Source organism: Novosphingobium aerophilum, from assembly GCF_014230305.1.
Lineage (GTDB): Bacteria > Pseudomonadota > Alphaproteobacteria > Sphingomonadales > Sphingomonadaceae > Novosphingobium > Novosphingobium aerophilum.
On record NZ_JACLAU010000019.1, the window covers coordinates 1 to 56,362 of the forward strand.

General features: G+C 63.8%; 54 protein-coding genes and 1 pseudogene (1 of these 55 cut by a window edge). 30 read left to right on the forward strand and 25 right to left on the reverse strand.

The window, feature by feature from the left end; genetic code table 11:
• From H7F49_RS11760 to H7F49_RS11785, 6 genes and pseudogenes are all read right to left on the reverse strand, one after another.
• Positions 1-406 (reverse strand): helix-turn-helix domain-containing protein (locus H7F49_RS11760; protein ID WP_328806698.1); only part of this gene is annotated, 406 nt, incomplete at its 3' end.
• Between the two features lie 155 nt (positions 407-561).
• A pseudogene (locus tag H7F49_RS11765) lies at positions 562-843 on the reverse strand (IS6 family transposase); the annotation flags it as partial.
• 67 nt (positions 844-910) lie between these two features.
• A complete protein-coding gene (locus tag H7F49_RS11770) occupies positions 911-1,942 on the reverse strand; it encodes a LacI family DNA-binding transcriptional regulator (RefSeq protein WP_185683800.1) in 1,032 nt (343 codons plus the stop codon).
• Between the two features lie 173 nt (positions 1,943-2,115).
• Complete coding sequence (locus H7F49_RS11775; RefSeq protein ID WP_185683801.1) at positions 2,116-2,766, reverse strand: 2-dehydro-3-deoxy-6-phosphogalactonate aldolase; 651 nt, start codon at positions 2,764-2,766, stop codon at positions 2,116-2,118.
• On the reverse strand, positions 2,763-3,632 hold the full coding sequence (locus H7F49_RS11780) for a 2-dehydro-3-deoxygalactonokinase (RefSeq protein WP_185683802.1): 870 nt from the start codon (positions 3,630-3,632) through the stop codon (positions 2,763-2,765). The genes H7F49_RS11775 and H7F49_RS11780 overlap by 4 nt, the downstream gene beginning before the upstream one ends.
• A gap of 2 nt (positions 3,633-3,634) precedes the next feature.
• A complete protein-coding gene (locus tag H7F49_RS11785; RefSeq protein ID WP_235982113.1) occupies positions 3,635-5,185 on the reverse strand; it encodes a sodium/sugar symporter in 1,551 nt (516 codons plus the stop codon).
• A 113-nt stretch (positions 5,186-5,298) separates the two neighbouring features.
• Here H7F49_RS11785 and H7F49_RS11790 point away from each other — a divergent pair, with 113 nt between their 5' ends.
• The gene (locus H7F49_RS11790) at positions 5,299-6,024 is read left to right on the forward strand and encodes a FadR/GntR family transcriptional regulator (protein ID WP_185683804.1); all 726 of its coding nucleotides are present in this window, start codon (positions 5,299-5,301) and stop codon (positions 6,022-6,024) included.
• Positions 6,025-6,032: 8 nt separating this feature from the next.
• Here the strand turns inward: H7F49_RS11790 and H7F49_RS11795 are convergent, their stop codons facing one another.
• Both H7F49_RS11795 and H7F49_RS11800 read right to left on the reverse strand, forming a co-directional pair.
• Positions 6,033-6,887: an SMP-30/gluconolactonase/LRE family protein gene (locus tag H7F49_RS11795; protein WP_185683805.1), complete on the reverse strand. Its 855-nt coding sequence runs from the start codon at positions 6,885-6,887 to the stop codon at positions 6,033-6,035.
• 7 nt (positions 6,888-6,894) lie between these two features.
• Positions 6,895-8,706 (reverse strand): IlvD/Edd family dehydratase, encoded by a 1,812-nt coding sequence (locus H7F49_RS11800; protein WP_185683847.1) that lies wholly within the window; start codon positions 8,704-8,706, stop codon positions 6,895-6,897.
• A gap of 71 nt (positions 8,707-8,777) precedes the next feature.
• Between H7F49_RS11800 and H7F49_RS11805 the strand changes: the two genes are divergently transcribed.
• The 6 genes from H7F49_RS11805 (at position 8,778) to H7F49_RS11830 (ending at position 18,587) form a co-directional block, all read left to right on the forward strand.
• Positions 8,778-9,740, forward strand: a complete 963-nt coding sequence (locus H7F49_RS11805) for a Gfo/Idh/MocA family protein (RefSeq protein WP_185683806.1) — start codon at positions 8,778-8,780, stop codon at positions 9,738-9,740.
• The gene (locus H7F49_RS11810; RefSeq protein ID WP_185683807.1) at positions 9,737-10,618 is read left to right on the forward strand and encodes an aldose epimerase family protein; all 882 of its coding nucleotides are present in this window, start codon (positions 9,737-9,739) and stop codon (positions 10,616-10,618) included. The genes H7F49_RS11805 and H7F49_RS11810 overlap by 4 nt, the downstream gene beginning before the upstream one ends.
• Positions 10,615-12,867, forward strand: a complete 2,253-nt coding sequence (locus H7F49_RS11815; RefSeq protein ID WP_185683808.1) for an alpha-galactosidase — start codon at positions 10,615-10,617, stop codon at positions 12,865-12,867. The genes H7F49_RS11810 and H7F49_RS11815 overlap by 4 nt, the downstream gene beginning before the upstream one ends.
• Positions 12,868-13,113: 246 nt before the next feature.
• Positions 13,114-15,579 carry a TonB-dependent receptor gene (locus H7F49_RS11820; RefSeq protein ID WP_235982115.1) on the forward strand — a complete coding sequence of 822 codons (2,466 nt, stop codon included), beginning with the start codon at positions 13,114-13,116 and terminating at the stop codon, positions 15,577-15,579.
• A 97-nt stretch (positions 15,580-15,676) separates the two neighbouring features.
• Positions 15,677-17,194 carry a tryptophan halogenase family protein gene (locus H7F49_RS11825; protein ID WP_185683810.1) on the forward strand — a complete coding sequence of 506 codons (1,518 nt, stop codon included), beginning with the start codon at positions 15,677-15,679 and terminating at the stop codon, positions 17,192-17,194.
• A gap of 10 nt (positions 17,195-17,204) precedes the next feature.
• Positions 17,205-18,587: a putative 2OG-Fe(II) oxygenase gene (locus tag H7F49_RS11830; protein WP_185683811.1), complete on the forward strand. Its 1,383-nt coding sequence runs from the start codon at positions 17,205-17,207 to the stop codon at positions 18,585-18,587.
• A gap of 25 nt (positions 18,588-18,612) precedes the next feature.
• On the opposite strand, the gene H7F49_RS11835 is transcribed toward H7F49_RS11830, so the two are convergent.
• The 7 genes from H7F49_RS11835 to H7F49_RS11865 all read right to left on the reverse strand — a co-directional run bounded on the left by H7F49_RS11835 (position 18,613) and on the right by H7F49_RS11865 (position 27,697).
• Complete coding sequence (locus tag H7F49_RS11835; protein ID WP_185683812.1) at positions 18,613-20,178, reverse strand: glycoside hydrolase family 32 protein; 1,566 nt, start codon at positions 20,176-20,178, stop codon at positions 18,613-18,615.
• 108 nt (positions 20,179-20,286) lie between these two features.
• On the reverse strand, positions 20,287-21,588 hold the full coding sequence (locus H7F49_RS11840; RefSeq protein WP_185683813.1) for a sugar porter family MFS transporter: 1,302 nt from the start codon (positions 21,586-21,588) through the stop codon (positions 20,287-20,289).
• 215 nt (positions 21,589-21,803) lie between these two features.
• Complete coding sequence (locus H7F49_RS11845; RefSeq protein WP_185683814.1) at positions 21,804-22,007, reverse strand: hypothetical protein; 204 nt, start codon at positions 22,005-22,007, stop codon at positions 21,804-21,806.
• A 28-nt stretch (positions 22,008-22,035) separates the two neighbouring features.
• A complete protein-coding gene (locus H7F49_RS11850; RefSeq protein ID WP_185683815.1) occupies positions 22,036-24,102 on the reverse strand; it encodes a TniQ family protein in 2,067 nt (688 codons plus the stop codon).
• Positions 24,103-24,134: 32 nt separating this feature from the next.
• A complete protein-coding gene (locus tag H7F49_RS11855) occupies positions 24,135-25,040 on the reverse strand; it encodes an ATP-binding protein (RefSeq protein ID WP_185683816.1) in 906 nt (301 codons plus the stop codon).
• On the reverse strand, positions 25,040-27,229 hold the full coding sequence (locus tag H7F49_RS11860) for an integrase catalytic domain-containing protein (RefSeq protein ID WP_185683817.1): 2,190 nt from the start codon (positions 27,227-27,229) through the stop codon (positions 25,040-25,042). The genes H7F49_RS11855 and H7F49_RS11860 overlap by 1 nt, the downstream gene beginning before the upstream one ends.
• A gap of 132 nt (positions 27,230-27,361) precedes the next feature.
• Positions 27,362-27,697, reverse strand: coding sequence for a hypothetical protein (locus H7F49_RS11865; protein WP_185683818.1), 336 nt, complete (start codon positions 27,695-27,697; stop codon positions 27,362-27,364).
• 445 nt (positions 27,698-28,142) lie between these two features.
• Between H7F49_RS11865 and H7F49_RS11870 the strand changes: the two genes are divergently transcribed.
• Positions 28,143-28,955 carry a lytic transglycosylase domain-containing protein gene (locus tag H7F49_RS11870; protein WP_185683819.1) on the forward strand — a complete coding sequence of 271 codons (813 nt, stop codon included), beginning with the start codon at positions 28,143-28,145 and terminating at the stop codon, positions 28,953-28,955.
• A 250-nt stretch (positions 28,956-29,205) separates the two neighbouring features.
• Here H7F49_RS11870 and H7F49_RS11875 read toward each other — a convergent pair whose 3' ends face one another.
• Positions 29,206-29,712 (reverse strand): hypothetical protein, encoded by a 507-nt coding sequence (locus H7F49_RS11875; protein WP_235982116.1) that lies wholly within the window; start codon positions 29,710-29,712, stop codon positions 29,206-29,208.
• Between the two features lie 104 nt (positions 29,713-29,816).
• Positions 29,817-30,311, reverse strand: coding sequence for a hypothetical protein (locus tag H7F49_RS11880; protein ID WP_235982117.1), 495 nt, complete (start codon positions 30,309-30,311; stop codon positions 29,817-29,819).
• Between the two features lie 201 nt (positions 30,312-30,512).
• On the opposite strand from H7F49_RS11880, the gene H7F49_RS11885 reads away from it, so the two are divergent.
• The 20 genes from H7F49_RS11885 to H7F49_RS11980 all read left to right on the forward strand — a co-directional run bounded on the left by H7F49_RS11885 (position 30,513) and on the right by H7F49_RS11980 (position 50,671).
• Positions 30,513-30,827 (forward strand): hypothetical protein, encoded by a 315-nt coding sequence (locus H7F49_RS11885; RefSeq protein WP_185683849.1) that lies wholly within the window; start codon positions 30,513-30,515, stop codon positions 30,825-30,827.
• A gap of 74 nt (positions 30,828-30,901) precedes the next feature.
• Positions 30,902-31,186 (forward strand): type IV conjugative transfer system protein TraL, encoded by a 285-nt coding sequence (gene traL, locus H7F49_RS11890; protein ID WP_062345589.1) that lies wholly within the window; start codon positions 30,902-30,904, stop codon positions 31,184-31,186.
• A 1-nt stretch (position 31,187) separates the two neighbouring features.
• The gene (locus tag H7F49_RS11895) at positions 31,188-31,805 is read left to right on the forward strand and encodes a type IV conjugative transfer system protein TraE (RefSeq protein ID WP_185683821.1); all 618 of its coding nucleotides are present in this window, start codon (positions 31,188-31,190) and stop codon (positions 31,803-31,805) included.
• Positions 31,805-32,599, forward strand: coding sequence for a type-F conjugative transfer system secretin TraK (locus tag H7F49_RS11900; protein ID WP_185683822.1), 795 nt, complete (start codon positions 31,805-31,807; stop codon positions 32,597-32,599). The genes H7F49_RS11895 and H7F49_RS11900 overlap by 1 nt, the downstream gene beginning before the upstream one ends.
• The gene (locus tag H7F49_RS11905) at positions 32,599-33,978 is read left to right on the forward strand and encodes a TraB/VirB10 family protein (RefSeq protein WP_185683823.1); all 1,380 of its coding nucleotides are present in this window, start codon (positions 32,599-32,601) and stop codon (positions 33,976-33,978) included. Before H7F49_RS11900 ends, H7F49_RS11905 begins: the two co-directional genes overlap by 1 nt.
• A 10-nt stretch (positions 33,979-33,988) precedes the next feature.
• Positions 33,989-34,879, forward strand: a complete 891-nt coding sequence (locus H7F49_RS11910; RefSeq protein ID WP_185683824.1) for a DsbC family protein — start codon at positions 33,989-33,991, stop codon at positions 34,877-34,879.
• On the forward strand, positions 34,876-36,018 hold the full coding sequence (locus H7F49_RS11915; protein ID WP_185683825.1) for a hypothetical protein: 1,143 nt from the start codon (positions 34,876-34,878) through the stop codon (positions 36,016-36,018). Before H7F49_RS11910 ends, H7F49_RS11915 begins: the two co-directional genes overlap by 4 nt.
• 5 nt (positions 36,019-36,023) lie before the next feature.
• Complete coding sequence (gene traC, locus H7F49_RS11920) at positions 36,024-38,630, forward strand: type IV secretion system protein TraC (RefSeq protein WP_185683826.1); 2,607 nt, start codon at positions 36,024-36,026, stop codon at positions 38,628-38,630.
• Entirely contained in the window at positions 38,627-38,977 is a 351-nt protein-coding gene (locus H7F49_RS11925) for a hypothetical protein (protein WP_185683827.1), read from the forward strand. Before traC ends, H7F49_RS11925 begins: the two co-directional genes overlap by 4 nt.
• Positions 38,970-39,554 carry a type-F conjugative transfer system protein TrbI gene (locus H7F49_RS11930; RefSeq protein ID WP_185683828.1) on the forward strand — a complete coding sequence of 195 codons (585 nt, stop codon included), beginning with the start codon at positions 38,970-38,972 and terminating at the stop codon, positions 39,552-39,554. Before H7F49_RS11925 ends, H7F49_RS11930 begins: the two co-directional genes overlap by 8 nt.
• 40 nt (positions 39,555-39,594) lie before the next feature.
• Entirely contained in the window at positions 39,595-40,068 is a 474-nt protein-coding gene (locus tag H7F49_RS11935; protein ID WP_185683829.1) for a S26 family signal peptidase, read from the forward strand.
• Positions 40,065-40,736: a type-F conjugative transfer system protein TraW gene (traW, locus tag H7F49_RS11940; RefSeq protein WP_185683830.1), complete on the forward strand. Its 672-nt coding sequence runs from the start codon at positions 40,065-40,067 to the stop codon at positions 40,734-40,736. The genes H7F49_RS11935 and traW overlap by 4 nt, the downstream gene beginning before the upstream one ends.
• Positions 40,733-40,999 (forward strand): hypothetical protein, encoded by a 267-nt coding sequence (locus H7F49_RS11945; RefSeq protein WP_185683831.1) that lies wholly within the window; start codon positions 40,733-40,735, stop codon positions 40,997-40,999. The genes traW and H7F49_RS11945 overlap by 4 nt, the downstream gene beginning before the upstream one ends.
• Positions 40,996-42,018 (forward strand): conjugal transfer pilus assembly protein TraU, encoded by a 1,023-nt coding sequence (traU, locus tag H7F49_RS11950; RefSeq protein WP_185683832.1) that lies wholly within the window; start codon positions 40,996-40,998, stop codon positions 42,016-42,018. Before H7F49_RS11945 ends, traU begins: the two co-directional genes overlap by 4 nt.
• Before the next feature lie 8 nt (positions 42,019-42,026).
• Positions 42,027-42,803 carry a type-F conjugative transfer system pilin assembly protein TrbC gene (gene trbC, locus H7F49_RS11955; protein ID WP_185683833.1) on the forward strand — a complete coding sequence of 259 codons (777 nt, stop codon included), beginning with the start codon at positions 42,027-42,029 and terminating at the stop codon, positions 42,801-42,803.
• Positions 42,804-42,867: 64 nt separating this feature from the next.
• Positions 42,868-44,946, forward strand: a complete 2,079-nt coding sequence (traN, locus tag H7F49_RS11960) for a conjugal transfer protein TraN (RefSeq protein WP_235982118.1) — start codon at positions 42,868-42,870, stop codon at positions 44,944-44,946.
• Positions 44,947-44,959: 13 nt separating this feature from the next.
• A complete protein-coding gene (locus H7F49_RS11965) occupies positions 44,960-45,340 on the forward strand; it encodes a hypothetical protein (protein ID WP_214647788.1) in 381 nt (126 codons plus the stop codon).
• Positions 45,337-46,164 (forward strand): conjugal transfer protein TraF, encoded by an 828-nt coding sequence (gene traF / locus H7F49_RS11970; RefSeq protein WP_235982119.1) that lies wholly within the window; start codon positions 45,337-45,339, stop codon positions 46,162-46,164. Before H7F49_RS11965 ends, traF begins: the two co-directional genes overlap by 4 nt.
• The gene (locus tag H7F49_RS11975) at positions 46,164-47,603 is read left to right on the forward strand and encodes a conjugal transfer protein TraH (protein ID WP_185683835.1); all 1,440 of its coding nucleotides are present in this window, start codon (positions 46,164-46,166) and stop codon (positions 47,601-47,603) included. Before traF ends, H7F49_RS11975 begins: the two co-directional genes overlap by 1 nt.
• 26 nt (positions 47,604-47,629) lie before the next feature.
• Positions 47,630-50,671, forward strand: coding sequence for a conjugal transfer protein TraG N-terminal domain-containing protein (locus H7F49_RS11980; RefSeq protein WP_185683836.1), 3,042 nt, complete (start codon positions 47,630-47,632; stop codon positions 50,669-50,671).
• Positions 50,672-50,675: 4 nt separating this feature from the next.
• Here H7F49_RS11980 and H7F49_RS11985 read toward each other — a convergent pair whose 3' ends face one another.
• From H7F49_RS11985 to H7F49_RS11995, 3 genes are all read right to left on the reverse strand, one after another.
• The gene (locus H7F49_RS11985; RefSeq protein ID WP_223806774.1) at positions 50,676-50,873 is read right to left on the reverse strand and encodes a hypothetical protein; all 198 of its coding nucleotides are present in this window, start codon (positions 50,871-50,873) and stop codon (positions 50,676-50,678) included.
• Positions 50,874-51,043: 170 nt separating this feature from the next.
• Positions 51,044-51,412: a hypothetical protein gene (locus H7F49_RS11990; protein ID WP_185683837.1), complete on the reverse strand. Its 369-nt coding sequence runs from the start codon at positions 51,410-51,412 to the stop codon at positions 51,044-51,046.
• Between the two features lie 40 nt (positions 51,413-51,452).
• Entirely contained in the window at positions 51,453-52,118 is a 666-nt protein-coding gene (locus H7F49_RS11995) for an FCD domain-containing protein (protein WP_328806702.1), read from the reverse strand.
• A 193-nt stretch (positions 52,119-52,311) separates the two neighbouring features.
• On the opposite strand from H7F49_RS11995, the gene H7F49_RS12000 reads away from it, so the two are divergent.
• A complete protein-coding gene (locus H7F49_RS12000; RefSeq protein ID WP_214647789.1) occupies positions 52,312-53,103 on the forward strand; it encodes a GntR family transcriptional regulator in 792 nt (263 codons plus the stop codon).
• Here the strand turns inward: H7F49_RS12000 and H7F49_RS12005 are convergent.
• Positions 53,100-53,881, reverse strand: a protein-coding gene (locus tag H7F49_RS12005) for an IS5 family transposase (protein WP_214647790.1) whose coding sequence is annotated in 2 segments (ribosomal slippage) — positions 53,100-53,548 and positions 53,548-53,881 — 783 coding nt in all. Because the reading frame shifts where the segments join, the coding sequence is not laid out codon by codon here. The two genes, H7F49_RS12000 and H7F49_RS12005, sit on opposite strands and share 4 nt — an antisense overlap.
• 113 nt (positions 53,882-53,994) lie before the next feature.
• Here H7F49_RS12005 and H7F49_RS12010 point away from each other — a divergent pair.
• Positions 53,995-54,264: a hypothetical protein gene (locus H7F49_RS12010; RefSeq protein ID WP_185683839.1), complete on the forward strand. Its 270-nt coding sequence runs from the start codon at positions 53,995-53,997 to the stop codon at positions 54,262-54,264.
• Between the two features lie 25 nt (positions 54,265-54,289).
• Here the strand turns inward: H7F49_RS12010 and H7F49_RS12015 are convergent, their stop codons facing one another.
• From H7F49_RS12015 to H7F49_RS12030, 4 genes are all read right to left on the reverse strand, one after another.
• Entirely contained in the window at positions 54,290-54,499 is a 210-nt protein-coding gene (locus H7F49_RS12015) for a hypothetical protein (RefSeq protein WP_185683840.1), read from the reverse strand.
• A 201-nt stretch (positions 54,500-54,700) separates the two neighbouring features.
• Positions 54,701-54,916, reverse strand: a complete 216-nt coding sequence (locus tag H7F49_RS12020) for a DUF5818 domain-containing protein (RefSeq protein WP_185683841.1) — start codon at positions 54,914-54,916, stop codon at positions 54,701-54,703.
• A gap of 157 nt (positions 54,917-55,073) precedes the next feature.
• Positions 55,074-55,967, reverse strand: coding sequence for a sigma factor-like helix-turn-helix DNA-binding protein (locus H7F49_RS12025; protein ID WP_185683842.1), 894 nt, complete (start codon positions 55,965-55,967; stop codon positions 55,074-55,076).
• 85 nt (positions 55,968-56,052) lie between these two features.
• A protein-coding gene (locus H7F49_RS12030; protein WP_185683843.1) for a hypothetical protein crosses the window boundary here: on the reverse strand, positions 56,053-56,362 show its 3' portion. 47 nt of this gene lie beyond the right edge of the window; 310 of the gene's 357 nt are visible here — the last part of the coding sequence; its start codon lies beyond the right edge, outside the window — the gene reads right to left on this strand; the stop codon is at positions 56,053-56,055.

Sequence of the window (56,362 nt, forward strand, 5' to 3'; positions counted from 1 at the left end):
CGTCGGTGAACTCGGCTTTGAACTGCGCAAAATCGACCTGGGCTTGCCGCCCCGCCGGCGTTTCGAAGCGTCGCTCGAACGGCTTGATCCGGGGCGGCCGGCATGAGCGCAGAAAGTCGGTGACGGTTGTGTAGCCACCCGCGAACCCCATTGCGGTGATTTCGCGGAACAGCCGCTTGGCTGACAGGCCCGGGTACAGCGCGATCCGCTCGAGCAGGTAGGGCTCGTACGGCTCCAGCTCGCGGGGCCGTGGTGGTCTGGGTTTGTATGCCGGCGCCTTCACGCCGCCGGCCAGGTGCTTGCGCACCGTCTTGCGATCGATACCCAGTTGGCGCGCGATCGCGGACACCGACAGGCCCTGTCGTTTCAGGTCATGGATCATGACGATTTCCTCAAGTCTGATCACTCGTGGTCCCTCCCGCCGATCCGGGAAGCATAGGAGTGATCCGTGCGGGGCGTTGCCCATTCGCTCCGGGGCTAGCCCCGGAGCGAATGGGCGCTCACCTCAAACTGGGGAATTTTCGTTCGGCGCTTTTGGGGAGAATACGTCCGGCATCAACAGATCTTCACGTAGACCTCATCGAGGCCCCATTTCCAGTGGCGGAAGCCCCGCATCCGGCTGACCCGCTGGCGGCGAATGTCGGCCGCGAACAGCGGCCCAAATCTGTTCCACCAGAGCCTCACCGTCTCGTGGCAGAGATCGATGCCGCGCTCGAACAACAGGTCCTCGACGTTGCGCAGCGACAACGGGAAACGGACGTACATCAGCACCACAAGCCGAATCACCTCCGGCGAGGAGTGGAAGTAACGGAACGGATTGGCTGGTTTTCGAGGACGCGGCATGCCCCTGCCCTACCCCCGACACGGCCCTTTCGCTAGCCGGTGCAGTTCCTTTGACAATGCCATTTGATCACGCACTTCCCCGCAGAATCAGTCTAGCGGGCATCGTCTGCGACGGAACAGTCTCTCCGCGCATCCGTCTCATCAAGCAACTGGCCATTGCTCTGGCACCGTTTGCGACATCCTGCTTTATCGTGGTCAGTTGAGGTGTGGTCTGTTCTGCAACCGGGAGATCGTCGAAGCCGATAACGGCGATGTCCCCCGGAACGCTCCGGTTGCGTTCGTGCAACAATCGTATCGCCGTCATCGCAATCAGATCCGAGGCGGCAAAAATTGCGTCCGTACGCGGGTCCATGACTTCGAGCGCAGATCCGATTGCTTCTGCCATCTGGTCCGCGGAGAGTGGAACGGCATAGTGTTCCATCCAGTGCGGTGCTTGCGCCGCTTCCAAGGCCGCTCGAGCACCCGCCAAGCGTCGTTCAATCTCTAAACCCCTAGTGTCGCCCAAAAAGACAATGCGCTGCTTTCCACTGGACAGGAGGTGGTTTGCTGCAAGTTGGCCTCCCGCGAAGCTGTCCGTCCCGACAGCACAATGTGTTTGGTTTTGTCTGTAGGTGCCCCAGACCACCAGAGGCAGATAACTCGCCGCTACCCTCTCAATCGTCTCAAATTGGTCGGACTGCCCGATCAACAAAACTCCGTCCACCATACCCGAAACGGTCAGCCGGTCGAGCCAGTCCGGATCTTGGTTCGGAAGACATTTGCGGAGTATTATGTCATAGCCGCGGTCAACCAGGGTGTCTGCCAGATTGCCAAGTAGCGACATGAAAAAAGGGTCCGAGATATGTTGACCCTGTTCGTGCCCCAGTGGGATTGCAATTCCGATCACGCCAGTCTGGCCCGTCCTCAGGCCACTGGCCATCTGGTTGGGACGAAATCCATGTTCGCGGGCGAGGGCCTGAATGCGCTCCCGGGTCTCTGCCCGCACCAGGCCCTTACCGGCAAGAGCTCGTGACACAGTCCCTGCCGAAACACCGGCAAGTTTTGCAAGTTCAGCTATGTTGCGCAGACGACGGGGCTTTGGGGCAGCTTCATCGATCATCTTCGCCTCCGATAAGCGACGCCAATTCACCACGTGAACGCGCATGAAGCCTGACATCGTTGGCGAAGAAAGGCGCTGATCTCATGTGCTTTCACCTAGCTGTTGGTTTGAGGCGCGCAAGCATAGCGCCTCACGGCACAGCGCTCTGGCTACCCGAAGGCTGGGGCGAGAGGTCAACCTGCGATCTTCACTGCAGACAAGAAGGCCTCTGCCCGCGCGACGACATCTGATGCGCTCGCACCCGCACTATAGAGTGCTGAACCAATCCCGGCACCATGCGCGCCTGCTGCGAACCACTCCGCCAGATTGACAGGCGTGACCCCGCCGACCGCAAGCACCGGCACTTGGGCTGGAAGGATCGCTTTCTGTGCCTTTAGTACCATGGGACTGGCGGCTTCCGAGGGAAACAGTTTGAGGCCGGTTGCGCCGGCGCGCAGGGCAGTGAAGGCTTCGCTGGGGGTAAAGTATCCCGGCAGCGAAATCAGGTTTCGCTCGGCAGTCGTCCGGATTACGTCCGGATCGACATTGGGCGAAATGATCAGCCGTCCTCCCGCCGCTGCAACTGCATCAACGTCTGCACAGCTGAGTACCGTTCCCGCACCCACGAGAACATGGGGACCATAGCGGTCGGCAATGCGGGCAATCGACGCCAGCGGGTCGGGTGAGTTCAACGGAACTTCCAGCAGGGTGAATCCTGTCTCGACCAGTGCGTCGGCAACTGCCTCGACCTCATCGGGCCGAATCCCGCGTAAAATGGCCACCAGTGGACAGCTCGCGAGCGCTGCGGCGAGGGTATCCGCTTGCGATTGCGGGGAATGACTCATGATCGGCGTGCCTTCCACAACTGGGCAATGCCGCTGACGAACACGGCCTGGCTATCAATGATCTGGCTCTTGCCTCCTGCAATCCGAACGGCGCTTGCATAGAGACCGCCGAGCTCGGGATCGGCGATGATCGAAACCTGTTCGCCCTGATCGAAACCCACTCCGCCAACATCGTGACCGATCAGCAGCCCGGAGACGAACGATGCACTCTGCGACACAGTGCGGTGGCCCAACAGGGCTGCGGCGCGCACCCGGAAGAGGTCTCGCGGCAATCGGCCCGACAGGCCGTCCTGCACCCCGTCACGGAAGGATTGGTCGTCCGACACCGCCCCGATCAGAAACTCGGCGAGCAGGCTGTGCGATTTCAGCAGTGCGAACAATTCGCCGGTCATCGCGGTGGAGAATTGGCCGATCCGACCCTGCTCAAGCCTTGCCCACTTGCAATGGGTCCCCGGCTGGCAGAGCAGGCCGCCACCGGTGGTGAGGCCGGAGGCATGCGCGCCAAGGAACTGCACTTCCTCTCCGCGCATCACATCACCATCCGGATGGGCCAGGCCAGGGACAATCGCAGTGCGGCCTGGCTCTACCCAGGACAGGCCCGCAGCCAGCTCCCCCAGGCCAATGGGGCAAGGCAGATAGGGCACTTCAATCCAGCCCCTGGCCGAACCGACCATACCCGCTAGAATGATCGGCAGGTCACCGTACCGCTGACGGAGACTGGCGGTCTCAGACAGATAGCCCGAGCGGGGCATCGCCTTGATGCCGCGGTCGTCGCGGGCTGTTGCGAGCACCTGCCCGCCCTCGTCGAGCAGATAAACCCGGCGGTTGGTCGTACCCCAGTCGACGGCGATCAGGTGGCCGGCCATCCTCACCACCAAATGGCATACAGCGCCACGAGGATGGCGATGATCAGCGCTGCTGCGACATTGAAACCCCGACTGGTGGCGAACGATACGTCCTGCATGATGTCGCGCCGGCCGGTCTCGCTAGCGGGACGTAGCAGTGAGACGATCACCGTCAGTGCCAGCGAGGCAACAAACACGATGGACATGCGGTGCATGAATGGCACCTCGCTCAGCGTCGCGATGGGACTGAAGCGGAAGATCGCGCTGAACACTACGCTGGCCAGCGCTCCGACCAGCGCCCCAGCCTCGGTGGCCCTCCGCCAGAATAGCCCAGTCAGGAAAATGACCAGGATGCCCGGGGTCACGAATCCGGAGAACTCCTGAATATACTGGAAGGCCTGATCGAGCCCGCCGAGAAGCGGTCGCGCGGCAACAATTCCGATCAGTGTGGCGATGCAGGCGGTAATCCGCCCTACCTTCACAAGTTTGCGCTCACTCGCCCCCGTGCTGAACTTTCGCGCATAGAGATCGATCGTGAAGATCGTCGCGATCGAGTTGATCTTGCTGGCAGTGGACGCCACGATCGCAGCTGTCAGCGCCGCAAAGACCAGCCCGAGCAGACCGTTCGGCAACAACGCCATCATGGTCGGATAGGCTTCGTCCGGTTTGGCGAGACCTGGCGCGAGCAATACGGCCGCAATCCCTGGCAGAACGATGATCACAGGCATAAGCAGCTTGAGAACCGCGGCGAACACGATACCGCGTTGTGCTTCGGCCAGCGACCGTGCCGCCAGCGTGCGCTGGATGATGTACTGGTTAAAGCCCCAGTAAGACAAGTTGGCGATCCATAGCCCACCAATCAGCACGCCGAGACCGGGCAATTCCTTGTAGTGCGGGCTTTCGGGGCCGAGGATCATGTGGAAGTGCTCGGGCGTTTCGCGGGTTAGCCGGACGAAGCCGGCGGTGATGCCGGCACCGTCGCCGAGATGGGCCAGTGCGATCGCCGAGACTACCAGCCCACCGGCTACCAGTAGCGCAACCTGAACGATGTCGGTCAGGGCCACCGCTTTCAGTCCGCCCTTGAGCTGGTAGGCGAGCGCAAACAAGCCAAGCATCGCTAGCGCCAGATCCTGGTTGATCCCCGCCACCTTGGTGACCGCGATTGAGCCGAGCCAGAGGATCGAGGTCAGGTTCACAAAGACATAGAGCACGAGCCAGAACCCCGCCATGACCGTGCGGATTGTCGGGCCGAACCGTGCTTCCAGAAACTCGGGCATGGTGGTTATTTGGTTCTTGAGAAACACGGGCAGGAACACCTTGCCGACGATCAGCAGGGTGGCTGCTGCCATCCATTCGTAGGAGGCGATGGCCAACCCAATAGCGTAGCCCGATCCCGCCATTCCGACGATCTGTTCGGCCGAGATGTTGGCCGCTATCAAGGACGCACCAATAGCCCACCATGGCAATGTCCGGCCCGCCAGAAAGTAACCGGTACTGTCGTCCACTGTGTCGGCTCGTCGGCGGCTGACCCACTGCGCCAAGCCGAAGATGAACACCGCATAGGCCAGCACCATGGCAGCATCGAGTGTCGATAGATGTGTCATCCGATCCCCCGTGCAGCGCCCCTTGCCAGAGGCGTCGATTGTCTATTTATGTGATAATTCTCTAAAGTGAGACCAATTCTGTGATGGTTGCCGTGCCCGAACCTACGTCCGATCTCGGCCCGAACCTGACTTTCGGCTTGTTGAACCGTCTCGGCGCCCAAATCGTTACCGGGGCGTTCGATGGCCGGCCTTCCCCGACGGAAGCGGACATCAGCAACGCAAACGGGGTGAGCAGGTCCGTGACCCGCGAGGCGATCAAGATGTTGGCCGCGAAAGGGATGTTGAGTGCGCGTCCCCGCCAGGGAATCACGTTGCGGTCGCAGGCCGACTGGAACCTGCTTGATCCCGCCGTGCTCGGGTGGCTCTTGCAACGCAAGGTCTCGATCGAACTGTTGGCTCAGTTCAATCAGCTTAGGGTCGCGATTGAACCGGCGGCGGCGGCCCTCGCGGCGTCGAACAAGAGCCCGGATCTTCTGGCAGAAATCGATCAGGGCTATGCAAGGATGGTAGCAGCCGAAAACGGCGCCGACGACGGGCTCGATGCCGACATCGCCTTCCATCTTGCCGTGCTGAAAGCCAGCGGCAATCCCTTTTTCATGCAGTTTCGCGATCTTGTTTCGACCGCGCTGCGCACCTCCATCCGGTTCACCAATCGGATTGTCGGGCGAACTGCAGACCTTGCGGCTCATGGAGCCGTTCGAGATGCAATCAAGCGCCGCAATCCGGAAGCGGCGCGCAAGGCCATGACCGCCATTATCGGCGATGTCATGGACCTTATCGCCCAACAGTCGGACATGACGGTGGATTGACTGCATGGTCATCCGGCGAATGGCTTTTGCGGAACGCCTCGCACGCCGGGAGCGACTTCGAACACCGCGCCAGCCAGCGGTTCGTCTACACCAACGGAAGCGCTGGTAACGAAGAGCCGGTCGAACCGCTCGCCAGCAAAGCAGGGCCGAGTGACCTGGCTGGCGGGTAGACGGATCACGCGCTCACGACGGCCGTCGGGATCGAACCGACTCACACAGCCAGCTCCCCAATGGGCGATCCACAGACCGTCCTCGGCATCTATCGTCATGCCGTCGGGGCTACCCCATTCGCTCGGAAAGGTAATGTGCACGGCGCGCGGGCCCAGGCTGCCGTCGTCGTGAACGGACATCTGGTAAACCAGGCCACGGGCGCTGTCGGCGTGATAGAGCAGACGCCCATCGAGCGAATGGGCCGGGCCGTTTGCGATGCGATAGGGAGCATCGACCTCTTGCCACTGGCCGTCGGGGTCAAGCCGGAACAGCGCACCCGAATGGCCATCTTCGGCCATTCCCATGGAACCCGCCCAGATCCGGCCTAGGTGATCAGTACTGGCGTCGTTCAGCCGGTGCCCATTCGGAATGACCGGTGACGGGACCGCACTGACTCTGGCCAGCCCATCAAGCTCAAGGCGGTGGAACCCCGAACGCAGGCCTGCCAGGAAACCTCCGGCTGCTCTGGGGATAATCCAGCCGATCAGGTCGGGCATGCCCCATTCATGATAGGCGTTGGTGGCCAGGTCGTACTTGTTGACCCGCTGGCCGAGAATATCGACCCAATAGAGGGAGCCCTCTTGGGCGTTGTAGGTGATCCCTTCGCCGAGAATATCGCGCCTCAGGCGCGGCAGGATGGTCCAGTCGTTCATCGGAGCGCTAGTGACTGTCGCGGGGCAGGCCCATAGTCTGGGCGATACGCTGGTACTTCACGGCCCGTTCGATAATCGCCCCTCCGGCGAACTGCCCCGTCTCGTTTCGGGCGATTTCGTGCCACGGTGTCTGGCTTGGTGGGCCGGTGAACGGATTGGCCTGTTGCTCGGCCCGGCGCTGGTCGAGTTCCGCGGCAGACAGGAGCGCGTTGACAGTTCCCGCGCGCAGATCGACCCGGACCCGGTCGCCCGTCCGCAGCAAGGCCAGTCCGCCACCTGCGGCCGCCTCCGGTGAGGCATTGAGGATTGAGGGGCTGCCACTGGTGCCTGACTGCCGCCCATCGCCGATGCAGGGCAGGGCGTCGATACCTGCGCGGATCAGCGCGGCAGGCGGACGCATGTTCACAACCTCGGCGCCGCCGGGATAGCCGATCGGGCCGGCCCCACGGATGACCAGCAACGTGTGCTCATCGATACCGAGCGCCGGGTCGTCGATCCGCTCATGGTAGTCCTCGGGTCCATCGAAGACTACGACCCTGCCTTCAAAGGCGTCGGGATCTTCTGGGTTGGACAAGTAGCGCGCCCGGAAGTCGGGTGAGATGACGCTCTGCTTCATCACTGCCGCCTCGAACAGGTTGCCCGAGAGCACCGTCAGCCCTGCGGCAGCAAGCAGGGGCCGGGAGAACGGCTTGATCACGCGTTCGTCCTCGATCCGCGCCTCTGCGACATTGTCTGCCACGGTCCGTCCGTTCACGGTCAGGGCGGCGCCGTCGAGCAGTCCGGCGCGATAGAGTTCGCCCATCACGGCCGGGACTCCCCCGGCGCGGTAATAGTCTTCGCCCAGGTACTCACCGGCGGGCTGCAGGTTGACCAGCAGTGGCACGTCAGCGCCATGTTCCTCCCAGTCGGCGAGGCTGAGTTCGACTCCGACATGACGTGCTATGGCATTAAGGTGAATCGGCGCATTGGTGCTGCCGCCGATCGCCGAATTCACGCGGATTGCGTTGAGGAAGGCTGTGCGGGTCAGCACGTCGGAGGGTTTGCGATCGGCGCGGACCATCTCCACGATCTGGCGGCCAGTGTGCCAAGCGCTTTCAGCGCGGTCGCGATGGGGGGCAGGGATCGCAGCATTGCCGGGTAGGCTCATGCCCAGCGCCTCGGCCAGCGAGTTCATGGTTGTTGCTGTGCCCATCGTGTTGCAGAAGCCAGTGCTCGGTGCGCTCGAAGCAACCAGTTTGATGAAGCCTTTGGTGTCGATCTCGCCGGCAGCCAGCATCTGCCGTGCTTTCCACACAATTGTCCCCGAACCGGTGCGCTCGCCCCGGTAGTGGCCGTTAAGCATCGGCCCAACCGAGAGCGCGATCGCCGGGATGTTCACTGTCGCCGCAGCCATCAGGCAGGCCGGTGTGGTCTTGTCACAGCCGATCGTCAGAACCACCCCGTCGATCGGATAGCCGAACAGCGTTTCCACCAAACTGAGATAGGCGAGGTTGCGGTCAAGCCCCGCCGTCGGACGCTTTCCGGTTTCCTGGATCGGATGAACCGGGAACTCGATCGGGATGCCGCCCGCCTCACGGATGCCGTCGCGCACGCGCTCGGCGAGGGCCAAATGGTGCCGATTACAGGGTGAAAGGTCGCTACCGGTCTGGGCAATGCCGATGATTGGTCGGTCCGACTGCAGTTCCTCGATGCTCAGGCCATAGTTCAAGTATCGCTCGAGATAGAGCGCGGTCATGTCGGGTGAGGCGGGATTGTCAAACCAGGCCCGCGAGCGCAGCGGGGTGGTACCGAAGCCACGTGCATCGGGGTGGCGCAGCATTTCGTCCATGATCCAGAAGATTCCGATACAATCGATTGACTCGTATAAACGTATATATCATACAAATAAGAATGGAAGCGGGGATTGCATGTCGGGGGCGGCCGTTCAGGGTGGGCCTGGTCGGGCTGGGCAAGATTGCCCGCGACCGGCACGTGCCAGCGATTCTCGCGGACCCGGCATTCGACTTGATCGCTACGGCCAGTCCAGACGGGGAACTCGCCGATGTGCCCGGATATGCAGACATGGACTCAATGCTGGCCGCGGGTCATGATCTTGACGCGGTGATCCTGTGCACACCGCCCGGCATTCGCGCTCAGCTTGCGGCCAAAGCGCTCAGTTCCGGGATGCATCTGATGCTGGAAAAGCCCCCGGCAGCCCGTGCCAGCGAAGCCACGCCGTTGGAGCGGCTGGCGCGGGAAAACGGTCGGAGCGTGTTTGCGGCGTGGCATTCGCGTGAGGCTGCGGCCGTTTCCACCTCCCGGGCATGGCTGCAAGAGCGGTCGATCCGAGAGGTCAGGGTGATATGGCGGGAGAGCATTTACCGCTGGCATCCGGGCCAGACCTGGTTGGTATCGGCCGGAGGGTTTGGCGTGTTCGATCCCGCGATCAACGCGTTCTCCATCCTCACGCGAATTCTCCCGGAAACGCTCGCCGTCGTATCGGCCGATCTCTTTATTCCGGTGAATTGCGCCAGTCCCGTCGCAGCAAAAGTGACCATGCGGTGCGGCGAAGCACCGGTGTCTTGCGATCTTTCGATTCTGGAAACCGGGCGCCAGCAGTGGGACATCGAAGTCTGCACCGATAAGGGTACCCTTGTCCTGACCGATGGTGGGGCGGTCTGCTCGAGCGACGGACAAGGCTTCCAGCAGGATGGGCAGTCATCGGCCGATGGCGAGTATCCTCGGCTCTACCAACAGTTTGCAGGGCTTATCGCCAGCGGCACCTCGGATTTCGATCTCGGTCCGCTCAAGCTGGTCGATGCGGTGCTAGACTGCGGCACGATCCACCATGTGGCTGAGTTCGCGTTTACATGAGCGGACACGTCGATCTGCGTAGCGGGGCGATGACCTGCCGACTTTGCCCGGCGCTCGGGGGCGCGGTGCTCGCGCTGCGCTGGGGCGGCTTGGATCTCTTGCGCTCGGTCGATAGCGCATCGAACATCCTTGACGCAGCGGCATTTCCGCTGGTTCCCTTCGCCAACCGGATCGGGAATGCGTGCTTTTCATTCCGCGGATCTGACGTGGCGCTGCGCGCGGACCCGGCGGCCTTTCCCCATGCGCATCACGGAGAAGGTTGGAGGCGGGAATGGTGGACCGAAACGGCCGGCACCGATCACGCGGTCTTTGCCTACAAAGGGGGTGAGGATTGGGCGTTCGGCTGGCCCTGGCGGTACCTCGCTCGTCAACATGTAAGGGTTACTCACAGCCTGTTCTCGCTACAGCTTGAGGTCACGAATCTGGATCCGGACAGGCCCATGCCGCTAGGACTTGGCTGGCATCCTTACTTTCCGAGGAGCGCGGGGAGCGCCCTGTCGGCCCAAACCCGCGGAATGTGGGTCAATGATCCTTCGGGCTTGGCGATCCGACGTGAGCCCACCAGCCTGTTCTCGACAGCGCCGGTGCCACTCGACCTGCTGGACAGGTTGGACAATTTCTTTGTCTGCGCGAACCCCGCGATCGGGGTGAGGTGCGGTTCACTCGGCCTGCTGCTCGAAGGGCAGGGTGCAGGATTCCATCTGTTCGCACCCGCCAACGAGACCTGGTTCTGTGTTGAGCCGGTGAGCCATGCCCCCAACGCCTTCGGCCGCGGAGAGTTCGCCGAGACCGATGTGATCCAGCCCGGCCAGACCAAGCGCCAGGGCTATACTCTCCGCATCACTGACCATCCCACTGTCCAGGGAGCCGTGCAATGACCCCCGCTCTGCCTTCCTTTCGTCGCAGGCTGTCCGTTGTAGCGCTGGCTATCGCCTCGACCACAGCGCCTCAGACCTTGCTTGCAAAGGTCACCGTCGATGAGGCCAACAAGGTCTTCCGGCTCGATGGCGCCGATGTGACTTATGCGATCGGGGTGGATGAGAAGGGCTATCTGCAGCCGCTCTACTGGGGCAGTTCACTCGGCAAGGGTGAACCACTGCTAGCGAGGGCATCGAAAGAGCTCTCGGGCTTCGACCCTGCCGGGATGCAAACAGCCCAGGAGTTTGCTGGGCAGGGCGAGGGGCTGGTCACCGACCCGGGCCTCAAGGTCACCTTCAGCGATGGCAGTCGCGATCTGGTCCTCAAGTATCGTTCCTATCGTATGGACGGTCAAAGTCTCGTGGTCGAACTGGCCGACATCGAGCGTCCGCTGACGGTCAACCTGCGTTATGCGATCGATGAGCAAACCGGTGTGATCACCCGCTCGGCGACAGTAACGAACCGCGGCCGTGCGCCCATCAAGATCGAATCTTTCGCTGCGGCCAACCTTACGCTGCCCGGCGCGACCACATACCAGCTCCACTTCCTTTCGGGCCGCCATGCCGCCGAATGGTCGCCGCATGCGGTGGTGCTGTCTCCAGCGCTGACGGTGCTGGAAAGCCGGCGAGGGTCGGTAGGGCATGGCAACCAGCCGTGGCTGGCGATTTCCCGCCCCGGGCAGACCACCGAAGAATCGGGCCCGGTCTGGTTCGGTGCGCTCGCTTGGTCCGGGTCGTTCAGGTTGTCCGCCCAGACAGATAACATCGGCCGGGTTCGGATCGCGGGCGGATACAATAGCCATGACTTCGCGTGGACGCTTAGGCCCGGCGAATCCTTGGACAGTCCTCGTTTCTATGCAGGCTACAGCAGCTCTGGCCTGGGTGGAGCCTCCCGGGCATTCCATCGCTTCCAGATGGACCAGGTGATTCCCGGCGGCCGCCAAGCCAAGCTGCGGCCGGTCCTCTACAATTCCTGGGAGGCCACAGCGTTCGATGTCACGGCGGAAGGCCAGATGAAGCTGGCCGAGCGGGCCGCCAAGCTCGGGGTGGAGCGTTTCGTCGTGGACGATGGCTGGTTCGGCCAACGGAACGACGATAAGGCCGGCCTTGGTGATTGGACGGTCAATCCTGCCAAGTTTCCGCAAGGCCTCAAGCCGCTGATCGATCGGGTCCATGCTCTCGGTATGAGCTTCGGTCTCTGGTTCGAGCCTGAAATGGTGAACCGGGACAGCGCACTCTATCGCGCCCATCCGGACTGGGTGCTCAACTTCCCGGGACGGCCACGCACCGAAGGGCGCAACCAACTGGTGCTCAATCTGGCGCGGACCGACGTCCGCGACCATCTCCTGAGCGTGCTCGACAAGCTCCTGCGCGAGAACGACATCCAGTTCATCAAGTGGGACTACAACCGCAACTGGACAGAGCCAGGCTGGCCCGAGGCAGGGCCTGACCAGCAGCGGGTCTACGTCGATTACATAAGCAACCTCTACCATATTTTGGCGGAACTCAGGAAGCGACACCCGGGTCTGGAAATTGAGACCTGCTCGGGCGGCGGTGGTCGTATCGATACCGGGATCATGGGCCTTACCGACCAGGCCTGGACCTCGGACAACACCGATCCCTATGACCGACTGGCCATCCAGGATGGCTTCACCATGGCCTATGCGCCGGCCGTGATGATGGCCTGGGTGACCGACGTGCCTAACTGGGCGAATGGCCGGACGACATCGCTCGATTTCCGCTTCCTGTCCGCCATGCAGGGAGGACTGGGGATCGGGGCCGATCTCAACAAGTGGACCAGCGCTGACGACGAGACCGCGCGAAATTGGATCGAGGCATACAAGGGCATTCGCGAGACGGTGCAGCGGGGCCAGTTGTATCGCCTTGTGCGACCGACCGACGGTGCTTCACAGACGGCAACCTTTTACGTCTCGCCCGATCGTTCGCAGGGCGTGCTCTTCGCCATGCAGCGCAGCTCAGAGTGGCGCGATCAGTGGGAGGCTACCAAGCTTGCCGGATTGGATCCGGCACGCCGCTATCGTGCGCGACGGCTGGGCGGGGGGCAGCTTCCGGACGGCGTTCCGTCCGCGGCAAGTGGCGCCTACTGGATGAGTCACGGCGTTACGCTGCGCCTCCGCGGCGACTACGTGGGACTGGGGATGGTTCTTGAGGCTGCGGGCGCAGATCAGTCTGGCAATCTAAGCCATTGAATAAAAGCCATAACACGATTTTTTTCCTGGTCTTTCAGCTCCGAACTGTAGCCTAATTATCACACAAATGGGAAATCTAGAGGCAGTGTTGCAATCGTTTGTCAAATTTCGTTGAAATCGTTTGTTGCCCCTGCCATGGGGGCATGGTGTCTGGTGGTAAACCCAGATTTTTGTGGAGGGTGATGTATGAAGATGACGGCTTATAGAACCCGTGCGTCTGCCGCAGCCATTGTTATGGCTACACTTATGGCTGCTCCGGCGATAGCGCAGGACAAGCCCGAAGTGGCGGACGCTGGCAGCCTCGACGCGATCGTGGTTACGGCTTCGGTGGGCAACAAGACCAAGCTGAACAGCTCGATCTCGGTGACCTCGGTTTCGTCCGACACGATCGCTGACTTCCGCCCGCAGTCGACCGGTGATCTGCTGCGCTTGCTGCCTGGTCTCCAGCCGAACATCTCTGGCCCGGGCGGCAACGGCAACTTCGCTGTGCGCGGTCTGCCGGTCGCCACCGGTGGCGCGACCTTCGTGCAGCTCCAGGAAGATGGCCTGCCGCTGGTCCTCTACGGGGACATGCAGTTCGGCAACAACGACTACTTCACGCGCTTCGATGCGCTGACCGAGACGGTCGACGCGGTGCGCGGCGGCACCACCGCCACCCTCGCCAGCCAGGCGCCAGGCGCGGTGATCAACTACATCAGCAAGACCAGCCGTTCGGAAGGCGGCTTCGTTGAGCTCGAGAAGGGCGTCAGCTACGACTGGACGCGGGTCAACTTCCGTCAGTCGGGGAGCATCAACGACTCGACCTATTACAACATCGGCGGCTTCTACAACGTCGGCCGCGGCCCGAAGGGCGCGGATTACAACGTCTCGAACTCGTACCAGATCCGCGGCAACGTGACCAAGGAGCTGGCTGACAACAAGGGTTATGTCCGCCTGCTGTTCAAGGTGGCCGATACGCAGGAGCCGAACGACACCGGCGGCATCGCCTGCGCCACTGTCACCGGTCCCGGCGGCTGGGGAAGCAAGGTTAGCGGCATTCAGCCCTGCGCCAACTTCGACACGCGCAAGCAGTCGATCTACTCGATCAACAACGCCTCGTTCTACTATGTGGATGTCGATGGCACCCGCAAGCTGCAGCCGCTGAACGGCATCACGACCAAGCAGAAGACCTTCCAGGGCCAGATCCACTACGAGTTCAGCGACAATCTCCGGCTCGACTACAATGCCCGCTTCTCGAACATCAGCGGCGGTTTCGCCTCGGGCTTCTTCGGTGCTCAGCCGACCTCGTCGGTGATCGGGACCAAGCCCAACGAAGCGCTGCCGAACGCGGCCGTGGCCACCATCCGCTATGCCAACGGGCCGAGCGCCGGCGCGCTCTATACCAACCCGCTGATCAACACGAACACCAACGTCTACACCCGCATCCGCGATGTGGGCGGCTTCGTGAACGATCTGAAGCTGACCGGGACCTATGAAGTCAGCGACGGGATCAAGGCCAACCTGACCGCCGGCTGGTTCTTCATGAGCCAGAAGATTGCGATGGACTGGCACACCCAGAAGACCTTCAACGAGGTCAGCGGAACCAGCCCGGCCATGCTCAATCTCTATGATTCAGCCGGCGCTCTGCTCACTGCCAATGGCATCGCCGGTTATGGCAACAACTGGGGTGGCTGCTGCGCTCGGACCTATGACTACACCTTCACCGACAACGCGCCTTACCTGAGCCTCAATCTTGACGGTGGCGCCTGGCAGCTCGACGCTTCGGTCCGCCAGGACTACAACCGCGGCTCGGGTTCGGGTCAGAACAGCACCGGCAAGGTCTATTCGCTGCCGGTCACGCAGATCGATCCGTTCACCAAGAACAGCGTGACGACCAACATCGCTTACTATCTGCCCGATGCGGCGCCCGAGGTGATCAAGTACAGCAAGAACCTGACGGCTTGGTCGTTCGGCGGCCTTTACAAGCCGGCGGACAACACCTCGCTGTTCATCCGCGCTTCGCGCGGGACCCGGTTCAATGCTGACCGCATGACCTTCAACGGCTACTTCACCCCCAGTGGTGCGCTCAACAGCACCTCGGGCGCGGCGGCCGTGTCGGACATCGTCAATCAGTATGAAATCGGTCTGAAGAACGGCGGCAACCTTGCTGGCGGCCGCTACACCGCGGAACTCACGCTCTATAAGTCGAACTTCAATATCACGACTTACGAGCTGTCGCAGACCAAGTGTGGCGGTGTTGCGACGGGCTGCATCGTGGCCAACAAGTACAAGACCACGGGCGCCGAGTTCTACGGCACCTATCGGAATGGTGGCTTCACGCTGTTGACCAACCTCACCTACAACAAGGCCAAGAAGCAGCCCTCCGGCGCCAATGCGTACGTCCGCTCGGATGGCATCCCTGATCTGAGCTACACGGTCGCAGTCAACTATGATGTCACCGATACTATCTCGTTCGGCGGCAACATGACCGGTGTGACGACGACCGTCGACAATGACGGGCTGGAGTATCCGGGCGGCACTCTGTTCGGGATCAACGCCAAGTTCAGCCCGATCAAGAACCTCCAGTTCGGCGTTAACGTGGCGAACCTGTTCAACACGCTCACGGCCTTTGGTCCAACTGGCATCGCGTCGCGCAGCGGCAACAGTGCGGTGTTGAACCTGACCAGTGCTGTTGGTCGCACGGTGACCGGTTCGGCTCGCTTCAGCTTCTGAGCGATCGGCCCCGCCACGGGGCATGACCAAAGGGGAGGCGGGTCAGGACATTGCGTCCGGCCCGCCTTTCCTGTTTGGAAGGGGTGAGGAGAGGCTCATGAACATGACCGACCGCAGGATTCGCGAGGTGCTGATCGTCGGCGGCGGCTCTGCCGGGTGGATGACCGCGGCCATGCTGGCCCATGCCCTGAAGCAGGATTGCCGGATCACCCTGGTCGAAAGCGAGGAGATCGGCACGGTCGGCGTCGGCGAGGCGACGATCCCGCCGATCCGTCTGTTCAACCAGACCCTCGGGATCGACGAGCGCGAATTCATGGCCCGCACCAAGGGCAGCTTCAAGCTGGGGATCGAATTCGTTGGCTGGGGCCGCGAGGACAGCCGCTACTTCCACCCCTTCGGCCCCTTCGGCAAGGACTTCGATCTCGTCCCGCTGCACCAGTACTGGCTCAAGGCGCGCGCCGACGGGGAGACCGCCCCGCTCGACGACCATTCGATGGCCTGGCACATGGCCAAGGCGGGCAAGTTCGCTCATCCGGCGGGCGATCCGCGCTCGGTCATGTCGACCTTCGACTATGCCTACCACTTCGACGCCGGGCTCTATGCCCGGTTCCTGCGCGACTATGCCGAGGCCCGCGGGGTCACCCGGATCGAGGGCAAGATCGCCGACGTCGCGCTGAACGGCGAAACCGGCTTCGTCGAGGGTGTCACGCTGGAAGACGGGCGGGTGCTCGGGGGCGAGCTGTTCATCGACTGCTCGGGCTTCCGCGGCCTGCTGATCGAGCAGGCGCTGCAGACCGGTTATGACGACTGGTCGCACTGGCTGCCCTGCGACCGGGCCGTGGCTATGCCCTGTGATCATCCCGAGGGCGATCGCAACCCCACCCCCTACACCCGCTCGACCGCGCGCGAGGCGGGCTGGCAGTGGCGCATCCCGCTGCAGCACCGCGTCGGCAACGGCTATGTGTTCTGCAGCAGTTTCCTCGAGGAAACCCGGGCGGGCGAGCTGCTGGCGAGCCGGCTCGACGGCAAGGCCCTGGCCGATCCGCGTGCGCTGCGCTTCACCGCCGGGCGGCGCAAGCTGCACTGGAACCGCAACGTCATCGCGGTGGGGCTCGCCTCGGGCTTTCTCGAGCCGCTCGAATCGACCTCGATCCACCTGATCCAGGCGAACATCTCGAAGATCCTCGCGCTGTTCCCGGACAAGGATTTCGATCCCGCCACCCGCGACGAGTTCAACCGCGTCGCCCATGGCGAGATGGAGCGGATCCGCGACTTCATCGTCCTGCACTACAAGCTGACCCAGCGGCAGGATTCCGAACTGTGGCGCTATGTCAGCGCGATGGCCATTCCCGACACGCTGCAGCTCAAGATCGATCACTTCCGCCGCTATGGCCGGCTGACGGCGCGCGAGCTCGACCTGTTCGCGCCGCCCTCATGGCTGGCGGTCCATGTCGGGCAGAACAACCTGCCTGTAAGCCACGACCCGCTGCTCGACTATCGCGGGATCGATGCGCGCGACTGGCTGGCGCGGCTGCGCGGGACCATGGCGAGCGAGGCCGCCCGGCTCCCGCGGCATGCCGACGTGCTGGCCCGCCATTGCGCCGCGGCGGCGTAAGCCTGCGGGGATGAGCGCCGAGGCGCTTCGTTGGCGCGATCAGGCGCGGGCGCTGCGCGGCGCCCAGCGCATGGTCGAGGCCGACCAGGCGATTGCCCGGGCCCGCGTGCTTGCGCCGGGCGATCCGCTGATCGCCTTTCTCCACGCCCAGTCGCGCTACGAACTGGGCCACCCGTCGGCGGACCTGTTCGGCCAAGTCTGCCGCCTCTGGCCGGACAATCTCGACGCGCTGCGCAACCGGGCCCTGGCCGAGGCGAGCGAAGGCCGGCCCAAGCGCGCGTGCGATCTGCTGGCTGCGGCGCTGGAGCGCCAGCCGGGTTGGGCCGAGGGGCACCGCGTGCTCGCCGCGCTCGAATGGGTGGCGGGCAACCGCGCTGGCTTCGATGCGTCCTATGCCCGCGCGGTTGCGGCGGAGCCGAACAATCCCGCGCTCTGGCTCGGCTGGTTCGCTGCCGTGGCCCAGCTGCGCGACTGGCCGCGCGCGGAGAGCGTGCTGAGCCGCGCCGAGGCGGCGCTCGGGTCCTCCCGCGCGCTGACCGAGGCACGGCTGTTTCTCGCCACGGAGCGCGGGGATGATGCCGCGGCCGAGCGCCTGCTGGCGCTGACTGCGGACTGGCCGCAGCCCTTCGTGCGGATCGCCGCGATCCGCCATGCCCTGCGGCGCGGACAGCCCGAGCGCGCGCTGGAGATCGCCCTGCTGCTCGCCCGGACCGACCCCTGCTCGCCACTGGCCGGTCAGGTCTGGCCATATGTCTCGACCTGTTGGCGCCTGCTGGACGATGAACGGGCCGGCTGGCTCGATGGCGCGCCGCCTTTCGTGCAGGATGCCGCGGTGGGGCTGACGGCGCTTGAGCTGACCGATCTCGCCGATCTGCTGCGCGGTCTCCATGCCTTCCAGCTGCCCTATGCCGAACAGTCGGTCCGCGGTGGCACCCAGACCGATCGATCGGTCCTGCTCCGGCACGAGCCACTGCTCCAGCGCACCCGCGAGGCGCTGCTGGCCGCCGTGGGCGACTATGTCGCGGGCCTGCCCCCGCCCGATCCGACCCATCCCCTGCTCGCCCGCCCGCGCGACCGCCTGCTGATCGCCGGCAGCTGGTCGGTGCTGCTGGGTCCGGGCGGGTTCAACGTCGCCCACTCGCACCCGCGCGGCTGGATCAGCAGCGCCTTCTACGTCAGCCTGCCCGGGCCCGAGGCGATGGGCCCCGCCCCCGCCGGCCATTTCCAGTTCGGCGCCCCGCCGGCCGAGCTGGGCCTGGACCTCGCTCCCTATGCGACCATCGCGCCGCGCGCCGGCCATCTGGTGCTGTTCCCGTCGACCCTGTGGCACGGGACCGTGCCGTTCGAGGCCGGCGAGCGGCTGAACCTCGCATTCGACGTGGTGCCCGGCTGAGAGGGCAGGCAGGGTCGGTGCCTGGTCACGGACCGGGTGGAAACGCCGCCCGCATCGGCAAAGCGCGCAAGGCCAGCAGCCGCGCGGGCCCGCTTTTGGTATAGAGTTCGAGCCGGGTGTAAGGGCTGCGCGGAAAGACCGTGGTGGTGAGCGCCGTGGTCCCGCCATCGACGAACGCCTCAACACTAGCCCGATCGACATAGAGCGTCATCCGCACGACCGAGGAGCGATTTCGCCGCGGCGCGGTGTCGAGCGAGGCGAACCGGGGAGAGAAGTCGACTATTCCGGACTGGCGGCGATCGCTGATCCAGCGATTGCGCGCGGCGTCGTAGCCGAAGGTGTAGCGATCCCCGGCAGTGTTTGACCAAGCCAGACCAACTTCTGTCGTGCCGGGCGCAACTGTGAAGGTCACCTCCACCTTGGTCTGGTTCACCACCGACTCTGGTAGCGGCACAGCCAGGCTCTGGGACACCGGTTGCGGCCCCAACACTAGTGACTCGCCCTCCAGCGCCCGCAGTTCACGCACCGGAGCGGTACGCAAGACATAACCATAGCGCACATCGCGATGTAGCGTCAGTTCACGCGGCAAGGTCATGGCACCGCGCCAGCTGACGGTGGGGACTTTGTCGGCGTAGTCCCAGTTGTTCATCCACCCGATCAGAACGACGCGATCCTGATCGTCAGGCAGGCCTGACCAGGTCACACCGGCATAGTTGTCGCGCCCCCAATCCAGCCAGCGCGGCCCGTCCCGGGCGATAGCACGCGCGAACAGGGGATCGGGGCTGAAGCGGGTGCCGTCGAAATCGCCGACGATGTAGCGGGTGGCCGACCCGCCGTTAGGGCCCCCGGGATTGACGCTATGTAACAGCAACCATTTGGTGCGACTGGTTCCCGCAACGCGGATCGGGATCAGATCAGGACATTCCCAGACCCCGTCGCTGGGACGGTGCTGCGTGGAGAAACGGCTGAGCGGGTGCCAGGTCTTGAGATCACTCGATCCGAAGAACGCGACATGATCGCCCGCGGCAAGCGTCACCACCCAGGATTTACTGGCGCCGTGCCACAACAGTTTGGGGTCGCGAAAATCGCGCTGCCCCGCCCCCGGTCGAAGTACGGGATTGCCGCTGTATTTAAGCCAGGTCTCGCCGCTATCGGTGCTGTATGCCAGACCCTGACGCTCAGGCAGCCCGCCTGCCTGCTTAACGGCCTCATTATGGTAGGTGAACAGCGCGACGAGCGGTGGTTTGGAGCCTTGGCGGGCAAGTTCCCCGGCCAGCCCGGCGCTGTTGGTGCGGTCGACCGCGGCACTGCCGCTGAAAATCATGCCAAGCGCATCCGGCGCCAAGGCGACGGGTCGGTCGGTCCAGTGCACCAGATCTGGGCTGACCGCGTGGCCCCAGTGCATCGGCCCCCATAGGGTCGAGTCCGGGTGGTACTGATAAAACAGGTGGTAGCGCCCGTCTAAGTACACCAACCCATTGGGGTCGTTCATCCACCGCGCGGGCGGGGTGAAATGATAGGCCGGGCGCCAGGCCTCATCGATCCGCGGGCTCGAGCGTGGCGCGTCCGGACCGGCTTCGACGGCGGTCATCGGCAGAAGCGTAGCCATAGGTGCGATCCCCAGTGACAATGTCGCGAGGGCAGCAGCCGCCTTATTTCGTCGAGTGCGTTGCAAGTCGCGTGCTCCTACGTTGCCACCTCAGTCGCCCAACGATTGGCTCATGTCTTCCAGCCCAATCCGCTTCGTCTCGGGGAAGAGGTGGAACACGACCAAGAACTGCACGACCATCGCCGTACCGAAGAAAACGAATGGGAGGCCCTTCGACCATTGCGCCACTACCGGGAACATGCCGGCGATCAGCGCATCCATCACCCAGTGTGTCGAGGATCCCAGCGCTTGGCCCCGGGCTCGCACCTCGTTGGGGAAAATCTCGGCAATGTAGACCCAGATCACCGCCCCCTGCGAGAACGCGAAGGAGGCGATGAAGACGATCAGCATGGGCAGCAAGAGCGCCTGGTGGCTGTCGTTCAGCTGGATCAGCGCGACGCCGAACAGGCTGGCGGCAAGGCCCACCGAACCCACCAGCAGCAGCGTGCGCCGCCCAACCCGGTCGATCACTAGCAGCGCCAGTCCGGTGAACACGAGGTTGGTGGTTCCGATGATCACCGACTGGATGTCGGCCGAGACCTTGCCGAACCCTGCCGCCGCGAAGATGTCGTTCAGATAATAGAGGATCGCGTTGATGCCGGACAGCTGATTGAACGCCGCGATCAGGACGGCGAGCGTCATAGGCCGGGCGTGTCTCTGCCAGGTCAGTCGGGCATCACCTCCAGTTCGCGCGGCATTGAGGGCGTGGGCTTCGTTCAGGATGCCATCGGCGTTGCCGGTGCCTAGCTGAGCCAGCACAGCTCCGGCCTCTTCGCTGCGCCCCTTGGTGATCAGCCAGCGCGGGCTGTGCGGAATGGTGAACAGCAGGCCAGCGAGGATCAGCGAAGGCAACACGGTGACGCCAAACTTCCAGCGCCATTCGTGGTCGCCCAATCCAAACTGGCCCACAAGATAGTTGCTGAGATAGGCCACCAGAATGCCGGCCACGATGTTCAACTGGAACAGGCCAACGATCGCGCCGCGCCGCTGGGCGGGTGCGATTTCAGCCAGATATGTTGGGGCGAGCACGGAGGAGGCACCAACCGCGACCCCTGCCAGAACTCGGGCCATAATGAGGATGGCTAGCGACGGCGCCAGAGCACTGGCCAGCCCCGATATCACGTAGAGCCCGGCCACGCCGCGCAGGCAGGTCCGGGCGCCCAGTGCATCACCCGGAACGCCTGCCAAAGCTGCGCCCAACAGTGTGCCCCACAGTGCGCTTGAAACGGTCAGGCCCAGCATGGCCGGGGTCAGCTGGAACGCCGCAGTCAGGCCTTGGGTCGTGCCCGCGATCACGGCCGTATCGAAGCCGAATAGCAAGCCGGCGGTGCCTCCGACCGCCACGATCCGCATGAAACCCATGTCCCCCTCGCCAACGGATACAATCCTTTGAAGAACGGGTTACCTTGCTTTCAAATTTATGCAACGGTTGCGTTGACGCCTTGAGACGCGAGGTCAATTAACGGATCGCTGGGAGTCGGAGATGGGCCTCGTCCTGATCTGAGCCCCGCAAAGCTCTCCGGAATTGAATAGAATTCTACCGATGTTTGACCCTGTCCCGGATTTGCCTACAGCCAGCGGGAGAGGCCGGCTCGCTCCTCAATCATCTGCGTGTACGCGGAATTCACCGCTGTCCACACAGGCTTGCCGGCGCGAAGAATGATCACCCGGTCACGTTGAGCAAGCGCCACAATGGCCGCGGGCTTGCGGCGCAGATGCTCGACGGAAATCCGCCTGACCTTTCGCGGATAGCCCTTCGGGATCTTGTTCATGACCCATGTCCTTTCGAATTGACGCCGATCAGAGGCGCTGTTCAGCCTTGGTACCCTGGCTCGATCCTGATGCCGCCAGTGCTCGCATGATGACGCCGTCGGATCCTTCTTCGAACGTCACTCGCCCGCCCTGGTCGAGGCCAAGCTTGCGGCGCAGATAGGGTGGCAGATTAAGCCGCCCTTCGGGCGAAACTGTAGCCAGCATCTCGGCCGACGCCTTTTCCGGAACACTGATCACTGGCGCTCCTCCGATCGCCTGTCGCGACATCTCGGGGATCAGCGCCTCGGCTGCTTCCCGGCTGTAGAGCCCCGGGTACCGGCTTTCCACCTTGCGGAACTCGGCCATGTGCCGGGCGGCGGTATGGTGGAGGCCGAGCCGGTGCCCCATCTCGCCAGTGCCGATGTAGGTCCGCCCGAGCGTCAGCGCCTCCTCCATCGTGATGTCACGGAAGTACCCGCCGGGGCCAAAGAGGAAATCGCAGTACTTGGAAAAGTTGGGTGCCGGGATGTTCATGATCTCGGCGGTGTCCGACTTGCTCACCATGACGCAGGACCAGTCCATGGCGGGATCGTCAGCAAAGATGGGCAGCTCGAGAACGTCCTCATTGGCGACCATGATGCGCTGGGCAAGCGGAGCTGTCCCATCAGCCAGGCTGGCTGTCAGCGCGCCCGTCCGGATCGCCGCGAGCACCTTGGCCCAGGGTTTGGGACGGGCGCCGATGCGGTGCATCAGCTTGAACAGGTTCGTCGCGAGGCTTTCGTCCTGCAGGGCCAACTGGCTGCGCAGGTCCTGCTCCAGCGCTGCAAGGCTCTCCTCGTAAACGGCAAGCTGCTCCGAGCAACCAGGCGGAGTGGGGGTCGCAACAAGCTCGCCGTCGCGTACCAGCTGGTGGATGGCATAGGTCGGCACTCCGAGGCGCCAGGCAGCGCGAACCAGGCGCTCGCGCGGCTTGTTGCGATGGACCATATCCTCGACAGCACTTCGATCGATCAGCACCGTAAGCTGATGGCCATCGAGGGCGATGACCGACGGCAGGGCACCGCTGCGCCGCATGGCGCACAGGGCACGCTGGCGGCCCCCGGTCAGGCTCATCGCTTCGCGGATCGTGATGCCTCGGGTGCGGGAGTTCCGCAGCATGGCCACGAATTCGCCGATCACGTCGGCGACACCCGGCGACAGGCCCCGCTTGTTGTAGCGGGTCAGCAACCGGAAACTGAACCCGCGGTTGCCATCAACCCGGGCGACCTTGGCGCGGTCGATCCGATCGACCATGTGCTGATCGAGGGCATGCGGCCAGCCTTGCAGCAGCGGCCAGGTTCCGGCGATCGCCGGCACGATCACGTCTGCCGCTTGCTCAAGGGACAAGCTGCGCATGTGGAGCGGCTTGGCCGCGCGGTGATTGATCAGTGGCGCAAGGGCGCACGCGAGCTCGAGCAGCTCGCCGCCTTCCATCGCCGTGAGACGCGGTGGGAGCAGGGCCAAGGTGGCGGTCCGCCGTGCAGGATCAGGATGAACCAGCCCGACCAGGTGCTCGAGGTTTTCGCGCATAGCCTCGGGTACCGATGCCGCTTCCGCCCGGGTGAGGGGCTCGGCACAGAAGTCACACAGGTCAATACCCACCGTCCGGCGCCACACCTGCTGGCGTCCGCAGGCTGGGTTCGGGCAACGGTCAACCAGGTAGACCCAGGTTTCCGAGCAGATCGGCAGGACCCGCAGCTGCCACAGCGCGCGGTGATGGGGCGAGATCTCGAGCGCCTTGGGCGAAAACCGCCGCGCCGGGAATTGCAGGAAATCCTTCGGCAACCGCGTGCCGAAGAAGTTCAGGGTCTCGGTTTCTGTCGACCACAGCGGGGCGTGATGGCGCAGGGTTGCAAGATCGACCCGCAGGCAGTCGGCAAGGACCGGAAGACCCTCCTCCTCACAAAAGCTGGCATGTGGCCGCGCCGTTGCCGCTGCGCCAGCCACCTCGGTGATGACCGCCATGCGCGGCATGTGATGGGCTGCCGCGACCCGGGCGACGTAGCCGTCGAGGGACTCGCCCGGGATCAACGGAACCTCGCAGGTGACCTGCCAAGGGGCGGAGTTGGTGGTCATTCGCCCAATCCATTTCCGAAGGGGTTTTCGAGTCAGAAGCCGCGCGGCAGGCAGTAGCTGTCGACTGCGTGGCGAAGGTCGTCATGATCGATCGCGTGGCGACCATCATGCAGGGCCGAGGCCATGGCGGCCCGCACGATCTTGATGATGCGCCGCACCCGCCCGGACGACGCTTGCCACAGCGGCTCGGCGATGGCCGGATCGCCAAGGTGGGACAGGCAAGACAGCACGCCCGCATCGACCATCGCCTGGTCGAGGTCCGACACGAAATCGTTGAACAGCAGCCGGTCACCTGCGCTGTCCCACGACATCGGCGAGAGATCGATATCGTCGTCGAGCCGCTCCATGAGCTCAGGGACCTTGGCCAGGACGTAGCCGGCGTCTTCGGAGCCGACGAACGCGACCGGCGCTACCCCTGCGTCCATGATGCGCTCGCGGATGGAGGTCGCAATCGGCCCGCTCATGCGATCACGGCGCGCGGCTCGGTTGAACTCGTCGATGACGAAGATCCTGACCTTGCGACGCTGGGCCTCGGCGACGGCACGGGCCCATCTCGACTTCTCGTTGCCGGTGTCAGGCCGGGCGACGCCCATGGCCAAGAGGATCGAGCTGGGAACGGAATCTGTCGTGCCGGCCGCGCTGATCGTGCAATGGACGACCGGCTGTTCCCCAGGTCCGGCCTCACGCTCCATGAAGTGCCTGAACGCGGTCACAGCCTCGGTCTTGCCGCAGCCATGGGGCGCCACCAGCATGGCGCCCCCGCAGGGCGACCCGGGTGGTCGCCCCTCGGCCGCATGGCAGACCTCGGCGAGACGAGCGATCACCTCGGTCTGCGGCGGATAGTCGACGCGGATCGCGTCAAACTTCTGCTTGGCTTGCCCGATCCGCAGCGCAGCGGCCGCACGGTCGGAGGTGCCCAAAGGCGTCGGAGTGCTCATCAGAAGCCTCCCCGGCCGGGCAGCCGGCGCTCGCGCGGCGCGGTGTTGGCCTGCTGCTGGGCGAGAGCCACGTTCTCGCGGCGCAGTTCGAGGGCCGTCTTCTCCTTCGTGGCTCTGGGGCCAGACCGTGGTGAGAGGATCATGTCATCCAGCGCAGTCACCCGGGCCCGGTCGTGTGCGATGAAATCGCCCAGAAAGACCGCCGAAGGCGGCGCCGTGATGACATCGACAATGTTGCCGGTGATTTGACGCAGACGCGGAATTTCGCACAGCTTGGCATAGCGTTTCCGGGATTCCGCATAGGACGCGGGGTCGATGTTCTTCATCGCCTCGATCAACCGTCCAAGGGCAATGCGCCGCTCCGCCTCGGTGTTGAAAGCAAGACCGAGCTTTTTGGACTCGTCTCGGATGTGGTCGTTGAGCCACTCGGGCATGCCGTCGGCGTAGGTTTCATCCGTGCACTGCAGGGTCACATAACGACGCGTGCGACGGTTCCAGACATGGATCCGGCTGATGTCCATCGGGTCATACCGGAACTCGACCGTTGCAGTCGCTTGCTCCCGCCGCTGGCGGCGGGGTTCGAGTGGCACCAGGTCGCGCAGCAATTCCGTGACGGTCTCGCGGCCGCCATACCGGAGATTGAACGCTCGGATACCGGTGGCGCTGAGCTGAGCATTGGGCACCACGGACATGATGTCGCGGGCGAAGCTGTCGAAATCGGTGAAGTCATTGATTCCGAACCGGTTTATGTGTTCCTGGAAGACAAGCGCGGGCTGCTTGTCGCCAATGCCGTCGTGAGGCTCGACGTTGTAGCTGGCGATGATCTGGTTCATTGCCGCTTCGAGCTCATCGAGCATGACGACGGCATGGCTTTCTGCATTGAAGTTGAAGCGCCGAGCATCGCGGATCGTCATAGCGGCACCGGGCACGAACTCGGCGACCAGTCGATTGATTGTCCCGATCGCCCGTTCGCCGATCGCCCTGTAGGTGGGTTGTTTGACTGGGCAGAGCCGGATCGAGAAGCCGGCATCGCGGGCTGCAGCCTCGAGGTTGTGGCTGCGAAATTCGTCAGCATTATCTAGGATCAAGCATCCCGGCTTGCCACAGAGAAACGGTAGGATCGGATACCGCTCGGCCATCAGTGCCGGTGGCCGTTTGAGCCGGACAATGCGTCGGAGAATTTCCGTGACCGACCAGCTCGAGGTGTCTCTGAATGTGATTAGCCACCCGACGATTGCTCGGCTCTTCACGTCGATCGCCAAGGTCAGATACGGCCGCCCAAGCAGCAGTTGCAACTGCGGGCACACAACGTGAACGTCGAGCCAGGTGTGGTCGACGATGACATATTGCATCACAAGGTCCGCCGTCAGCGGCTTGCCTGCCCCCGACCAGTCCTGCTTGGTGGCCTCCTTTTCGATCTTCTCGGCAAACATCGCATCGGACTCGACCGCATTGAAATAGCGCCGGATGGTCCGGGATGAGTAAGGTTTGTAAGGCTTATTGGGCTTGGCAAAGGCCTGGTGGCGTCCATCGTTCAACAGTAAGAGTTGATAATTGTAATCTGCAGAAAGCCACTGCTGACCCTTGCCCTCTTTGCGGGCTGCGACAACGCTGCCCCACAGGATCTTCTGATGATCTGAGTTCGTTTTCGTGTCGGTGATCTTCTGGCCAGTGCGCAAGACCATGTCACGCGCACGCCGATTACCAAGATATCCCCGCTCCTTTCTCCACTTGAGGACAGAATCTGGACTGGGCCTCGGTCCATAGAGGCGAGCCAGATCCTCGGTCCACAACTCGTCAAGCGCGCGCGCGGTTGCGATGCGGCCGTTCGGCGTGCCACGGTCATCCAGCATCTGCGTGATGAGCAGCATGCGGATCGCCCGCGCGCCCTGCTTGCCCATTCTGACCAATTGATCGCGAGTCCACTCGGAAGTCTCGTTGGATCGCCGGATGGCATTGGTGGAACCTGCGTACTTCGTGACCGCTTGGCCGGTCATCTGCATTTCGAGAAACTGTTTAGTGGTAGGCATTTCCATAGCGCCGCCGGGCTGCTGGCAGCGGAAGACTTCGCCGGTAATCGTGTGGGTCAGGTGGACCCGGCCGTTAACATAATCCGGCCGATACTCGGCGCCGTCGATACTGACGATGGTCATAGGGTTGAGGCGAACATAGGGAGCGGGAATGGTCATGATAAACGTCCTTCAGCACATGGCATGGGTCCCCAAGCTGCATCGCGGTGACGCAGCGGGATTGCCGAATTGGGTTGAGTTGCTGCCTGCCCAACCTCGGCTGCGCCGGGATCGGGTCAGACCAACTCGGGGTCAGTGGATGGTCACGGGGGTGGCATCGAGCAAATACCGGGTGAGGTCGATTTCGACCCGGCGTGCGACGGTGAGCGCCTGGAGCACCGCTTCCCCGGACCGGGCACACGCCGGTTCGAGTGCGGCGGCAAGGCTCCCGTAAGTCGCGTCATTCCCGACCTCCGCGGCATGCCGCTCGAGCCGCTCCAGATGCTCGGGCCGAACCGTCGCGAAGCGGCGCGAGCAGAACAGCGCGACATTCTGGCGATGGGTTGTGCTCTCCCAGATCTCGTGCTTGAACATGACCCGGAAGCGCATGCCGTGGTCGTGGCAGAACTCCCGGACAAGGCCGAGCACATTTCCATTCCGGCGAACGCAAGCCATGGAAGCGTAATTCCTATCCCTTGCTCGCCTTTTTTTCCCTTTGAGGTTTAGTCAATTCCTGAGTCAACTATCAAGGGTCTCTCAAGATCGACGAAAAGTGTCTCATGCCCACTCCGATCTCGGGGTCAGCCACCGTCGCGATGATCCCTCCTACATGCAGTTAGATGCTTGCCCTCGCCTTCTCAGTCGATGAATTGTCGCGAGGGTAGCCACAATTTGCAATGTCCTATCGCCGGCATCAGCGCGACACATCTGTCGTTGGGTCGCTGCTTAGCGCGCCTGATGAGTTCAGTTAGAGATTGACTCTGCCTTCCGTCATTGATTTTCTGATCAAGCGCATTCCCAATCAGATCAGCACGCCGCCTTGAGGGGGTGCGTCGTGATTTCACCTAATTGTAGTTTAATCGCCTTTGCTGCTATGGCTTGCGTCTCGACCGTGGAGGCTAGAGAAGTCGATCTTCTCCAGTTTTCTCCATTTGCCGTCACCGCGAGCAATGAACCGGTGGCCGTCGGAGTGGCGCTCAGCTCCCACTTTGAAGCCTTGGTTGAGCCTGCCGATGAGCGCCGCGTCAGTGATAGGGCCCACGCTATCGGAGTAAACAACCCGTCAGGACTTTTCGAACCGAAGCATCTGGCGATCCTGGAGCCCTTCACCTCGTCATCGTGCCTGCAGAATGGGTATCGCCCGACCTGGTGGTTGCCTCACGAGGTGGAGAACCGCCGAGTAGCCTATTTTTCAGCAATGTCCGCGATAGCTTGCGAAAATGGGCTTCCTGAGAGCCTTCTCGACGCGGTCATTGCTCAGGAATCAGGATACAAGGCTTGGGCACTAAGTGGGGCGGGTGCGATGGGCATGATGCAGGTCATGCCGGGAACAGCGAGAACTCTGGAGCTAACTAACCCTTGGGATGCGCTGGACAACATGAGGGCAGGGGCACGCTACCTTCGTCAGCAGCTTGATCGCTTTGGACGCGTCGATTTGGCCTTGGCTGCATACAATGCGGGGCCAGAACGTCGTTCACTCGCGCTGGGCAGCATTCCTGCAATCCCGGAGACCCGTAATTACGTGCAGGCTATCACAACCAACTGGGTGCGCCTCACTAAACTTGGGAGCCCAAATTCGATCGTTGCCGCGCGGGCTATGGCGGCCAACCTCGCAGTACGAGCCTCAGGCTACCGCGAGGTAGCCCTCATAACCTACGGGGGCACGAATGCGGCAAACCCGATATAGTGGGCATACAGGACAGCGATCGCCAGAATGCTCGGAAATCCCAGAAGGTACGAAAGCTGGAAGTGCAACCACACCCGCGGGAGCCAGACAATCCACCCGGCAAATGTCCTTCGCGGTGGAGCAAGCACGCCCGTTCGAATGTCGTAGCATGTCTTGAGCGCCGCACAGGCGGAGCAGATCGCGGCGAGCAGGGTTACAGCGCTGTACAGCTTCTGCCATGCCAGAACGGTCTCAGACGCCACGTTGCCCATCAGGCCTGCAAAGTCTGGTCGTTCTGCATGACCCGTTCTTGGTGCGAGAGCAGCAGATCATAAGCTCGGCGTGCGGCCTCATGGATGATTGCTGGCCGCAGGTCGACCTCGATCGAGCCGCGCCGGCAGGTCATGACCTCGAGATAGAAACTCTTGAGGCTTTCGGTAGCTAGGAAAACCGCCTGATTTGCGTAGGCATCAGGGTCGCGAAGCAGCGCAACGCTGATCTTGGCGCGAACGTGGTCGATCCCAAGTTCGTTGAAAATCCTGTCCCGCAAACCTTCCGTAAGTGGGTTGGTCCGCTTGAGGATCTTGTGGAGCCTGGGCCGCGTCATCCGGAGGCGATCGGCCAGATGCGCCGGCGGAATGCCTTGCCTGGTGAGTTCTGCGCAAATCAGCTGCTTGTATTGATCCTGTTCGCCAACGCCCGGCTTCGGATTGGCGAAGAGAAAGACCGGTTCCACTTCAGGATCAGTGCTCGGCTTGAAGACCGTCTCGGGCGTCAAGTTCCTGTGAGGCATTTTCGATCCCTCCCAAGGCAAAACGTCTATGGGATGGCATAACCTGTCAAGAGTCTTAAGAAGTGCGTAACACCGCTCCGGAGCTCTACCTAGATGAGATTGTGGCGCTCGGCGAGATAGACGGCAAGTGGGACGAGGATCTTATCAATGCCCTGTCTATCTCCAATCTTCTTTACCTTGTCGCGCAGCGCATCGTAGTCAGCCGACCACTTCGGCGAGACCTCCAGCCACACCGTAATATCGCCGTCGACCGGGAACTCGCTGAGGAAGAGGTCGAGCTCCTCCTTGGAAATCCCGTGGGATTGAAGGCGTTCACAGGCCCTTTGCACCGTCATCCGCATCGTCTGGAAGCGCCCGGTTCGTTTGGAATAGGCGCACATCGCATCGGCCAGCAGGTCGAAGCACTGCTGGCTCAGGTGGATCCGGACATTGCGGTTGCCTGCGGCCATAAGCGGATCATCCAGGGCATGTGACTTCGTCCACAATGGCCCGGAAATGTAAATTTGGCGAATCCGGCCATTGCCGAGCGAGTCGCAGCGCTCGTTTCCCGCAGCGGGAAACCAAATTGCCGATCCGGCAAACACAATTCCCGAAACGGCAAACGCAGTTCCCGCAAAGGAAATTCCGTTTCTCCAAACGGGAAACAGACCCCGCCTCAAATTGCCGTTCCAGGAAATCTTCCGATTCGCGAGCCCGCTTCAACCACCTGTTAATTGCTCGGGCCAGCGCACCTCTGTTCATTCTGAAGGCCGTGAATGACGCGGCTTTTGGAAAAAGGACGAGAGATGAAACGCACCATACAAGGAAAGGGGCAGACCCTGCTCCAGGGCGCGGCGGTCGTCGCTGTCGCGGCCCTCTTCGGCAGCGAGGTCGCGATGGCCGGCGCTGACGCGACCTTCAACACGGCGCTTACTGCCTTCACCGGCTTCCTCGAAGGTTCGGGCGGCAAGATCATCACCGTGCTCAGCCTGGCCGGCGGCATCGTCGGTCTCGCTTCGGGCCGTTTCAGCCTGGCGCAGGTCGCCATTCCGGTGGGTGTCGGTGTCGGCGCGGGAACCGGCGTGCCGATCGTCACCGCCGCAGTCACCGCAACGATCTGACCCCAAGCGGTCCCCCTCCGGCCTCGCTCTCGAAACGAGGACTGGCCGGACAACCTGGAGGGCGGCGTCGTCTCATGAATCGCTACACGGTTCCCGCGCATCTCGATGATCCCGAGCTCATCGGCTTTTGGACGCTCGATGAGTTTCTCGCGATGATCTTGCCCTTCGCGTGGGGGATCCTGTCTCAACATATTCTGATTGGGATTTCAGCAAGCGTGCTGGCCTGGTGGGGATTGCGCAAGTTGAAGGCGGGACGTGCCGTCTCGTGGATCATTCATTCGGCCTACTGGTACCTGCCCGGTGCCTTCATGGGCCTCAAGGCGACGCCGCCCTCCCATCTTCGACTGATGGCGGGCTGATATGGACCTCTCGATTTCCCACGGCCAGGCGCAGCGGCTTTTGAAGCAGCGCAACCTCCTGGCTATAACGGCAACCGGACTGTTCGGTCTCAGCGTGCTGCTCACCCTGACCGCGGCGCACCGCGACCGCGAGGTCGTGCTGCAGCCGGTGCTGGCAAAGCCGCTCACGCTGTCCTCCAGCCACGTCGACAAGGACTATCTCGAGCTCGTGACGCGCGATGCCGCGCTCCTCACGCTCAACCGCTCGCCCTCGAACCTCCAGTACTGGATGGATTCGATCCTCGCCATCACGGATCCCAGGACCCACGGCCGGATGAAGGCCGAGCTCATGAAGATCTTCAATGAGCAGAACGGCTCGAGCGTCTCGCAGTATTTCACGATTCAAGCGCTGAGCGTCGACCCCGATGCCCTGACCAGCGAGGTCAATGGCGTGCTCCATACCGTCGTCGGTTCCAAGGAAGTGACCGCCGAGGCGCGGACCTTCCGCTTCGTATGGAGCTACTCGGGCGTCAGCCTCAAGCTCGCCGGGTTCGGACGCGTCACCAAGGACGGCGCGGGTGGCGCCACGGGAACGGAGCCCGGCAAGGCCAGCAACAAGAGCGATGGAGGAGAGGGGTGATGGCCCAGCTTGGATGGGGCGCGATTGGGGTGGGCGCAGTGCTCGCCGGCAGGCCCTACGCAATTACGGGACGCCCGGTGGGCACGGTGCTCATTTGCCTTGGTGCGCTGTGTCTCGCCGCTCCCGCCATGGCCGACCAGAGCATTCCTGCCGCCGACAACGGCACGGTCGCCTGCGTGGCCTCGGCCAAGGACCTCACCCGGATCAGCCTGGCTGGCGATCAGTTTGCCGCGGTCTCGAAGATCAGCACGGGCAACCCGGCCGAGGACTTCAAGATCGTCAACGAGCCGGTGCGCGGCGACATCTACCTCTCGGTCCCCGACGGCTTTGCGAGGCCCAACCTCTCGTTCTTCGGCACCACCCGCAAGGGCTACGTCTACAAGTTTGTTTGCCAGGTTCGCGGGAACGATGCCGAGCAGGTCTTCGTCACCAATACCGCGATCAAGGCCGAAGCGGCGCGCGACTGGGAGGTGCGAAGCTCGCCCGAGGACAGCGCGGTGCGCCTCGCGCAAGCGATGTACCGCAGCGAGACCATCGAAGGCTTCGAGGTGCGTTCAGACGTGCTCGAGCCGGTGACGGTCGGCAAGCTCGAGGTCCAGCAGGTCGGTGAATACCGCGGCGCGTACCTCAAGGGCGTGGTCCTGCGCGTCCGCAACACCGGCCGCGACGCGCTCGCGCTCGACGAGAACATGCTCGCCGCCAAAGGCGCGGTCGCCTTCATGACCCCTGTCAGCGAACTCGCACCGGGCCAGGCCGCTGCCGTCTACCTCATCCAATCGAACGGAGGCCGCTGATGGATTGGAAGAACCCCTTCCGCAAAGGGCCCAAGGCGCTCGACGGACCCGCCGGTGACGACGAGCCAAGCGATGCCTCGCCGCTTGGCGACGCGATTCAGGCCAACGAGGCGGTCAAGAAGAAGCAGATGCTGCTTCTCGGGGCAGGCGGTCTCGCCGCCCTGCTGCTCGGCTCAACCTACATCTTCTCAGGCGGCGGCAAGAGCAGCGACGCACACGTCAAAAAGGAAGTCGGCGAGGTCTCGGTCGACGAGATGGTCAACAAGAACATGGCCGAGAAGGAATGGCGCGCCCAGTCCGAGGCCCAGATGATGGCGATGGACAACAACATGCGCGCGCTCGCCGCCCGCGCGCAGCGCGCCGACCAGCTTGAAGCGCAAATGGCGCAAAGCCAGGCGCAAGGCACCGGGGTCTCAGCGGACACCGAGCGGGTGCTTTCAGCCTATCAGAGCGAGAACGAGCAGCTCAAAGCGGCGCTGGCGGCGGCGCGGCAGTCGCCGGGGATGGGGCAGCCTATCGTCGGACCCGGCGCGACGCCGATCGGGCCCAATGCCATGTATGGCCGCACGAGCCCGCCGAGCTACCAAAGTGCGCAGGCCACTCCTGCAGGGCAGGCTGCTGCGGCTGCTGCGGGGCTCCCGAGCGGACGGGGCAGCGAGGTCAGCCTCGTCTCGTTTGGCGAAGGCGCGAGCGGGACAGGCAGCCCGGTGCCGAAGGGCAACACGGTCTATACCGACAGTGCCAACTACCTGCCGCCGAACTCGATCGCGGTCGCCAAGGTCATTGTCGGGGTCGATGCCGCCGCCGGCGTGCAGAGCCAGACCGACCCGCTTCCCGTGGTGCTGCGCATCACCGGGCCGGCGCGGTCGGTCTATGATAATGGGCGCCTCCTCACCACCAACATCGCCGGGTGCCTGGTCAATGGCGCGGCGCGCGGCGACCTCTCTTCCGAGAAGGTCTACGTCAAGCTGCAGCGGATGACCTGCCCGCAGCCAAACGGCCGCTACGCGGTCTCGGACGTGAAGGGTTTCATCGCGTTTGGCGGCAAGACCGGGGTGAGGGGGCGCGTCGTCAGCCGCGAAGGCTCGCTGATCGGCCAGGCGTTCCTCGCGGGGCTCGCCGGCGGGTTCGGACGTGGGTTCTCGGCCAACACCAATTCGATCCTTCAGGGCACCAACGTCAATGTGAACGGTCAGCGTCAGAAACTAGGTGCCGGAGAGATCCTCCAGGGCGGGCTCGGCGAAGGCGTCGCGACCTCGGCCGACACTGTGTCCAAATACCTGATCGAGCGGGCCGAACAGTATCAGCCCGTGATCGAGATGCCGACCGGGATCGATGTCGAAATCGTGTTCCTCGAGGGCGTGTTCATCAACGGATGAGGAGGGTGCCATGAAGCTGAAGTCACCGAGCTTGAAATCACTGAACTGGGGCCCCGACGCCCTGCGCAAACTGGCGATGCCGCTCGCGGCGATCGCGCTTGGCAGCGGGGGCTCGCTGGTCTGGGCGAACGCCAATGCCAATGCGCCAAACGCCCCGTCGGAAGCCGATCTTGCGGTCACTGCGGCGCTCAAGGAGCGCTTGCCACGCACGCAAGTGAGCCGGGTCAATTGCCAGGTCGTCGACGGGGTCTGCGAGGTCACCGCCGGATCGCAGCTGTTCTACGTCGACAGGACCGCGCGCTATCTCCTGATCGGCCGCGTCTACGACATGCAGACCCGCCAGGACCTCACCGCCGTGCGGCTGCTCGAGGTCAATCCCGACCTGCTGGTCGGCGGGGCTGCGGGTAGCCGACAGGAAGCTCAGGAAGTCGAGACCCCCCGCCGCGGCGTGAATGCGCCTACGGCGAGCGGTGCCCCCCGGATGATGTCGCTCGCCGCACTGCCCGAGGCGGGCGGCATTGTCTGGGGAGCAAGCTCGGGGCCGACCGTCACCGTCTTCAGCGACTTTCGCTGCGGCTATTGCCGCGCGCTCTCGGGGGTTCTCGAGACCATGAATGTGCGGGTGATCGAGCGCCCGATCTCGGTGCTCGGCAGCCGCGACCTTGCCAACCAGGTGTTCTGTGCGCGCGATCGGCGCAAGGCGGTCAAGGCTGCCTATGCGGGCGCCCCGATCACAGACACCCGCGCCTGCGACACCTCGCCGCTCGATGCCAATGAACGTTTCGCCCGCGAGCAGGGTCTGGCGGGAACGCCGGTCATAGTCCGCTCGGACGGGGCCGTCATTGAAGGCTTCCGCCCGCGCGAGGTGCTCGAGCAGTGGCTGAAAGGCGCCCGCTCATGACCGCGCTGACGCCGGGGCAGCTTGCCGGTCTGGCCCGCGCGGTGGCGCGCAAGTCGCTTGGGCAGGTCTCGCTTCCGCCAGTCGCGATCGACCGGGCCGAGGCGATTGCGCTGTGGCACGAGGTTGCCGCGAGCTTCGACAATGCCGAGGGCCGGCTTCTCGCCGCACGGGATCTTGATCGCCTGCGCCGCCGGTCCTGGCAGGTTTCGCACGGGTACGCGGCGCTTGGCGAAGCCAGCCTCAGCGTCGAGGCGGGCCATGCCTTCTGGCGCCTTGCCTTGCGCCTCGGCAAGCTCGCCGAGCAGCGCAAGGCAGGCGGCCTCGCGCGGGCGGCATCGGTCGCTGCGCTCGGTCTCGCCGCCACCCAGCTCGCGGCCTGCACCAGCCTGTTCGGCGGCAACATCAAGGGGAACTTTGCCTGCAGCGCACCCAACGGCACCTGCGCGCCTTCGACGGTGATCGACGACCAGGCGCTATCAGTGATCCAGAACGCGCGGCCGATGACGCCCGCCGGGCCCTATATGCGCACGCCCGCCTCTCCGCGCGCCATTACTGCGGCCTATGTCCCGACCGGATCGGGGCGCATTACGCCCGCACAGGGCGGCATGGCCCACCGCGAACGCCGGGTTCTCCGCGTGGTGTTCCCATCGTTCGTCGATGGCGGCGGCAATCTCCACGAACCGCGGATCGTGCATGCGGTGGTCGATGATGGGGCCTGGATGCAGCTCTCAGGCAGCGAACCCACGGCGATCGACCAGATAGAGGGCCGCTCGGCAAGCCTCGCCAGCGCTGCTTTCACCCCGCCGACCTTGCCAGATGCGGCGACTCTGCCGAGTGACCTGTCGTCCGCACCAGAGGTCAAAGCCACACCTGCTGGACCGCCAAGTCCCGAAGCCGTTGCGGCGGCGCGCGCCAAGGGTGCGGCGCTGAAGGCAGGGAGCGCGATCGACGCAATCCGCGCCGAGGTGCAAGGCCGCCTCGCGCAAACGGCGAAGGCGCCTGGTGCTGTGCCGCCGGTAGCCCCCCCCGCGCCTGCCGCGGCACATAATGCGGCACCTGCCGACGCGGGCAGACCCGCTCCTCTCACCGCAGCGCCGGTCAACGGACCCACTGCTTTCCCCGCCAAGGTCGAGGAGTAGGGCCCATGGTTTCGCGCGGGTTCTGGGACCGGTTCCTCGATATGATGTTCGGCGAAAGCGCGCATCCCGAGGCGACACGCCCGGTGCTCGGCGCGCCGATGCTGTCGAACTGGCTGCCCTATCGCAGCTACGACAAGAAAAGCCGGATGTTCATCAACACGGAATCAGTGGGGTTCATCCTCGAACTCGCGCCGATGATGGGGGCGGATGAGCGCAGCGGCGAGATCCTCACCCAGTTCCTCTCCGACGCGGTGCCGCCTGGCTGCGAGATCCAGCTGATCCACTGGCAAAGCCCCTCGGTCGGCGAACGCATCGCCGACTGGGTCATGCCGCGCGTCGTTGCCAAGGGCGTCTATGGCCGCGCCGCCACCCACCGCGCACGCTGGCTGCGCCGGGCGGCATGGATGTCGATCTCGCGCGATGCGCCCTTTTACCTCCGCAACACCCGCGTGATCCTCTCGGTCGGCGCGCGGCTCAGCGGAGGAATCGGCGCCGAGGCGCTGGGCTCGGTTCGCGAAAGCCTGCACGGCACGCTCCAGGCGCTGTCGATCCCCGCGCGCGACGTCGGCCCGGTCGAACTGATCGCCTTCCTCGACGATTTCCTCTGCCCCGCGGTCGACAATGCCGACCGGCCCGAACACTATTCCGCGCTCGACCCAATCAATATCCAGTGCGTGCGCCGCGACCTTGAAACCCAGGTCACGCCCGATCGCATCGTGCTTCAGACCGAACGGTTCCGCCCGACAGGCGAAAGCCAAGATGGCGCGCCGGTGATCGGCGAGGTGGTCCCCGACAAGTTCGACTGGCGCTTCTTCTCGGTGCGCAATCTGCCCAAGCAGTGGGCGCCCTGGGACGTCCAGAAGATCATCGGCGACGTCATCAACGACAAGCTGCGCTTCGGTTGCAACGTGATGACCGTGCTCGGGCTCGTCTTCCAGGACGAGGAGGCGGCGAGCTCGCGCGCCGGGCTCAAGGTCATGCGCACGACCAGCCTTGCCGACAGCCGCTCGGCCCGGTTCCTGCCCCAACTCTCCGAGCAGCGCGACGAGTGGCAGTACGTGCAAGCCGAGATGCGGCAGGGCCGCAAGCTCGCGCAGGTCTATTACGGGGTCGGAGCGCTCTCGCCGCTCGGCAAGGGCGACGTCAACGAGCGCATGGTGAAGTCGGTCTACAAGGCCTCTGGCTGGGACCTCATCGACGAGCGCTACCTCCAAGTCATGGGGCTGCTCGCTGCCATGCCGCTCTCGTTCCCCAATGGCCTGTCGGCGGATCTGAGGCGCATGAAGCGCTTCAAGACCATGCTGACGACGACGGCCGCGTCGATCGCGCCGCTCCAGGGAGAACATACCGGCGGGCACATTCCGCACGTGCTGTTGATCGGACGGCGCGGTCAGCCCTTCTTCTGGTCGCCGTTCCAGAACGCGGCGGGCAATCACAACGTCGCGGTGTTCGGAAAATCGGGCTCGGGCAAATCGGTCTTTCTGCAGGACGTCTGCGCGGCGATGTCGGGGGCAGGGGCCAAGGTCATCGTGATCGACGACGGGCGCTCGTTCGAGCACATGGCCAAGGCCTTCGGCGGCGCCTTCGTCGAGTTCAAGCTCTCCTCGGGGTTCTCACTCAACCCGTTTAACATGATCGATGGCGAGGCACTGTCCTCCGACGAGGACGGCGAGGACTACGAGGTCGAATGCCTCGCCATGCTCAAGTCGATCGTCGGGCAGATGGCGCGTCAGCAAGACCGCCTGTCCGACACCGAGCGCGGCCTCATCGATTCCGCGGTGAGCAGCGTCTGGCGCGAAAAGCAGCGCGCCGGCAGCATCGACGACGTTGCGGCGGCGCTGCGCGCCCTGCCATCCCCCTTCGCCGGCGATCTCGCCGATGCCATGTCGCCGTTCCTCAAGGGCGGCACCTATGGCCGCTTTTTCGAGGGTGCCTGCTCGATCGATCTCTCGGCGGGCCTCACCGTGTTCGAGCTTTCGGACCTCTCTTCGAAGCCCGAACTGCGCTCGGTCGCGCTCACCGCGCTCATGTTCCTGACGCTCAGGGTCATGCGCGATCTTGACCGTTCGGTGCCCAAGCTGACCATGATCGACGAGGCCTGGCAGCTGCTCGGCGGCGGGCAGATGGGCCAGGCAATCGAGACCTATGCGCGGACCTGCCGCAAATATGGCGGCTCGCTCATCACCGCGACCCAGTCCCTCAATGACTTCTACAAGTCCGAAGGCTCGCTCGCCGCGCTTGAGAACTCCGACTGGTCGATCGTCCTCCAGCAGAAGGAGGAAACGATCAACGATCTCGCCAAGCACCAGCGCTTCGAGATGGACCACTACACCGAAAGCCTGCTGCGCTCGCTGAAGCGCAATGGCACCGAATATTCCGACGTTCTGATCAAGGGGCCCGAGACCCTCGCGGTCGGCCGGCTCGTGCTCGATCCCTATTCGGCGACGCTCTACTCTTCGAGCCCCCGGGTCTTCTCCGAGATCGAGGAGAAGGTCCGCGCCGGCCTGCCGCTCCCCGATGCGATCGAGCGGGTCGCCTTTCCCGACTTCGTGCCGCCGCAGCCGGGAGCCCCCGACTTTACGGACGGCGAACTTGCCGAGGCGGCGGAATGACCGCGCTCGTTGCCCCTCGTCGCCGGCCCATGCGCCTCGCCGATGCCTGCTACCATGGCCTGCGTCTTATCGGTTGGCTCACGGTCACGCTGGGCTGCGTCGCGGCGCTGTGGCTGATGTTCTTCGTGGCGCTCGGCAACTTCAGCTTTGGCGGGACCGTGCTCCAGCTCGAGAACTTCGCTTCGCGCTATGTCGCCGCGAGCGCCGAGCGCCAGGACCGCTTTGCCCATTTCTTCTGGCTGACCAGCGCCGGGCTCTTCGCCGCAGTCGGCTTCTTTCGCCGTCACTCGCTGCTCGCGCGCGGGGCCGCGGCCACCTCAGATCCCAGGGAGAACCATCATGGCTAGAAGCCCCCGCCCGTCCGCGGCTTCTGCGGCCGACACTACTGCCGGCCCGCTGTTCGAGACCGAAGTGAGCACGGCCCGACCCGCGCCCCGCGCCCGCATTGGACTGGTTCCCGTGGCGCTGGTCGGCGCGCTGGTTGCCGCGGGGTTGTGGGGCGCCTGGGTCACCAAGAACGTACTGGGGGCAGGGGACCGACCGGCCATCGCCAAGGTCCAGCTCTCAGGCATTGTCGGCGAATATGTCCAGGCCCAGGCCCGCTCGGCCACCCCGCCCGAGCAGGTCACCACCGAGACCCGCGCGTTCATGGGTGAGGTCCAGAAGAACCTCGAGCGCCGCGGTGCGTCGGGCCAGATCGTGCTGGTGGGCGAGGCCGTGCTCGCCGGCAATGTCCCCGACATCACCGCCGAGGTCCGCCGCGAGGTGTATGCCAAGGTCAAGATGCCCCAAGCTGCCAACGCTTCAGCCGGCGAGGTCATGGGCGCGATGCGCGCGGCGATGAGCGGGCAGGGGGCGCCGCAAGCAGCGGCCGCGATGCCGGGCGCTGCCTTGGGAGGACAGGGCAGTGCTCCCGTCAACTGAGGTCCATGCCCCGAGATCCTCGCACGCCCGGCGCTGGCTGGTGATCGGTGCACTTGCGGCGACGCTGGCGGCCAGTTCCTCGCTGGCGAGCTGGCGCGACGATCATGCGATCCTCATCAACACGACCCAATCGCTCCCCAACTGGGCGTTCTGGATCGACAAGCACCGCCGCCCGGCGCGCGGGGACTTTGTGGTGTTTGCCCCGCCGCAAACCCCGCTCATCACCGCGCATTTCGGGAAGGTCTCGCCGCCCTTTGCCAAGCGCGTCTACGGCATGCCGGGTGACGTGGTCACCCGCGAGAACGACGTGGTGCGGATCAACGGCGCTGAGGTCGCACGCCTGAAGCCGGTAAGTTCGCGCGGCGAAAGGCTGGAGCCTGGCCCCACGGGCCGCATCCCCGAGCACTGCTACTATGTCGGGACCGAGCACAAGGACGGGCTGGATAGCCGCTACGCCGACATCGGCTTCGTCTGTTTGACACGCATCATCGGCACCGGGGACTCGGTGCTGTGAGCCGCTTGGTCCTTCTATCCGCCGCGGGCGGTGCCGCGCTGCTGATTGGCTGGCCGCTGATCTCGGCAGTTCGCGCCGCCGACTATGGCCAGATGGGCCAGACCTTTCCGATCATCGAGGCCGATCTGCTCACAACCATCGAGACCAGGCTCAGGACCCTCGAGGCCAATGGCGGGATCGAGCGGCTGCAGCGCGAGATGCAGGAACAGGCCGTGGCGAGCGTGCGGCGTCCCAAGCGGGTCGATGGCATGACCCCGGCGACCACCAAGCGCGAGTGGCTGTTCGATCCCTCGATCGTCACCGAGGACGATATCGTCGACGCCAAGGGCAACCTCATCGCCGCGCGCGGCACCCGGGTCAATCCGCTCGACACGGTCCAGCTGCGCCAGGCGCTGGTCTTCGTCGACGGCGACAACGCGGCCGAACTGCTATGGGCGCTGCGGACCTGGAGCGATACGGCGGCCAAGATCATCTTCGTTTCGGGTTCGCCCTTCGACGCGATGAAGCCGTGGCAGCGCCGCTTCTACTTCGACCAGGGCGGCACGCTCACATCGAAGTTCGGGATCCGCCACACCCCCGCCGTGGTGAGCGCAGCCGGCTCCAGCCTCAAGATCAGCGAAGTGCCGCTGCCGCGCGAGGCCGCGACAGGGGGAGGCAAGAGCTCATGACCCATCCGCTCATCACCTTCCTCAAGACCCCGATGGCGGCGCCCGAGACGCGAACGTTGCGGCGCATGCGCAGGCTCTGGATGGCGCTGTGCTGGTCACTGGCGCTCGCCGTGCTGCTGCTCCCGGTGCTGAAGATGCTGCTGGGGCCGTGGGCCGGGCTTCCCGCCCTGCTGCTCGCAGCTGCGGCGATGCTCCACGGGTTCGTCTATTTCCGCGCCAAGGTGCGCGCCGACGATAGCTTAGGGCGGGAGGGGCGGCCATGATGCGCGTTCCCGCGAGATTCATGGCGCTGCTCGGCGCGCTCGCGCTCGCCTTGGCCGGAACCAGTCCGGCCCGGGCCGACACGGTCACCTGCCACGGCAAGTTCATCAACCCGATCACCGATGTGTGCTGGTCGTGCCTGTTCCCGCTGTCGATCGGCGGGCTCTCGATCTGGAAGGGCTCGCGCCCCGATCCCAAGAATCCGTCGTTTCCCCTGTGCGCCTGCGGCTCGCCGATCCCGCGCATCGGTATCTCGGTGGGTTTCTGGGAACCGGTACGCCTCGTCGATGTCACCAACAAGTCGTGGTGTTTTCCCAACCTCGGCGGGATCCGGCTCAACCCCGGTTTCGACATCGGCCACGGCCATGTCCAGGGGCGCAGCCAGATCGGCGGCAAGACCCAGAACTCCTCGCAGTGGCAGTCGCACTATTACGTCTATCCGCTGCTCTACTGGATGGAGATCCTGACCGACTTCCTCTGCTTCGAGCAGACCACCTTCGACGTCGCCTATGTGACCGAGATCGACCCGCTGTGGCAGGATTCCGCGCTGACCTCGATCATCAACCCCGAGGTCGCGCTCTTCGCCAACCCAATTGCCACCGCGGCCTGCGCCGCCGACTGCGTCGCGGCGACAGCAAAGCTTCCGATCGACCAGATGTTCTGGTGCGCAGGCTGCAACGGCGGGATGTATCCCTTGAATGGCCACGTCTCGGCCCACGTCACCCCGATCCAGGCCTCGCGGCTCGTCGCCGAGCGCATGCTCTACAAGATGCACCGCGAGGCGCTGGCCTGGGGCACGATGGGTTCGAAGGCGCTGTGCCACAAGTACCTGATGCCGGTGATGAGGAAGCAGCAATACCGGCTGCAAATGACCTCGCCCGTTGCGATGGTGAAGGGGCGCTACGCCTGCGCGCCGGTGGGTGCGGCCACCATCATCCCCCAGACCGGCAAGGGCTACCCCGTCAAGGGCGAGGACTTTGGCTACCTCGTCTGGCGCAAGCGCAACTGCTGCATGCTGTGAGGACACCCATGACCTTCGCGCGGCTCCCGCACAAATCCCGGCTCCTTGGACTTGCTGGCTTCCTCGCCCTGACCGCCGTCTCGGCCGCTCTCGCCCAAACCATCGCCCAAGATGTCGGGGGCCTCGACCTGAAGGCGATTAAGGCACGCGGAACCGAGGTCACGGCCGATGCGCAGACCCTGGTCGATGCTGTTGCGGGCAAGGGCGAAGCCCACCGCGCCGAAGCCGAGCAACTGCGCGAACAAGGCATGGCGGCTGTCGCCAACATCAATCCTGCCGACTTGCCCAAAGGGCCGGATGGCGCAGTCGACTTCGACGAACTGCTGAGCGGGGCGGCCGCCAATACCAGGACGCCGATGGGCGAGGGGCCGATGTTCATCGTCTTCGCCAGCCTGTCGATGCCCGAGGCATCGCTTTCCCGGCTGATTGCCGACACCACGAGGGCGGGCGGGGTGGTCGTCTTCCGCGGCTTTCCGGGGGGAAGCACCAAGGCCTTCGCCGAAGGGTTGAAGCGGGTGGTGACCAGCGAGGGCCAGGAGGCTCACTTGGCGATCGACCCACGCCTGTTCCGCGCCTTCAAGGTCAGTGCCGCCCCGACCTTCGTTGCCGCAGGCCGCGAATACGAACTTTGCGATGGGCTCGACTGCACGAGCTCGACACCCGATCATGACCGCATCACCGGAAACGTCACGGTCGAATACGCGCTCGAGACCTTCGCCAGCGGCCGGGGTCCCGGCGCCGGTGTTGCGCGCATTGCGCTCGCCCAACTGACCAAGGGCCAGTGAGATGGATGGGCGGGGCTTGCGCAATCGTCGGCGAACTGCGGCCCTTCTTGCCGCCTACTTCTTCATGATCACGCTGCTCGCGCCAACCGGTACACACGCACAGGTCTATATCCCGCCGCCCGACGACCTCATCGAGCCGCAACCCGCGCTTCCGCCCGCAACCGACCCCGGCGTCCCCCCGCCAGCACCCCCACCGCCTTCCGCGCCGGCCACCATGACCTGGGACGAGGCGAAGGCACAGGCGCGGGAGCTCGGATCGACGGTTCGCGGCGCCAACCAGGGGATCACCGATGCCCCGGGCGCTGCCGGGCAGATTCCGGGCTATCAGGCCAACTATCCCGGGCTCACCCAGTATTATGACAACCCCGGCAATATGTATGCTGATGGAGCCGCTGCCGGCTACAGCAGCGATGCCTATCGCACCGCCAATTCCACGACGCGGCCGACCGTCGATGTGAAGCGCAGCGACCTCTCGCGCGCCAACACGGTCACCGAGGATCCCAACGCTTACTTGCAAGGCATGAGCTCCGACGGCTCGACCGGCAACTGCGTTCCGCTGCCCCCGGGCTCCGGCGGGGCGAACATGGCCGAGTGGACCTGCAATGTCGGCTCGACGGTGGTAGAACAGCCCAAGACCTGCACCCGCAGTCTCTCGGTCTCGGCGTGGAATGAAACGCTCTACCAGTACCTGTGCGTCACAAGCCCAAGCTTTGCCGGTTGCACCTCGCTCGAAGGGAGTAGCCTATGCCGGAAAACCGGGACCTACCCGGTGCCGCAGTACAATCTCACCGTCGACTATTACGACTGCGACGGCTCCATCAGCGATCCCAACGTCTATCTCATGGGCACGGTGCCCAAGCCGCCGCCGGCCAATGCCTTCCAGGTCGTCAGCAACGTCTACCGCTGCAACACCGAAGGGATCACCGACGCGCTGACCTTCGATCCGGTGACCGGCTTCCCGCAGCAATATGTGACCGGGCTCCAGCAGTGCGGATCGCTCGGGTCTGAGCCCAGTTGCACCCGGAGTAGCCCAAGCGCCGCAGGTCTGACCGATAGGCAGCTGTGCAAGACCTGGGACTTCATCGGCGATCCTTTCGGGGGCGGGGGCTACCTCACTTGCGCCGAGCCGGCCGCCCCCGAAGAGGTCTATGCCTGCAGCTCCAATGTCGCCGGGGTCGTGCCCGAAAGCTCGGTCTCGAAGTGGTTCACCGAAACCTGGACCGACAATGCCTGTTCGGTCGACCTCGGCACCTGCACGCTTGCGAGCGAGACCTGCACCGCACCCGGAGAAACCCAGCTCATTGACGGCGTGCCGGTGACCCGGCCCTGCTGGGAGAGCACGAAGACCTACCAGTGCCAAACCGTGGTCGGCGGCGGCAACGACTGCGGCAAGCTTGATGCGACGCCCGGCTGCACTTTCGACCACGAGACCTGCCTCGATGATCCGCCGAGCAGCGACGGCTCGTGCAAGGTTGCCGAGCGGATCTACAAGTGCCCGATCCCGGGGAGCACTGAGCAGCCTGCTCAGTACATCTGCGGCGGCGACGTCTACTGCGTCAATGGCGACTGTGAGCCGATCGTGCGCGAGGCCTCGGACGAGTTCAAGGATGCGGTCGTGGCGCTGAACGCGCTCGGCCAGGCCAACGCCGAGTTCGACGAGAACACATTGACCCTGTTCAAGGGCACCGCCGAAAGCTGCGCGCACAAGGTCTTCGGGCTCGCCAATTGCTGTTCGGGAAAAGGCGTACCGCTCCTCACCCCGCTGCTGTGCAGTCCGTCCGAAGTCCTGCTTGACCAGAAGGACGATGCCGGGCTGTGCCACAAGATCGGCACTTACTGCTCGTCGAGCTTCCTTGGAATCTGCCTCACCAAGCGCGACGTCTATTGCTGCTTCCAGTCGAAGATCAGCCGCATCCTCCAGGAGCAGGGCCGCCCGCAGATCGGCAAGACCTGGGGCACACCGAAAAAACCGGTCTGCGACGGGTTCACCATCTTCGAGTTCCAGCAGCTCGACCTCTCGGTGATGGATTTCCGGGAGATCTACGCGGAGTTCGTCGATGCGGCGAAACTTCCCGACGAGGCCGCCACCCTCATCGACATCCAGACAAAGATCGAGGCCTACTATGCCGCCCACAAGCCGTAACGGCGGGGGCAGAATGCCCCCTTCAGAACCTGGCGCCACGGTCATCCCGCTCAGCGCCGTCGGCGCGCTCGCGGACATGAGCGTGGTCGAGTTCTGCCTCGGCATGGCGCTATCCCGCCGCGCGCCGCAAAGTGCGGGCGAACTGGCGGCCGAACTCTCGGCCTGGTTCGACCGGCAAGTGCGCTCGCGCGCAATAAAGGCGCCGCTCGAGGCCATGCTCGGCCGGGGCTGGGTCGCGCACGGCTGCGGCACGTACACTCTGAGCGAGACTGGCACTGCGGCGCTCACCCCGTTCACCCACGCGCTGGTGCGAATGCTCGATGGCGGTCGCCGCCTGCTCGACCTCGCTGTCTTCATGTCACTGATCAAGGAATTCGAGAGGAGCGGATCATGAACCCCCGCCATATGGACAGACGCCGCATTGCCGCCCTGTGCCTCGGCGTCAGTCTGGCGCTTAGCGGCACGGCCCCGCTTCACGCTGCCAATGAGGACGGCGTCGAGGTCAAGCAGTCCGAGGACGCGCTATACTGCAAGGAGCGCAAGCTCGGGACCTGGTTCTACTGCGAGAAGCCGAAACAAGAACCGTCCAGGACCGCGGCGGCCGCGCCCCCGGCGCGCGAGCGCCTCGCCGCGATCGGCACCCAACTCGAGGAGCTGAAGGCGCGCGCGATCCTCGAGCCGAGCCCGGAAAACGTCACTGCCTATGTGCGCTTCCAGCGCGAGCAGCTCGACCGCTCCTCGATGTTCGCCGACGTGTGGCAACGCGCGCTGTGGCAGGATCCCGGGCTCGACTACACACTCCAGCGCCCGGTCTCGACGCTCGGCAAGCGCGCGTGGATCGACCAGCGCAAGAGCGATCGCGACCGCGTGATGGGCGAACTCTCGCAGCGCTACGGGGTGTTCTACTTCTTCTCTTCGAGCTGCGGCGCCTGCGACATCTTCTCGCCGATCCTGAAAGCGGTCAGCGACAAGTTCGGCCTCGCCGTTCTCGCGGTCTCGATGGACGGCGGCCCCTCGGCGACCTTCCCCGGCTACATGGTCGATAGCGGGCAGTACGAGAAGCTCGGCATGGGCACCGAGCGGCAGGTCCCGGCCCTGGTGCTGTTCGATTCCGTCACCAAGCAGCTAATGCCGATCGGCTACGGCATCCTCAGCCAGGACGAGATCATGGACCGCGTGTTCCAATTGACCCAGGTCCAGCCCGGGAGCGACTACTGATGCGTGCGTCCCTCACTCAGGTCTCGCGCCGCGCGCTTGGCACCGTGCTCGGCGTGGCCGTCCTGCTGGCGTCGCCAGCCCCCGCCGTGGCCGGGGTCGAAGGCGAGATGCAGAGTTTCATGTCGGACATGGGAGCCCAGGCCAATGTCACCGGCCCCAGCGCCTACCAGGGCCAGTCGGCGGGCTACTATTCGATGGGTTCGGTTTGGTCGCGCTTCCCGCAGAAGAACATCCAGCCCTTCAACATCCAGTTGCCCCATGCGCGCGCGGGCTGCGGCGGGATCGACCTCTTTGCCGGGAGCTTCTCGTTCATCAACACCGCCGAACTCGTCGCCATGCTCAAGGCCACGGCCAACAATGCCTTGGGCTTCGCCTTCAAGCTCGCGATCGACACGATATCGCCCGAGATCGGCAAGGTCATGGATGAGCTAGCCCAGAAGGTTCAGCAGATGAACCAGATGAACATCTCGTCCTGCGAGACCGCGCAGGCGCTGGTCGGCGGACTCTGGCCCAAGACCGACACGGCGTCCTCGGTGATCTGCGAGGCGATCGCCAACAGCCAGGGCGCGGTCGCCGATTGGGCCCGCGCACGCCAGCAGTGCAACAACGGTGGCCAGCGCGAGGCGCTTAAAGCTGCCAATTCCGACCCGGACATGAAGGAACAGGCCGGGATGCCCAACAACTATACCTGGGAGGCGCTCGGCAAGAAGTACGGCGGCTTCGACACCCAGTTTCGCGAGTTCCTGATGACGCTCGTTGGCACCGTGATCTACGACCCGCAAGGCTCGGGCGGTAAGCCGCGGGTCCAGTTCATCGGCCCCGCCGATCCGGCGCTGATCAGCGCCATGCTCGATGGCACCTCGGCTACCCCGCACAAGTACTGGAGTTGCGGCAGCGACACGACCAAGTGCATGGCGCCCACCGAGACCGACATGGTGATCGGCCCCAACGCGGCGATCAAGGCGCGGGTCCGCACGCTGATCGAGAGCATGGCGCTAAAGGTGCGCGATCCCGGCGCTTCGCTGACTCCGGCCGAGGTCCAGCTTCTCGGCATGGCGAGCGTGCCGGTCTACAAGATCATCACGGTGAGCGCCGCAGCCGAGTTCGGCATCTCGGCCCAGGAGATCAACGACCTCTCCGAAATTGTCGCGGTCGATCTCGTCACCACCATGACCATGCGGTTCATCGACATGGCAGTGAACGCCCGCTCGGACTTCAACGGGGCGGACGCGGATAGCTTACGCGAGTGGCGCGAGGGGCTGTACGAGACCCGGCGCAACTTCCTCGGGATCGCTGCGCGCACCTCGCAGCGTTTCGACCAGACCTTCGCGCTGATCCAGCGCACGCAGATGCTGGAGAAGACCCTGCGCACGCAGCTTTCCCCGCAGATGTCGGCAGCATTGCGCTTTTCGCGCACCCTCAACCAGCAGGTCCAGTAGGCCCGCGAAGAAGGAAGGCAGCCCTCATGCTCGAGGTCTTCACGGTCGGGGGCGGCGACTACCTCGTCAACACCTTCAACGCGATCGCCGCCTGGACGGGCTCGGGCGGGTTCAAGGCGCTGATCCGCGTGTGCATGGTGATGGGGCTGATCTACGCGCTGCTTGTCACCGCCATGGATCTCGACTGGCGGGCCTGGTTTCGCTGGTTCATCCAGTCGACGCTCATCTATCTCGTGCTGATGGTCCCGACCGTGACCGTAAAGGTCACCGACCGGGTAAACCCGGGGCTGGCCCCCGCGACGGTCGACAACGTGCCGATCGGCCTTGCCGCGATGGCCTCGTTCACCAGTCAGGTCAGCGACTATCTGACCCGCACCGCCGAGACGGTCTTCGTCATGCCCGCCGCGCTTAATTACTCGACCGGCGGCTTCGTCTACGGGGCGCGGATGTGGGACAAGGTCCGCGGCTTCGAGATCCGCGATCCCGTCTTCAAGGCGAACGTCGACGGCTACCTCAAGCAATGCGCCTATTACGATATCCTGCTCGGCACCAAGAGTTTGAAACTGCTCAGCGAAGCGCCCGATCTCTGGGCAGAGCTCGGGGTCAATGCCGCGACCAACCGGGGGATGAAGTACCTCACCGACACCGGCGCGGGCACCGTCGATATCGAGGGCAAGACCTGCGCTGAGGCCTGGACGCTGATCAACAACCAGTGGGATGCGCAAATCAACGCCTACGCACTGCCGTTTGCCCACACCATGTATCCCAAGCTCACCCAGGCCGCCGCCGGGGCCAAGCTCGCCGCCGATGTACCGGTGGTCTCGCAGCTGCTGACCGGGACGGCGATGACCCGGAACCAGTTCTTCAAGCAGAAGAGCATGGTCGATGCCTTCGAGGCCGCGCAGCTCGATTTTGGTAATGCTGACGCGGATTCCTTCGCGCTGCAGCGTGCGGATACCCAGACCCGTAACGCGATGACGACCGCGGCTGAGCAAGGGCTGATCTGGATTCCGGTGCTCGGCGTCGTGCTGACCGTGGTGTTCTACGCGCTGTTCCCGATCGTCTTTCCGCTGCTGCTCTTCCCGCGCACGGGAATCGCGACGGTCAAGGGCTACTTCTCCGGGTTCTTCTACCTGTCGGCCTGGGGACCGATCTACGTCCTCATCCACTCGTTCATCATGGACCGGCTCGCCAGCCAGACCAACGCGCTTGCCGCCGGAAGCGTGAACCTCGCCAACTGGGCGGGGATCGATGCGGTCAACCAGGACGTCGCCACCATGGCGGGGTTCCTGATGATGTCAGTGCCGGTGCTGGCGCTGATGGTGATGCGCGGCACCATGTCGGTCGCGAACAACCTCGGCTCGATGCTCGCCCCGGTCCAGGCGGGCTCGGATGCGGCCGCGCTCGAGCGGACCACGGGCAACTATGCCTATGGCGACGTCAGCTACGGCAACCTCAATGCCGACAATCGCCAGATGTCGCAGTGGAACACGGCACCGAACCTGCTCGCGGGCAGCGCGCATTCGGGCTTCCGCGAAGCCGATGGCCGCATGTTCAACGAATATGGCTCGGGCAACACGGTGATCGACACCAATGCCGCGATCTCACAGCTGCCGTTCAAGCCGACCATGACGCGCGGCTACGCCACGGACCTGCGCTCTCAGGGCCAGTGGTACATGAACGAGGCCGACAAAATCGAGAATGGCACCTCGACCAGCTGGACCAGTTCGAAGGGTCGGTTCGGCAGCGCGGTCACCGCGACCAGCGACGTAGCGGGTTCGCGCCGCGAAAACGGCTCGCGCGCTTCGGACACGCACAATGTCGGCGGCAATGTGGTGGTCGAAGGCGCCTCGGGTAGTTCGACCCGCGAGGTCACCAACAACGACCTGATCCTGCGCGAGGGGAACAGCAGGAGTTCTGGCGATTTTGCAAACCGCACATTCGGATCCTCCGCCAGCCTGACAGGATCGGGCACAATCGGGACGCCCGGCAAGGATATTGCAGGGAGTGGAGCATCGGCCACGCTGCAAGGCTCTCTTTACGGGCGCAAGGAATGGGGTGACGACGCTCGTGCAGGAACCGAGCGATCGGCAACAAACCAGACCACCCGGGGGACCGACAAGTCGGACGAGACCAGCAACCGCGTGGTCGTCAGCGGCTCCAGCGGCGATGTCCAGTCGTCGGGCACCTACAACCAGAGTTCGGATTACACCGATCATTCGCGCTCACGGACCAGCACCGATGGAACCGACTGGCGCACCTCGGAAGCCGAGGAACGGCGGGCAGCTGCCGCGCGCTACCGCGAGATCGGCAGCCGGATGATGTCCGAAGCCAGCTACGCCGAGAACCATGGCTTCCAGATCTCGAGCGACATGTCGAACCTCATCCAGGATCGCTACGAGACGCTCCAGCGCGAGCATCCCGAATGGCACCTGCCGGACCTGTCCAATCCGCGGCTCGACTACCGCGACGCCTCGCGCCGCGATCAGGCCATCGCCTATCTCATGGACGATCTGATGGGCGATCTTCGCGCGCACCGGATCAACGAGCTGAACGACGTCGCGGGAATTGCGGGGTCAGGAGCGCTGGGCTCGAACGGCGATCTTGGCATGCCGGGGACGCCGCGCCTGCCGTCTGGGACGGTTGCCCCGGCGCTTGTGCCTTCACCGCTCGAAGGGGGAACGCTCATGGCTGTTCCCCATGGACCGGTCGATGGGGCAGCCCTCGCCAAGAACCTTGGCATCAAGGTCAAGCCCGGCGCGCGCCTCGGTCACATGGACGGCGCGCTGGCGCCGGCGATGGGCGTGGTCGCCGAAGAAGCGCGCTCCCTTGGCCTTCCCACGCCAGTGGTGACCTCGGGCAATGACAGCACCCAGCACAAGGCTGGGTCGGCCCACTACGACGATCGCGCGCTCGATTTTCGCGGCAACAACATCTCGAACGAGCAAGGCGAGCAGTGGGCGGCGAAGGTCCAGGGCCGTTTGGGAAGCGCCTATGCTGTCGACTTCGAGCGGTTTCCGGACGACCCTGCCAGGGATCACCTCCACGTTGCCAAACGTCGAAGCTAGAAGCTCACCCGAAAATGTTGGACTGCCAAATGAAAATGGCCACGAACAAGGCCATCATGACAGCGAGTACCAGTCGCAAATGCGGGATACCTCCCGCATCACCTTCACTGTACCGGGGAAATTGAATACCAGTGACCGGATCGCAGTCCGCGCCGCGACACGAGATCGGCATTCCATCCAGTCCGTAGCGATCATGGTCCATCGAGGGTCTCCTCGCCCTGACCATGATTACCCCGAACGGACTGTCTTTTCAATCATGTGCCAGGACCAATTGGAGCCCCCCGCGCCACCATCGAACCCTCTCACCCTCTCGCAGCGCCAAGGCGCTGAAGAAAGGGAAACGGATAACTCGGCCCCTTCAAATCCAAAGGTTCAGGTAGGATCTTTGGGCAAATGCTGCCGGTAGCGATCAGCTGTAGCCGCAAGCCTGGCGTCAAGGTGAGGAATTTGCCACTTGCGGGTGGTGTGTACATTGGCGAGTGCGTCGATGTTCATCAGATAGGTGAAGACCTTGTTCGTGATCTCAATCATCAATTCGCGCATCTCGGCATCGGAAATGCGGGAGAGGTTCGTCCAGGGAATCTCTCCATAAGGGGACACAACCTTTACGTCGGCATAGTCGCCGGATTCACTGGCGGGGAAAATGCCGGAATGAAGGTTTTCCAGTTCTGTGTTTCTCACGCAGAGCTGGACGAGCGAGAGGGCGACCTGGCGCCATTCTTCTTCACCGAGGGTTTGCATGGTTTCGGACTCCGCAGGGCACACCCAGCACGGCGGTTGGTCACCCGCCGCCCTCGATGCCGAATGACATTGAAGCGAGCAGGCTATCCGCCCCAGAAGGATAGCTCTCGATCTGCGCTTCCCCGGCCCGCCAGATCTGGGCCCCGGCTTGCTCGAGATGGAACGCCGCCGCATCGCGCGCGCGCAGCGTATCGCCCGCCTTCATGTAGTCGATGAGCCGCTCGTGCTCAGCGAGCGAACTGCGCGCCTCGTCGAGCTCGAAGTAGTTGGCGCCGGCGATCCACACAGCAGGTGGAATCGCCTTGGCATAGCTCGCCCAGGCCGTCTGATTGCCGCCAAGGCGGACCAGTTCGAGGTGGAACTGGTAGTCGAGGTAAGCGCCGCCGAGCAGGTTCGCAGGCTCATCGGCATCGAGGCCGCGCAGTGCCGCTTGAATCGCGGCGAGGTTTGTGAAGTCGGTTGTATTGGCATGCAATGCGGCCTCTGCCGCCGCCATCGCATGGATTGCGCCAGCAAGCGCCAGGTGTTCGACGATGCGATCGATGGTCCAGTCGATGATCGTGTAGCGGCCGTGGTCCCGGGCGAGGAGACCAAGGTCGAGAAGTTCATCAGCAAGTGAGAGTGCCCCGTCCTCCGGTAGATCATCGAGTCCGGGTATCTGGCTTGCGTGGTCGAATCTGCGCCGTTTGCGGGGCTCGCGCAGCACGGCAAAGACGCGCGGTGCAGGGCAAGTAATCCCTCCAAGCGGCCTTGGCTTTGACCTTGTCACCTTTTGTCCGCCCTCCGACATCGCATCCTTCGGATAGTCCGAACCATCCTGATTGGAAAATTCTAAAGGGTTTGTGCTATGTAGCCAACATGCAACGGGGCGGGACTGCTTTCCCCTTGGGGACGATCGATTGGCGAAGGCGCAATCTCTTGTCGAAAGGATTTTCCTCGAACTGAGGTTCGGGGTGCTTGCTGCCCACTACCTGCCTGGCCAGATTATCAGCAAGGACCAGGTCTGCGAGGTATACGACTGCCGCCCCGTCATGGCCGCCGACGCGCTCGGCGCGCTTGTCGCGGAAGGCTACCTGTCCCGGCACGGACGCGGCGAATTCACGGTACGGACCTGGACCAGGGCCGAAATCACAGACCTGTATGACATGCGCGCCTCGCTCGAGGCGATCGCAGCGGCCCGCGCCGCCGAACGCGCGAGCGAGGCGCAGATTTCCTGGCTCCAAACCCTGGTGGGCAATGCGGGGGATGTATCTGCGACCGATCCCGACGATCTCGAGCGCGTCACGCTTTCTAATCTCGAGTTTCATCTTGAGGTCAGGAAAATGGCGAGGATACCGCAGCTTGCGGAGATGATCTGCCTCGTCCTGCCCAATGCGCTCCACCGGCTGATCGTCTGGTCACAGCGCGGCGAGGATGGCGAGCACTCGGCGCGCACTCACCGCAAGATTGCTGCCGCAATTGCCGAACGCTCCGCATCGATGGCCCGGCTGCTGATGCGCGAGGACGTCTATTCCTCGCGCGAGGCGGTTCTCGCCGCGATCGACAGTCTCGCGGCGCGCGACGCGCCTCCGGTCGCCAATATCCATCGAATGGACCAGACGATCGCGATCAATGGCCGCACTTTTGGGCAGGGAACGCGCGAGCCCGCAGCCGATGGCCGGACGATCGCGTTTGGTGCGCCACTGTCCTAGGCGGCGTGGACAAATTTGAGCCAGTATCGGGCGGTGGCGAGATGGACCATACCGAGGAAGCTGCTGGCCAGTTGATCATAGCGGGTGGCGATGGCTCGGTTGATTTTGAGATGGCCGAACATACGCTCGATGCGATTGCGCTGCTTGTAGAGCGCCCGATCATACTCGATCTTCACCCGGCGGTTTGACCGGCCAGGGATGACGGCCTTGATCTTTCGTTCGGCCAAATCCGCGCGGATGGCGTCGGCGTCATAGCCTTTGTCCGCAAGGAAGGCGTCGGGTGCCTGTTCAGGCAGGTCGATCAAATCATCATAGGCCTTGCAATCTGCTGCCTCGCCGCCCGTCAGGTGGAAGGCGACTGGTCGTCCAAGGGCATCAGCCAGACAGTGAAGTTTACTGGTGAACCCGCCCCGCGAGCGGCCAAGAGCGCGTCGATGAGTCCCCCCTTTCCGCCCGCTGCCGAGACGTGGGCGCGAACGGTAGTGCTGTCGATGCTGTAGTGGCCACTGTCCGCCATTATCTCGGCCAGCGTCACAGCGACTGTTTCCCAGACCCCGGCTTCACTCCATCGCCGGAACCGCCGATAGATGGTGTTCCAACTGCCATATTTTGGCGGGACATCGCGCCACGGCGCTCCACAGCGGAGCCGCCAGAGAATGCCGTTGATGATCGAGCGGTTCTGTTCAGGGCGCCTGCCTCGACCACGGTTCTCAGGCTCGATCGGCAGCAAGCCCTTCAAAATGCACCATTCCGCTTCGGTGAGATCGCCCCTGCTCAAGCCTGCCTCCCAAAAAGCAGCCTTGAATCAACCCTTGGCCATCTCGTCAATCATTTCGACTTCCCTTTCTGACCAGCTTCCCGATAAGTTCGTGGAATAGGGAGCATCGGTATATGTACCGCATCACACTGGAATGCCATGATGTGCCCGCCGATGCCGGTGACGAGGCCGCACGCGACATCACCGAAGCGTTTCGGCTTCACTATCCGCACGAACACAATGTCAGTTGCACCTTTGTGGGCGGTAAACTGAGGTTGGTCGCCGAGAACGACTACGATCCCGAGGGGCTCAATTTGATGGACGAGTTCTCGGACAACATCTGCGCCTACGTCGAGCCCTTCGACGGCGACCTCAAGTTGGTGAGCGTAGAAACGCTCCCCTGAATTTGTCCACGCCGCCTAGCCACGCCTAACTTGCCGGTGAATCATCCGCCTTGAACATGAAGCCAGAGGTTCCGGACAGTCCCGTTCTGTCGCACACGAGCTGGTCCAAGACGCTCGCCATGATTGTTGCCGCCTGTTCCAGACCGGCCGCTTCAAGCGTATCGAGCAAGTCCCTGGCATCGCTGATGATGATTTCCAGCGCATTCCGGCTGATCGGAAGCCGCTCAATCGCCATGGTCGTGCCCCGAAATCCCCTGTTCACACAAGTCTTTGTTGAGACGGGACTTTCTGTCAACGCTTCAACACGTAAATTGCCAGAATAATGTGTCGGGAATGGTGGGACCTGCGTAGTTGCCCATAGTTCAATGAGACAGGCAGTTCGAAATACAGGCCGTTGGCCCAATCGAACATCGTCCATTTCGTCGCAGCATGGAAGTTATGTTTCACCTACCAGATAGTCGACATCGATCCGGTCGATCTCGACGATGCGCCCCCGCACATTGACCCGCCCCGCGAGGCCATCGGGCACTTGCCCGTCAGCAAATCCGAGCCGCCAGCGCACACCGTCATCGTCACGCAGAATCGGGCCGCGAGGACCATGCTCGATGGTGCCGACGATCGTATTGGTTGAAAGGCGGCGATTTTGGTTCATTACTTGTAGCTTGGGCATTCATTTTGGTGAAATTGTTGATCCGCACCCCGATCGGAAACCGCGCATTCCTAACGTGGAATCATGAAACCCCCAATAGCAAGGAAAGCATCCACGTCCCGCCATTTTTCAGATTGTATGATGTCCTCGGATTTCGATGTCACCGCTGCAACCGGCGGAGTCTATGCTCCCGCTGGTGGTAACTCCACAGGTAGACGGGGCAGAACAGCAGGATGAGGCCAGAGAACCAGCGAACTATCGCTGGCGTCCCGTTCTGGAAACGGGGCGGCGTTGCCACGACCAGGCCGTGCAGGAAGGTCTGAACCGGATCGCTCAGGCCGGCGGCGGCCACCAAAGCAGCGAAAAGCATGTAGAAGAAACCGTCGCCTCGTCGGATGCGTTCGGGATCGACCGGAAAGTCGCGCAGCATGACCGGCAGCGTCATTGCAAGGCTGAACCCGAGGAAACCCCCTCCGCAGCACAGCAGCAATGCCCCCGCTACGCCAAGCTGCGCCGCCACTTGATAGACAATGGTCGTGTTGAGGCCAAGCGCCGCGACGTAGGCGCTACAAAGCACTGACAGAACGATACCTGAGACCAGCGGTGGCTCTTGCGGTGAAGGGTCGTGCCAGCGCTCGATGCGAACCTGTCTGTTTGGTGTCGCCTTCCGTACCGGCTGTTCTATCGCGATTGCAGGTGCCACAACACGCGAAGGAGGCACCGGGATCGGCTTGCTCGTGATCCCAGCCCGAACTGCCCGTTCAGGAAAAGCCCGGCAGGCGTACCACCGCAGGCGCCGCAGCGCCTTCATCTCGATGCGCCGCACCGCTTCCTTGCCAATATTGAGATCCTCTCCAATCTCGCAAAGGGTGTGCTCGCCAAGACCGCCAAGACCAAAACGCATGCGGATGACGCGTTCCTCGCGAGCGGAAAGCCGGGGCAGGACGGACTGTAGAAACTGGTGATCGATCAAACGGTCGATTTCTTGCGCTCTTGGGGGCCCGGGCATGTCATCGCTGAGGCTGGCAAGCTCATCCTGGTCGTAGATGTCCATGGGTCGGGGCATGGTGGGTGCTCCTGCCAAAAGGCAAAGTTCGGCGCGGCCCGGTGGGAGGTGGCCCGGACCGCGCCGTTTCCGATCAGGCGTAGTGCGGCCGTTCGACGCATTCGATGCAGTCGACCTTGCGCTCTTCGCTGACGGAATGGTGATGACCCGGAGCCGCCTTGTCCGGACAGTCCGAACAGAGACCATTGGCATCCTGCTGGGCGCGAGTGGCCGCGTCCTTCAACTTCTGTTTGCGCGCCTCGAGTGCTTCGCGCAGCCGGGCGAGGGTCGCCCTGGTCTGTTCAGGGCTGGTCTGTTCGGAGGGGCCCCGGCGATCGAGCAGGCTCTGGATCAACGTTGACGCCGCCGCCCTGGGAGCGGGCTCGGCGGCGAGGGCCGGGGTG

Excerpts from the sequence above, each read along its gene's own strand:
- H7F49_RS11770 (WP_185683800.1), bottom strand. The coding sequence starts at position 1,942 with ATGATCGATGAAGCTGCCCCAAAGCCCCGTCGTCTGCGCAACATAGCT.
- H7F49_RS11775 (WP_185683801.1), bottom strand. The coding sequence starts at position 2,766 with ATGAGTCATTCCCCGCAATCGCAAGCGGATACCCTCGCCGCAGCGCTC.
- H7F49_RS11780 (WP_185683802.1), bottom strand. The coding sequence starts at position 3,632 with ATGGCCGGCCACCTGATCGCCGTCGACTGGGGTACGACCAACCGCCGG.
- H7F49_RS11785 (WP_235982113.1), bottom strand. The coding sequence starts at position 5,185 with ATGGTGCTGGCCTATGCGGTGTTCATCTTCGGCTTGGCGCAGTGGGTC.
- H7F49_RS11790 (WP_185683804.1), top strand. The coding sequence starts at position 5,299 with ATGGTTGCCGTGCCCGAACCTACGTCCGATCTCGGCCCGAACCTGACT.
- H7F49_RS11795 (WP_185683805.1), bottom strand. The coding sequence starts at position 6,887 with ATGAACGACTGGACCATCCTGCCGCGCCTGAGGCGCGATATTCTCGGC.
- H7F49_RS11800 (WP_185683847.1), bottom strand. The coding sequence starts at position 8,706 with ATGCTGCGCCACCCCGATGCACGTGGCTTCGGTACCACCCCGCTGCGC.
- H7F49_RS11805 (WP_185683806.1), top strand. The coding sequence starts at position 8,778 with ATGGAAGCGGGGATTGCATGTCGGGGGCGGCCGTTCAGGGTGGGCCTG.
- H7F49_RS11810 (WP_185683807.1), top strand. The coding sequence starts at position 9,737 with ATGAGCGGACACGTCGATCTGCGTAGCGGGGCGATGACCTGCCGACTT.
- H7F49_RS11815 (WP_185683808.1), top strand. The coding sequence starts at position 10,615 with ATGACCCCCGCTCTGCCTTCCTTTCGTCGCAGGCTGTCCGTTGTAGCG.
- H7F49_RS11820 (WP_235982115.1), top strand. The coding sequence starts at position 13,114 with ATGGCTGCTCCGGCGATAGCGCAGGACAAGCCCGAAGTGGCGGACGCT.
- H7F49_RS11825 (WP_185683810.1), top strand. The coding sequence starts at position 15,677 with ATGAACATGACCGACCGCAGGATTCGCGAGGTGCTGATCGTCGGCGGC.
- H7F49_RS11830 (WP_185683811.1), top strand. The coding sequence starts at position 17,205 with ATGAGCGCCGAGGCGCTTCGTTGGCGCGATCAGGCGCGGGCGCTGCGC.
- H7F49_RS11835 (WP_185683812.1), bottom strand. The coding sequence starts at position 20,178 with ATGACCGCCGTCGAAGCCGGTCCGGACGCGCCACGCTCGAGCCCGCGG.
- H7F49_RS11840 (WP_185683813.1), bottom strand. The coding sequence starts at position 21,588 with ATGCGGATCGTGGCGGTCGGAGGCACCGCCGGCTTGCTATTCGGCTTC.
- H7F49_RS11845 (WP_185683814.1), bottom strand. The coding sequence starts at position 22,007 with ATGAACAAGATCCCGAAGGGCTATCCGCGAAAGGTCAGGCGGATTTCC.
- H7F49_RS11850 (WP_185683815.1), bottom strand. The coding sequence starts at position 24,102 with ATGACCACCAACTCCGCCCCTTGGCAGGTCACCTGCGAGGTTCCGTTG.
- H7F49_RS11855 (WP_185683816.1), bottom strand. The coding sequence starts at position 25,040 with ATGAGCACTCCGACGCCTTTGGGCACCTCCGACCGTGCGGCCGCTGCG.
- H7F49_RS11860 (WP_185683817.1), bottom strand. The coding sequence starts at position 27,229 with ATGACCATTCCCGCTCCCTATGTTCGCCTCAACCCTATGACCATCGTC.
- H7F49_RS11870 (WP_185683819.1), top strand. The coding sequence starts at position 28,143 with ATGGCTTGCGTCTCGACCGTGGAGGCTAGAGAAGTCGATCTTCTCCAG.
- H7F49_RS11885 (WP_185683849.1), top strand. The coding sequence starts at position 30,513 with ATGAAACGCACCATACAAGGAAAGGGGCAGACCCTGCTCCAGGGCGCG.
- traL (WP_062345589.1), top strand. The coding sequence starts at position 30,902 with ATGAATCGCTACACGGTTCCCGCGCATCTCGATGATCCCGAGCTCATC.
- H7F49_RS11895 (WP_185683821.1), top strand. The coding sequence starts at position 31,188 with ATGGACCTCTCGATTTCCCACGGCCAGGCGCAGCGGCTTTTGAAGCAG.
- H7F49_RS11900 (WP_185683822.1), top strand. The coding sequence starts at position 31,805 with ATGGCCCAGCTTGGATGGGGCGCGATTGGGGTGGGCGCAGTGCTCGCC.
- H7F49_RS11905 (WP_185683823.1), top strand. The coding sequence starts at position 32,599 with ATGGATTGGAAGAACCCCTTCCGCAAAGGGCCCAAGGCGCTCGACGGA.
- H7F49_RS11910 (WP_185683824.1), top strand. The coding sequence starts at position 33,989 with ATGAAGCTGAAGTCACCGAGCTTGAAATCACTGAACTGGGGCCCCGAC.
- H7F49_RS11915 (WP_185683825.1), top strand. The coding sequence starts at position 34,876 with ATGACCGCGCTGACGCCGGGGCAGCTTGCCGGTCTGGCCCGCGCGGTG.
- traC (WP_185683826.1), top strand. The coding sequence starts at position 36,024 with ATGGTTTCGCGCGGGTTCTGGGACCGGTTCCTCGATATGATGTTCGGC.
- H7F49_RS11925 (WP_185683827.1), top strand. The coding sequence starts at position 38,627 with ATGACCGCGCTCGTTGCCCCTCGTCGCCGGCCCATGCGCCTCGCCGAT.
- H7F49_RS11930 (WP_185683828.1), top strand. The coding sequence starts at position 38,970 with ATGGCTAGAAGCCCCCGCCCGTCCGCGGCTTCTGCGGCCGACACTACT.
- H7F49_RS11945 (WP_185683831.1), top strand. The coding sequence starts at position 40,733 with ATGACCCATCCGCTCATCACCTTCCTCAAGACCCCGATGGCGGCGCCC.
- traU (WP_185683832.1), top strand. The coding sequence starts at position 40,996 with ATGATGCGCGTTCCCGCGAGATTCATGGCGCTGCTCGGCGCGCTCGCG.
- trbC (WP_185683833.1), top strand. The coding sequence starts at position 42,027 with ATGACCTTCGCGCGGCTCCCGCACAAATCCCGGCTCCTTGGACTTGCT.
- traN (WP_235982118.1), top strand. The coding sequence starts at position 42,868 with ATGATCACGCTGCTCGCGCCAACCGGTACACACGCACAGGTCTATATC.
- H7F49_RS11965 (WP_214647788.1), top strand. The coding sequence starts at position 44,960 with ATGCCCCCTTCAGAACCTGGCGCCACGGTCATCCCGCTCAGCGCCGTC.
- traF (WP_235982119.1), top strand. The coding sequence starts at position 45,337 with ATGAACCCCCGCCATATGGACAGACGCCGCATTGCCGCCCTGTGCCTC.
- H7F49_RS11975 (WP_185683835.1), top strand. The coding sequence starts at position 46,164 with ATGCGTGCGTCCCTCACTCAGGTCTCGCGCCGCGCGCTTGGCACCGTG.
- H7F49_RS11980 (WP_185683836.1), top strand. The coding sequence starts at position 47,630 with ATGCTCGAGGTCTTCACGGTCGGGGGCGGCGACTACCTCGTCAACACC.
- H7F49_RS11985 (WP_223806774.1), bottom strand. The coding sequence starts at position 50,873 with ATGGACCATGATCGCTACGGACTGGATGGAATGCCGATCTCGTGTCGC.
- H7F49_RS11990 (WP_185683837.1), bottom strand. The coding sequence starts at position 51,412 with ATGCAAACCCTCGGTGAAGAAGAATGGCGCCAGGTCGCCCTCTCGCTC.
- H7F49_RS12010 (WP_185683839.1), top strand. The coding sequence starts at position 53,995 with ATGTACCGCATCACACTGGAATGCCATGATGTGCCCGCCGATGCCGGT.
- H7F49_RS12015 (WP_185683840.1), bottom strand. The coding sequence starts at position 54,499 with ATGGCGATTGAGCGGCTTCCGATCAGCCGGAATGCGCTGGAAATCATC.
- H7F49_RS12020 (WP_185683841.1), bottom strand. The coding sequence starts at position 54,916 with ATGAACCAAAATCGCCGCCTTTCAACCAATACGATCGTCGGCACCATC.
- H7F49_RS12025 (WP_185683842.1), bottom strand. The coding sequence starts at position 55,967 with ATGGACATCTACGACCAGGATGAGCTTGCCAGCCTCAGCGATGACATG.